This window comes from Lacticaseibacillus jixianensis (genome assembly GCF_003946485.1).
GTDB lineage: Bacteria > Bacillota > Bacilli > Lactobacillales > Lactobacillaceae > Lacticaseibacillus > Lacticaseibacillus jixianensis.
Genome location: NZ_RHOJ01000007.1, coordinates 57,121 through 113,884, shown reverse-complemented (window position 1 = coordinate 113,884; position 56,764 = coordinate 57,121). Strand labels below are relative to the sequence as shown.

The 56,764-nt window shown below is 58.6% G+C and carries 54 protein-coding genes and 1 riboswitch (2 of these 55 running past the window's edge); of the genes, 12 read left to right on the top strand and 42 right to left on the bottom strand.

Annotated features, from left to right (window positions below; genetic code table 11):
* The 10 genes from hslO to pth form a co-directional block, all read right to left on the bottom strand.
* On the bottom strand, positions 1–30 hold the start of the coding sequence (gene hslO, locus EKM85_RS05030) for an Hsp33 family molecular chaperone HslO (RefSeq protein WP_125585178.1). The gene continues 870 nt to the left of window position 1, outside the view; 30 of the gene's 900 nt are visible here — the first part of the coding sequence; it begins with the start codon at positions 28–30; its stop codon lies off the left edge, out of view.
* Positions 31–312: 282 nt separating this feature from the next.
* Entirely contained in the window at positions 313–2,526 is a 2,214-nt protein-coding gene (gene ftsH / locus EKM85_RS05025; protein WP_125585177.1) for an ATP-dependent zinc metalloprotease FtsH, read from the bottom strand.
* Positions 2,527–2,594: 68 nt separating this feature from the next.
* A complete protein-coding gene (gene hpt / locus EKM85_RS05020; RefSeq protein WP_125585176.1) occupies positions 2,595–3,134 on the bottom strand; it encodes a hypoxanthine phosphoribosyltransferase in 540 nt (179 codons plus the stop codon).
* Positions 3,127–4,455 (bottom strand): tRNA lysidine(34) synthetase TilS, encoded by a 1,329-nt coding sequence (gene tilS / locus EKM85_RS11440; protein ID WP_164510666.1) that lies wholly within the window; start codon positions 4,453–4,455, stop codon positions 3,127–3,129. The genes hpt and tilS overlap by 8 nt, the downstream gene beginning before the upstream one ends.
* 199 nt (positions 4,456–4,654) lie before the next feature.
* A complete protein-coding gene (locus EKM85_RS05010; protein ID WP_125585175.1) occupies positions 4,655–5,146 on the bottom strand; it encodes a S1 domain-containing RNA-binding protein in 492 nt (163 codons plus the stop codon).
* Positions 5,147–5,275: 129 nt separating this feature from the next.
* Positions 5,276–5,641 carry an FtsB family cell division protein gene (locus EKM85_RS05005; protein WP_125585174.1) on the bottom strand — a complete coding sequence of 122 codons (366 nt, stop codon included), beginning with the start codon at positions 5,639–5,641 and terminating at the stop codon, positions 5,276–5,278.
* A gap of 67 nt (positions 5,642–5,708) precedes the next feature.
* The gene (locus EKM85_RS05000; protein ID WP_125585173.1) at positions 5,709–5,972 is read right to left on the bottom strand and encodes an RNA-binding S4 domain-containing protein; all 264 of its coding nucleotides are present in this window, start codon (positions 5,970–5,972) and stop codon (positions 5,709–5,711) included.
* Between the two features lie 2 nt (positions 5,973–5,974).
* Positions 5,975–7,549 (bottom strand): putative polysaccharide biosynthesis protein, encoded by a 1,575-nt coding sequence (locus EKM85_RS04995; protein WP_125585172.1) that lies wholly within the window; start codon positions 7,547–7,549, stop codon positions 5,975–5,977.
* Positions 7,539–11,048 (bottom strand): transcription-repair coupling factor, encoded by a 3,510-nt coding sequence (mfd, locus tag EKM85_RS04990; protein ID WP_125585171.1) that lies wholly within the window; start codon positions 11,046–11,048, stop codon positions 7,539–7,541. The genes EKM85_RS04995 and mfd overlap by 11 nt, the downstream gene beginning before the upstream one ends.
* Before the next feature lie 67 nt (positions 11,049–11,115).
* Complete coding sequence (gene pth, locus EKM85_RS04985) at positions 11,116–11,673, bottom strand: aminoacyl-tRNA hydrolase (protein WP_125585170.1); 558 nt, start codon at positions 11,671–11,673, stop codon at positions 11,116–11,118.
* Positions 11,674–12,033: 360 nt separating this feature from the next.
* On the opposite strand from pth, the gene EKM85_RS04980 reads away from it, so the two are divergent.
* A complete protein-coding gene (locus tag EKM85_RS04980) occupies positions 12,034–13,011 on the top strand; it encodes an L-lactate dehydrogenase (RefSeq protein WP_125585169.1) in 978 nt (325 codons plus the stop codon).
* Positions 13,012–13,138: 127 nt separating this feature from the next.
* Positions 13,139–13,804 carry a cyclic di-AMP binding protein CbpA gene (gene cbpA, locus EKM85_RS04975; RefSeq protein ID WP_125585168.1) on the top strand — a complete coding sequence of 222 codons (666 nt, stop codon included), beginning with the start codon at positions 13,139–13,141 and terminating at the stop codon, positions 13,802–13,804.
* A gap of 84 nt (positions 13,805–13,888) precedes the next feature.
* Here the strand turns inward: cbpA and EKM85_RS04970 are convergent, their stop codons facing one another.
* Positions 13,889–14,410: a QueT transporter family protein gene (locus EKM85_RS04970; protein ID WP_125585167.1), complete on the bottom strand. Its 522-nt coding sequence runs from the start codon at positions 14,408–14,410 to the stop codon at positions 13,889–13,891.
* 6 nt (positions 14,411–14,416) lie between these two features.
* A riboswitch (PreQ1 riboswitch) is annotated at positions 14,417–14,462 on the bottom strand.
* 139 nt (positions 14,463–14,601) lie between these two features.
* Between EKM85_RS04970 and EKM85_RS04965 the strand changes: the two genes are divergently transcribed.
* Positions 14,602–16,530 (top strand): helix-turn-helix domain-containing protein, encoded by a 1,929-nt coding sequence (locus EKM85_RS04965; RefSeq protein ID WP_164510665.1) that lies wholly within the window; start codon positions 14,602–14,604, stop codon positions 16,528–16,530.
* A gap of 43 nt (positions 16,531–16,573) precedes the next feature.
* Here EKM85_RS04965 and alr read toward each other — a convergent pair whose 3' ends face one another.
* The 6 genes from alr to EKM85_RS04935 all read right to left on the bottom strand — a co-directional run bounded on the left by alr (position 16,574) and on the right by EKM85_RS04935 (position 23,173).
* Entirely contained in the window at positions 16,574–17,713 is a 1,140-nt protein-coding gene (alr, locus tag EKM85_RS04960; protein ID WP_125585185.1) for an alanine racemase, read from the bottom strand.
* 2 nt (positions 17,714–17,715) lie between these two features.
* Positions 17,716–18,075, bottom strand: a complete 360-nt coding sequence (gene acpS, locus EKM85_RS04955) for a holo-ACP synthase (protein ID WP_125585165.1) — start codon at positions 18,073–18,075, stop codon at positions 17,716–17,718.
* Positions 18,076–18,220: 145 nt separating this feature from the next.
* A complete protein-coding gene (locus EKM85_RS04950; protein ID WP_125585164.1) occupies positions 18,221–19,729 on the bottom strand; it encodes a DEAD/DEAH box helicase in 1,509 nt (502 codons plus the stop codon).
* Between the two features lie 261 nt (positions 19,730–19,990).
* Positions 19,991–20,830, bottom strand: coding sequence for a helix-turn-helix domain-containing protein (locus tag EKM85_RS04945; protein ID WP_125585163.1), 840 nt, complete (start codon positions 20,828–20,830; stop codon positions 19,991–19,993).
* A gap of 148 nt (positions 20,831–20,978) precedes the next feature.
* On the bottom strand, positions 20,979–22,364 hold the full coding sequence (locus EKM85_RS04940; protein WP_125585162.1) for a UDP-N-acetylmuramoyl-tripeptide--D-alanyl-D-alanine ligase: 1,386 nt from the start codon (positions 22,362–22,364) through the stop codon (positions 20,979–20,981).
* A gap of 56 nt (positions 22,365–22,420) precedes the next feature.
* A complete protein-coding gene (locus EKM85_RS04935; protein WP_125585161.1) occupies positions 22,421–23,173 on the bottom strand; it encodes a hypothetical protein in 753 nt (250 codons plus the stop codon).
* An 81-nt stretch (positions 23,174–23,254) separates the two neighbouring features.
* On the opposite strand from EKM85_RS04935, the gene EKM85_RS04930 reads away from it, so the two are divergent.
* Entirely contained in the window at positions 23,255–23,899 is a 645-nt protein-coding gene (locus EKM85_RS04930) for an SMI1/KNR4 family protein (protein ID WP_125585160.1), read from the top strand.
* On the opposite strand, the gene EKM85_RS04925 is transcribed toward EKM85_RS04930, so the two are convergent.
* The 8 genes from EKM85_RS04925 to EKM85_RS04890 all read right to left on the bottom strand — a co-directional run bounded on the left by EKM85_RS04925 (position 23,896) and on the right by EKM85_RS04890 (position 32,538).
* Positions 23,896–24,549 carry a hypothetical protein gene (locus EKM85_RS04925; protein ID WP_125585159.1) on the bottom strand — a complete coding sequence of 218 codons (654 nt, stop codon included), beginning with the start codon at positions 24,547–24,549 and terminating at the stop codon, positions 23,896–23,898. The two genes, EKM85_RS04930 and EKM85_RS04925, sit on opposite strands and share 4 nt — an antisense overlap.
* Before the next feature lie 562 nt (positions 24,550–25,111).
* Positions 25,112–25,366 carry a type B 50S ribosomal protein L31 gene (locus EKM85_RS04920; RefSeq protein ID WP_125585158.1) on the bottom strand — a complete coding sequence of 85 codons (255 nt, stop codon included), beginning with the start codon at positions 25,364–25,366 and terminating at the stop codon, positions 25,112–25,114.
* Positions 25,367–25,461: 95 nt separating this feature from the next.
* Complete coding sequence (locus tag EKM85_RS04915; protein WP_125585157.1) at positions 25,462–26,760, bottom strand: UDP-N-acetylglucosamine 1-carboxyvinyltransferase; 1,299 nt, start codon at positions 26,758–26,760, stop codon at positions 25,462–25,464.
* Positions 26,761–27,022: 262 nt separating this feature from the next.
* Positions 27,023–28,621, bottom strand: coding sequence for a CTP synthase (locus EKM85_RS04910; RefSeq protein ID WP_125585156.1), 1,599 nt, complete (start codon positions 28,619–28,621; stop codon positions 27,023–27,025).
* A 230-nt stretch (positions 28,622–28,851) separates the two neighbouring features.
* Positions 28,852–30,489 (bottom strand): ABC transporter permease, encoded by a 1,638-nt coding sequence (locus tag EKM85_RS04905; protein WP_125585155.1) that lies wholly within the window; start codon positions 30,487–30,489, stop codon positions 28,852–28,854.
* Positions 30,482–31,267 carry an ABC transporter ATP-binding protein gene (locus tag EKM85_RS04900; RefSeq protein ID WP_125585154.1) on the bottom strand — a complete coding sequence of 262 codons (786 nt, stop codon included), beginning with the start codon at positions 31,265–31,267 and terminating at the stop codon, positions 30,482–30,484. The genes EKM85_RS04905 and EKM85_RS04900 overlap by 8 nt, the downstream gene beginning before the upstream one ends.
* Before the next feature lie 150 nt (positions 31,268–31,417).
* The gene (rpoE, locus tag EKM85_RS04895) at positions 31,418–32,041 is read right to left on the bottom strand and encodes a DNA-directed RNA polymerase subunit delta (protein ID WP_125585153.1); all 624 of its coding nucleotides are present in this window, start codon (positions 32,039–32,041) and stop codon (positions 31,418–31,420) included.
* 50 nt (positions 32,042–32,091) lie between these two features.
* Entirely contained in the window at positions 32,092–32,538 is a 447-nt protein-coding gene (locus EKM85_RS04890; protein WP_125585152.1) for a DUF1934 domain-containing protein, read from the bottom strand.
* 158 nt (positions 32,539–32,696) lie between these two features.
* On the opposite strand from EKM85_RS04890, the gene EKM85_RS04885 reads away from it, so the two are divergent.
* Positions 32,697–34,040: an HD domain-containing protein gene (locus tag EKM85_RS04885; RefSeq protein WP_125585151.1), complete on the top strand. Its 1,344-nt coding sequence runs from the start codon at positions 32,697–32,699 to the stop codon at positions 34,038–34,040.
* Here the strand turns inward: EKM85_RS04885 and EKM85_RS04880 are convergent.
* Positions 34,037–34,480, bottom strand: a complete 444-nt coding sequence (locus tag EKM85_RS04880; RefSeq protein WP_125585150.1) for an NUDIX hydrolase — start codon at positions 34,478–34,480, stop codon at positions 34,037–34,039. The genes EKM85_RS04885 and EKM85_RS04880 overlap by 4 nt on opposite strands.
* A gap of 77 nt (positions 34,481–34,557) precedes the next feature.
* Here EKM85_RS04880 and EKM85_RS04875 point away from each other — a divergent pair, with 77 nt between their 5' ends.
* From EKM85_RS04875 to mscL, 3 genes are all read left to right on the top strand, one after another.
* Positions 34,558–35,610, top strand: coding sequence for a YdcF family protein (locus tag EKM85_RS04875; protein WP_125585149.1), 1,053 nt, complete (start codon positions 34,558–34,560; stop codon positions 35,608–35,610).
* Between the two features lie 203 nt (positions 35,611–35,813).
* Complete coding sequence (locus EKM85_RS04870) at positions 35,814–38,543, top strand: YhgE/Pip domain-containing protein (RefSeq protein ID WP_125585148.1); 2,730 nt, start codon at positions 35,814–35,816, stop codon at positions 38,541–38,543.
* 72 nt (positions 38,544–38,615) lie between these two features.
* A complete protein-coding gene (gene mscL / locus EKM85_RS04865; protein ID WP_125585147.1) occupies positions 38,616–38,987 on the top strand; it encodes a large-conductance mechanosensitive channel protein MscL in 372 nt (123 codons plus the stop codon).
* Between the two features lie 74 nt (positions 38,988–39,061).
* Here mscL and EKM85_RS04860 read toward each other — a convergent pair whose 3' ends face one another.
* The 4 genes from EKM85_RS04860 to purR all read right to left on the bottom strand — a co-directional run bounded on the left by EKM85_RS04860 (position 39,062) and on the right by purR (position 43,714).
* Positions 39,062–40,030 (bottom strand): ribose-phosphate diphosphokinase, encoded by a 969-nt coding sequence (locus tag EKM85_RS04860; protein ID WP_125585146.1) that lies wholly within the window; start codon positions 40,028–40,030, stop codon positions 39,062–39,064.
* A gap of 177 nt (positions 40,031–40,207) precedes the next feature.
* The gene (gene glmU / locus EKM85_RS04855) at positions 40,208–41,617 is read right to left on the bottom strand and encodes a bifunctional UDP-N-acetylglucosamine diphosphorylase/glucosamine-1-phosphate N-acetyltransferase GlmU (protein ID WP_125585145.1); all 1,410 of its coding nucleotides are present in this window, start codon (positions 41,615–41,617) and stop codon (positions 40,208–40,210) included.
* Positions 41,618–41,723: 106 nt separating this feature from the next.
* Positions 41,724–42,866 (bottom strand): VanZ family protein, encoded by a 1,143-nt coding sequence (locus EKM85_RS04850; RefSeq protein WP_125585144.1) that lies wholly within the window; start codon positions 42,864–42,866, stop codon positions 41,724–41,726.
* Entirely contained in the window at positions 42,863–43,714 is an 852-nt protein-coding gene (purR, locus tag EKM85_RS04845) for a pur operon repressor (RefSeq protein ID WP_125585143.1), read from the bottom strand. Before purR ends, EKM85_RS04850 begins: the two co-directional genes overlap by 4 nt.
* A 217-nt stretch (positions 43,715–43,931) precedes the next feature.
* Between purR and EKM85_RS04840 the strand changes: the two genes are divergently transcribed.
* From EKM85_RS04840 to EKM85_RS04830, 3 genes are read left to right on the top strand one after another with little or no spacing between them, the layout of a single operon-like run.
* The gene (locus EKM85_RS04840; protein WP_125585142.1) at positions 43,932–44,579 is read left to right on the top strand and encodes an ABC transporter ATP-binding protein; all 648 of its coding nucleotides are present in this window, start codon (positions 43,932–43,934) and stop codon (positions 44,577–44,579) included.
* Positions 44,572–45,330 (top strand): ABC transporter permease, encoded by a 759-nt coding sequence (locus EKM85_RS04835; protein WP_125585141.1) that lies wholly within the window; start codon positions 44,572–44,574, stop codon positions 45,328–45,330. The genes EKM85_RS04840 and EKM85_RS04835 overlap by 8 nt, the downstream gene beginning before the upstream one ends.
* Before the next feature lie 54 nt (positions 45,331–45,384).
* Complete coding sequence (locus EKM85_RS04830; protein WP_125585140.1) at positions 45,385–45,918, top strand: GNAT family N-acetyltransferase; 534 nt, start codon at positions 45,385–45,387, stop codon at positions 45,916–45,918.
* Positions 45,919–46,060: 142 nt separating this feature from the next.
* Here the strand turns inward: EKM85_RS04830 and EKM85_RS04825 are convergent, their stop codons facing one another.
* The 8 genes from EKM85_RS04825 to EKM85_RS04790 form a co-directional block, all read right to left on the bottom strand.
* A complete protein-coding gene (locus tag EKM85_RS04825) occupies positions 46,061–46,735 on the bottom strand; it encodes a Crp/Fnr family transcriptional regulator (RefSeq protein ID WP_125585139.1) in 675 nt (224 codons plus the stop codon).
* 115 nt (positions 46,736–46,850) lie between these two features.
* Complete coding sequence (locus EKM85_RS04820) at positions 46,851–47,729, bottom strand: cation diffusion facilitator family transporter (RefSeq protein ID WP_125585138.1); 879 nt, start codon at positions 47,727–47,729, stop codon at positions 46,851–46,853.
* A 300-nt stretch (positions 47,730–48,029) separates the two neighbouring features.
* Positions 48,030–48,878: a 4-(cytidine 5'-diphospho)-2-C-methyl-D-erythritol kinase gene (ispE, locus tag EKM85_RS04815; protein WP_125585137.1), complete on the bottom strand. Its 849-nt coding sequence runs from the start codon at positions 48,876–48,878 to the stop codon at positions 48,030–48,032.
* A gap of 60 nt (positions 48,879–48,938) precedes the next feature.
* Positions 48,939–49,445 (bottom strand): GNAT family N-acetyltransferase, encoded by a 507-nt coding sequence (locus tag EKM85_RS04810; protein ID WP_164510663.1) that lies wholly within the window; start codon positions 49,443–49,445, stop codon positions 48,939–48,941.
* A gap of 91 nt (positions 49,446–49,536) precedes the next feature.
* Positions 49,537–49,788 carry a Veg family protein gene (locus EKM85_RS04805; protein ID WP_125585135.1) on the bottom strand — a complete coding sequence of 84 codons (252 nt, stop codon included), beginning with the start codon at positions 49,786–49,788 and terminating at the stop codon, positions 49,537–49,539.
* Positions 49,789–49,911: 123 nt separating this feature from the next.
* On the bottom strand, positions 49,912–50,796 hold the full coding sequence (gene rsmA, locus EKM85_RS04800) for a 16S rRNA (adenine(1518)-N(6)/adenine(1519)-N(6))-dimethyltransferase RsmA (protein ID WP_125585134.1): 885 nt from the start codon (positions 50,794–50,796) through the stop codon (positions 49,912–49,914).
* Positions 50,789–51,355 (bottom strand): ribonuclease M5, encoded by a 567-nt coding sequence (rnmV, locus tag EKM85_RS04795; RefSeq protein WP_125585133.1) that lies wholly within the window; start codon positions 51,353–51,355, stop codon positions 50,789–50,791. Before rnmV ends, rsmA begins: the two co-directional genes overlap by 8 nt.
* Positions 51,352–52,131, bottom strand: a complete 780-nt coding sequence (locus tag EKM85_RS04790) for a TatD family hydrolase (RefSeq protein WP_125585132.1) — start codon at positions 52,129–52,131, stop codon at positions 51,352–51,354. Before EKM85_RS04790 ends, rnmV begins: the two co-directional genes overlap by 4 nt.
* A 133-nt stretch (positions 52,132–52,264) precedes the next feature.
* On the opposite strand from EKM85_RS04790, the gene EKM85_RS04785 reads away from it, so the two are divergent.
* Positions 52,265–52,978, top strand: coding sequence for a beta/alpha barrel domain-containing protein (locus tag EKM85_RS04785; protein WP_125585131.1), 714 nt, complete (start codon positions 52,265–52,267; stop codon positions 52,976–52,978).
* Positions 52,979–53,064: 86 nt separating this feature from the next.
* On the opposite strand, the gene metG is transcribed toward EKM85_RS04785, so the two are convergent.
* The 4 genes from metG to EKM85_RS04765 all read right to left on the bottom strand — a co-directional run.
* A complete protein-coding gene (metG, locus tag EKM85_RS04780) occupies positions 53,065–55,044 on the bottom strand; it encodes a methionine--tRNA ligase (RefSeq protein WP_125585130.1) in 1,980 nt (659 codons plus the stop codon).
* A gap of 84 nt (positions 55,045–55,128) precedes the next feature.
* On the bottom strand, positions 55,129–55,956 hold the full coding sequence (locus EKM85_RS04775) for a DUF72 domain-containing protein (protein ID WP_125585129.1): 828 nt from the start codon (positions 55,954–55,956) through the stop codon (positions 55,129–55,131).
* A complete protein-coding gene (locus EKM85_RS04770) occupies positions 55,949–56,422 on the bottom strand; it encodes an NUDIX domain-containing protein (protein ID WP_125585128.1) in 474 nt (157 codons plus the stop codon). The genes EKM85_RS04775 and EKM85_RS04770 overlap by 8 nt, the downstream gene beginning before the upstream one ends.
* A 22-nt stretch (positions 56,423–56,444) precedes the next feature.
* Positions 56,445–56,764, bottom strand: partial view of an NAD-dependent protein deacylase gene (locus EKM85_RS04765; RefSeq protein WP_125585127.1) — the end only. Its footprint extends 367 nt past the window's final position; only the last 320 of its 687 coding nucleotides appear in the window; its start codon lies off the right edge, out of view — the gene reads right to left on this strand; it ends in the stop codon at positions 56,445–56,447.

Sequence of the window (56,764 nt, the reverse complement as noted above, 5' to 3'; positions counted from 1 at the left end):
AGAAACTGCCGTGATTAATTGATCTGCCATATTAGGTCTCCTTTACCCTTGCGTAAACGCGAGTATCATACCAGAAGTTACCCTGTTTTGCCAAACCGGACCGGTCTTGACGCCAATCCCCAGACCCGCTGATGATCCGGCGGCGCCTTCACCCCTCAATACAAAAGGCAGAAACCTAATCTAGTTGCGCCCCAGCAACGCCTAGACACACAAACGCCCCTGCACCGCGATTCGAAATGCACGAATCGTGATGCAGGGGCGCCTGCGTTTTGGGCTAAAACCGCTTTGCGTCTCAGCCTCACTGCCAAAAGCTTAGTGCTCTGGGGTATGGTCCTCATCCGCATGCTCATCGTGCGGCTCAGCCGGCTGATCAGCCGCTGATGGTGCCGCAGCGGAGCCCTCAGCACTCGTCGGGGCATCACTGCCCTCGGCGACGCTGGCCGCAGAGTCGGTGCTTGCGCTTGAACTGTCACTTGCCGCAGAGGCCTCAGGCGCAGCGGAAGCAGCCGAGGCAACCGGCTGGTCGTCTTGATCTTCCTGCTTTGCCTTGTCCTTCTCCTCAAGGGCCTTCTTAGCTTCCTCGAAGGTGGCGGCTTTCTCGCTTGGGAACTCACTTGCCGACTCAGGCATCTTGCCGTCTTTGTACAGGCTCATGATCTGCTTTTCATCCAGCGTCTCGTACTTGAGCAGCGCTTCCGCGATCAGCTTGTGCTGTTCACGGTGGCTCTCGATGATCTCATGCGCGCGCTGATGATCCTCGGTGATGATCCGGCGCACTTCGTCGTCGATGGCCGTTGCCGTCTGCTGCGAGTAAGCGGCCATTTGACCGTATTCGGCGCCAACGAACGGCTGGCCGCCTTCACGCTCCAGCGTGACAGTGCCGAGCCGGTCGGACATCCCGTAAGTCGTCACCATACTGCGAGCAAGCTGGGTCGCCTGTTCGAAGTCGTTGGACGCCCCGGTGGACTCAGTGCCAAAGATAATTTCTTCAGCGGTGCGGCCACCCATCAGCCCGATGATCTGCTCGTTGAGTTCCTTCTTGGTCAGCAGGAACTCATCTTCCTTCGGCAACGTGATGGCATAACCGCCTGCCCGGCCGCGAGGGATAATCGTGACTTTGCGGACGACCCGCGAGTCGGACAGGACGAGCCCGATGATCGCGTGCCCCGCTTCGTGGTAGGCCACCATTTGACGTTCCTTCGGCGCGATCGTGCGATCCTTCTTGGCAGGACCCGCAATGACGCGATCCTGCGCCTCGTCGATGTCACTGGCGTCGATCTTGGTCTTCCCGCGGCGAGCGGCAACCAGTGCCGCTTCGTTCAGGACGTTCTCCAAGTCGGCCCCAACAAAGCCCGGCGTCTGCCGTGCCAGTTCAGCCAGATCGACATCAGGGGCAAACGGCTTATTTTTAGCGTGGACTTTGAGAATTGCCTCCCGGCCCTTAACGTCCGGCCGGCCCACGAGGATCTTCCGGTCGAAGCGCCCTGGCCGCAGCAAAGCTGGGTCAAGCACGTCGGAGCGGTTGGTGGCCGCGATGACGATGACGCCTTCGTTGCCCGTAAACCCGTCCATTTCAACCAGCAACTGGTTCAGCGTCTGCTCGCGCTCATCATGACCGCCGCCCATGCCGGCACCTCGCTGGCGCCCAACGGCATCAATTTCATCAATAAAGATGATGGAAGGGGCGTTCTTCTTGGCCTGATCAAAGAGATCACGAACCCGTGAAGCCCCGACCCCGACGAACATTTCAACAAAGTCAGACCCGGAAATCGAGAAGAACGGGACCCCGGCTTCGCCAGCAACCGCCTTGGCCAGCAAGGTTTTACCAGTACCCGGAGGGCCTTCGAGCAGGACCCCGGCTGGGATCCGAGCGCCCAGCTGCGAGAACTTGTGTGGGTCTTTCAGGAATTCAACGACCTCGACCAGTTCCTGCTTTTCTTCCTCTTCACCAGCAACATCGGAGAAGCGGACCTTGTTGGCCTTCTTATCCGCCTGTTTTGCTTTGGATTTGCCGAAGTTCATCACTCGGCCATTGCCGCCGCCTTGACCCGACTGATTCATCATCATGTAGAAGAACACCATGAAGATGACTAACGGCAGCACCGTGATCAGCAAGGTGACCCAAACGCTGGAAGAGCTTTCCTCCTGGGTCGTGATCGCGACTTTATTACTGTCAGCCGCTTTGGTGATCGTCTGCATGTAGGTGTTGTTCGTCGGGACGTACGACGAGAAGCTCTTGGTGGTCGACTGCGTGGTGCCCATCAGGCCCAGTCCCGACTGACCACCCGTCACCTTTTTCGGCTTGTTATATTCCCCGGTGACTTTGTAAACCCCGCCACTTGGCTGGATCGAGAAGGACTTGATGTCATCCTTCTTCAGCGCGGAGATGAACTGGCTTGAGCTCAGCTCCTGGGTGGCAGTACCGCTATTGCCGCGCAGGTACCATGCGAACACGGTGACCAGGGCGACAAAAAGAAAGACGTACATTAGCGTGCTGCCAAATAGCCCATTTTGTTTTTTATTCATGCATAACCTCCAGCAACGTAGTGGAAAATTGATTCATACTAATATGATACACCATTCAGCGGCCAGACTCAGCTCGCGTAGATTTCCGGCTTCAAGACCCCGATGTAAGGCAAATTGCGGTACCGCTCGGCGTAGTCCAAGCCGTAGCCAACCACGAACTCGTTTGGCACCTGGGTCCCGACATAATCCGCCTTGACGTTCTTGATGCGGCGCTCCGGCTTGTCCATCAACGTGCAGACCTTGATGGACTTTGCCTCCCGCGTCTGAAAAATCTTGATCAGGTAAGACAGCGTTCTGCCGGTATCGACAATGTCTTCAACGATCAGCACATCCCGGCCAGCCACACTGGTATCGAGGTCCTTGATCACCTTGACTTCGCCTGAGCTTTCGGTGGCGTCGCCGTAACTGGACACATCCATGAAATCGAGCTCAACATAGCTATCCAGCTGCCGCACTAAGTCGGTCATAAACATGATCGCGCCTTTTAAGATGCAAACAACCAGCGGGTTCTTCCCGGCGTAATCTCGCTTCAGCTCCCCGGCCAGTCGCTTGGTGATGGCCGCAATGTCGTCTTGAGAGTAAAGCACCTTCAATATGTCGTCATTCATGCGTTGTCTCATCCTTTGCCTCTGATTTCAATGCTAATACTGCTTGCAGTATATCAGTTTGAGAACCCGCAAACAATTGACGGGGGGCAATTCCCTGGACCCAGTAAACCTGATCACCAAGCGCAGCGACCAGCCGAGTTTCACGTTCGGGCTGAGGGATTTTTTGGTTGATAAAAAAGCGGCGCAGTAGCTGGTGGTGCCCATCAGCCAGCTGCAATTCATCATGCGGCCGCCGCGTTCGCACCGTGAGCGGCTGGTCAGGCACTGCCGCCAGAAAAGTGGCACCGCTTGGCAGCCGGTCAAAGCGGCCGATGGTCAACTGGCCGACCCGGTACCAGCGGCCGGCAGCCGACAGCAGCACGGCCGGCAAGGCGGCCGGGCTACTGTCGGCCACGGTCAACTGGCCGTATGCCGCGATCAGGATGCGGCCTGAAGCCGCAGCAAAACGCTTGGTCCCTTGCCGAGCGTTCAGGGCGCTCAGCACCTGGCTGCGCACTCGCGGGGAGACCCGCACCTGCCAGCGGTCCAGGGCCGTATCCAACAGCAAGGCCTGAACGGCGGGTGCTTCTTGCGTCAATGCGGTCCAGTCGAGTGCCTCACTCGCGTCCTGTGGCAGCATGGCCCTGAGCTGGCGATCAGCCAGGGTCAAGACCGCGGCCAGATCACTGCTAAAGCGTGCCGTATGCGCCAACACCCCCGGGTTAACCGCCTTTAATGCAGGCACTGCATCATGGCGCAAACGGTTACGGGCAAAGCGTAAATCACGGTTACTCTCGTCCTCACAGTATGTTAGTGCGTGGGCCTTCGCGTACGCAATCAGACTTTGCTTTGACAGCGCAAGCAGCGGCCGGATCACGGTCAGCTCCCCCCACTGCCGCTGCGGGCGCATCCCCACCATTGCTGGCAAGCGACCACTACGCGCGAGGCGAAAAAGCACCGTTTCCAGCTGATCGTCGGCGTGGTGCGCCGTCATGATGACCCGCGCCGCGCTGGCGCTTGCCACTTCCTTCAAAAAGGTGTAGCGGGCACTGCGCGCAGCCGCCTCCAGGCCGCTTTGCGGCTGGTCGGCGCGCGGCCAGCGGCCGGCGCGCACAGGCAGTCCGAGCGCAGTCGCCGCCGCGATCACCATTTGCTGCTCGGCCGCACTGCTGGGCCGCAGCTGATGGTCAAACGTCGCCACGGTCAGACTGAGCCTGGCTGGGGGCAACGTGCTGAGAAGATGCATCAAGACCATGGAGTCGACCCCGCCAGAGACGGCAAGAACGACGGGGGCACCTTGAGCCAGATGAAATGGCGCAATCAATTCTTCAGCTGATCGCATCGCCTGCTCCTTTCCGCATGAGATTCACCCTAGCACACTGGGTGCAAGGCATCGTCATACTAAAGACCGATTTCTGACAATGTGTCACATTTTACCGCAGTCAGGATCGTTCAAGCGACCGGGTTATCCCAACGCCGCTGTCAGTATACTGGCCGGGACCTCAGGCACAAAAAAGGCCGAGGCAAGCCTCGGCTTGGAGTTAGCTGCGCCGGCCGCCGCGGCCGCCGCGCTTACCCTCTGTATTGTGCCGCAGGTCGCTGAGCCGCGACTCACTTTCCTTGAGAAAACCAGACATCATCGCGTCAAAGCCTTCCTTCGGGGCCTCTTTGCTGCCGCGATCAAACCCACGCCCAGCGTTGCGCGGCCGACTAGTAAAGCTGCGGCCGCCGTGATCCTCTTGGTGAGGGGCGTGACTCGAATGTGGTGCGTGTGCGCCCTGGGACGCACCGCCGGCCGGCTGATCCACCGCCTTGCGAATCGAGAGACCAATTTTGCCGTCCTTGATGGCCATCACTTTAACGGTGACCTCATCACCAACGCTCAACACGTCGTGGATGTCTTTGACATAGGCATCGGAGATCTCGCTGATGTGCACCAATCCGGTAGTCCCTGACCCCAAGTCGACAAACGCCCCGAAATTCGTGATGCCCGTGACCTTACCCGTTACCTTTTCGCCAACTTCAATCGCCATATAAAAAGATGTCCTCCTGAATGATTTGTGACTCTAAGTATACCACGTGACAACCGCCGCGCAAAAATAAAGACCGAACCACAAGCTCGATCAGGTTCAGTCTCAACCCGCAGCGTCGAAGCTTTGCTGCTATTTTGCATCCGTCTGAACAGACGGCAAGGAGAAAACCACCTCGCCGGGCTTCGACATCAGATAACGCTCGCGCACCAACTTGCCAAGGTACTGCTCGTTGTTGAGCTGATCGATCTTGACGCGCAGGTTTTGCTTTTCGGCCTTGGCCTTGGCCAGGTCTGCCTGCGCAGAAGCCACCGCCGTCGACTGGGTCTTGATGGCATTATTCGTCGTCAACAGTTGGTAACTCCCGACCCCGGTCACGATCACCAAGGCAGCCCCAAACATCATCAGCCTGCGCTTGTGAACACGCAAAGCCGCCCCCGCTTTGTGCGGGCGCGTGGTTGATTGTCGCGGATGCAACTGACTAACGTTTGAAGCCATCAGAACCCCACCTTATCTTACTAATAACACAAGTATAACAAAGCACAAATTCGCAGCGCGTTACAGTTTAGTGACTTTCTTTGAAACTTTCGGCGACGACGGTGTACATCTCCCCCGCTTGGTCCTTTTTCGTGAGTTCGTTCAACGCCGCCACTTTGACCGTCAGGGTCTTATTGCCGAACACGATCACAAGCGTGTCGCCGATGGCCACATCACTACTGGATTTAGCCACCCGGCCGTTGATGGAGATCCGCCCTTTATCGGCGATCTCCTTGGCCACCGTCCGGCGCTTGATAATACGGGAAACCTTCAAGAATTTATCTAAACGCATTATTATTCCTTCCCGAAATGGTGCTGCCACCACTTCATGAACCGTCGTCCGTACGGAATCGCGAGCACTTCACGAACAGTATACAGACGACACAGCGCCCCCACCACCACGAAGAGAAGCACGCCGAGGGGCACGCACACCACGAACACGCGTAAGGTGTCCACCCGGCTGACTGTCGGCATGTGGGCGGCCACCTGGTGCACGGCCTCGCTCATAACCCCCACCACGACCATTAAGCGCAGGTTGAAGCGGCGCGGGTCAAGCCCTTGCAAGTTGCGCGGCAGCTGCAGGTAGAGCAAGCCCGTGATCACGAGCAGACTGAGCACCGTCCCGCTGGCGGCACCAAAGGCCCCGTAGTGAACCGTCAGCCACTCATTGACCACCAGTTTGACCACCACCCCGGCGCCGAGCGCATAACTCGTGTACCGGAACCGGTTGAGGCTTTGGAGCACTGCGTTGTAGGCATTGATCAGCGCCACCAAGATGATACATAAGGTGTACATCCGCAGTGTCCCGGTCAGCACGGTGTCGCCAAACAGCAGCCGGTTAACGCTTGGCATCAGGGCAATCAGGCCCGCCGCCGCGGCCAGCGAAAGGCCAAAATTAAAGCGGATCAGCTGCCTGGCCGTCTGCTGAAAGGCAGCCCAGTGGCCGCGGGCCACCGACCGGCTGAGGCTCGGCAGCAGCGTCGTCGAAAGCGCCGTGGCCACGACCAATCCCAGTTGCACTAGCGGCTGGCCGCGGTCGTACACGCCCTTCAACGCCCGGGCGGCGGCAGGGGCCAGCCCCTGCGCAATCAGCCCGCGCGTGACGGTAAAGGAGTCTACGAGCTGAAGCAAGATCAAAAGCGCCGCAAACAGCGCAATGGAGCCGCCTTCCTTGGCAAATCGCTCCAGCAGCTTCGCATAGGCACTCAGGGAAGTGCGCGGTGTGCCTTGGCCCTTCACCTTTTTGCGGTAAGCCGGCAGGATCACCAGCGTTGCCCCCAGGCCGCCGACAAACGCCCCGGTCATCGCCCAACTCGCCATTTTGTACGGGTCCCACTGTCGGTGCACCGCGATCGCGGCAGCAAGAAGGATCACCCCGACGCGCAGCAATTGCTCCACGACCTGGCTGATCGCCGTCTTGCTCATGTCGAACGTCCCCTGAAAATAGCCGCGGGCAGCCGACAGCAGCGGCATGGTCAGAAACATCAACCCGACGGAGCGAATGATCGGCGCCAGACCTGCATCCGCCATCGCCTGGGCGATCAGATCGGCGCCAAGCTCCAAGGCGGCAAACATGACCAGGCCGATCCCGGTCATCAGCACCAGCGCCCGGTGGGTCACCTCAGCCTGCGCGAACGGGTCTCTGGCCTGCGCCACCTGCTTAGAGATGTATACCGGAAACCCAGAAAGGGCAAACGTCATGCCGATCCCGTACAGCGGGTAGATCTGCTGGTACGCGTAAAACCCGGTATCGCCGACCATGTTTTGAAACGGCACGCGGTAAACTGCACTGAGGATCTTGGCGATCAGACCGCCGAGACTCAAAATCCAGGCGCCGCGCATCAGCGACGACATTTTTTTATTTCGCATTGGCCGCCTCCTGCTGCTGCGCCAGTGCCTGAACAAAGCCGGTCAGCTCCTTGAGCCAGGCACTCACCTTCATGTCCTTAGGCAACAGTAGGGTGACTTGCAGCTGCTGTTCGCCGCTAACTCGTGCTTTCAGCTGGGTTTGGGCAAGAGCGGCAAACAGCTTTTCCCCCGCTGCACTGTCGGCCTTGCCACTGACCACCACGGTCACTTGCTGCCCCGAGCGGCTGATCTTCTCGATCCGGGCTTGATCCGCAAAGCGCTTAAGGCGGGCGACCGCCAGCAGGTTGGCCACCGGCGCCGGGTAATCCCCGAACCGGTCCACAAGGTCGGCTTGAAGCTCACGCTCTTGATCATCGCTGGCGGACTCCCGCACGCGCTTGTACAGTTCGATTTTCTGGGCCGGGTCGGCCACGTAACTATCCGGCAAGTAGGCTTCAATGTCCAAGACCAGTTCGGCGTCGGCCTTGCTGCGGTGGCCCTTTCCTTGCTTCTCCGCCACCGCATCTTGGAGCATTTGAGTGTACAGGTCGTAGCCGACCGCATCGATGAAGCCGTGCTGCTGGCTGCCGAGCAAATTACCGGCCCCGCGGATGGACAGGTCCCGCATGGCGATCTTGAACCCCGAGCCCAGCGCCGTGAAGTCCTTAATGGCGCTCAGCCGCTTCTCGGCCTCCTCCGACAAGACTCGGTTCTGCCGGTACATGAAGTAGGCGTAGGCCACGCGGCTGGAGCGGCCGATCCGGCCGCGCAGCTGGTAAAGTTGCGCCAGGCCGTAGTGGTCGGCATCCTCAATGATCAGTGTGTTGACGTTCGGCATGTCGACCCCGGTCTCGATGATGGTCGTCGTCACCAGCACATCAAAGTCCCCGTGGACGAAATCATAAATCACGTTTTCCAGCTGCGTCTCGGTCATCTGGCCGTGTGCGTACGTCACCGTTGCACCAGGCACCAGGGCCTCGACCGCCGCGACCGTGCGCTCAATGTCGGCCACTTTATTGTGCAGGTAAAAGACCTGGCCGCCGCGCTCAAGTTCCCGCTCGATGGCGGCCTTGATGGCCCCAGCGTTTTGCTCCATCACAAACGTCTGAATCGGGTACCGGTTCGTGGGCGGCGTCTCGATCACGGACAGGTCGCGCACCCCCAGCATGGACATGTTCAGCGTCCGCGGGATCGGCGTGGCCGTCAGGGTCAAGACGTCAACGTTAGCCTTAAGGGCCTTCAGCTTCTCCTTGTGCTTGACCCCGAACCGCTGCTCCTCGTCGATGATCAGCAGCCCCAAGTCATGGTAGTGCACATCCTTGGACAAGAGCCGATGCGTCCCCACCACAATATCCAGCTTGCCGGCAGCCAAGTCGGCCAGCGTCGCCTTCGCCTGGGCCGGCGTGCGGAACCGCGACAGCATCCCCACGTTCACGGGAAAATCGGCAAACCGGTCGATCATGGTGTCGTAGTGCTGTTGGGCAAGGATCGTGGTCGGCACCAAAAATGCGACCTGCTTGCCGGCCTCGACTGCCTTAAACGCTGCCCGGAGCGCCACTTCAGTTTTGCCGAAGCCCACGTCGCCGACCAGCAAGCGATCCATCGGCCGCGCCTTCTCCATGTCCTGCTTGATCTCCTTGGCAGACCGCAGCTGGTCTTGCGTCTCAGGATAAGGAAACTCGGCTTCAAAATCGTGCTGCAGATCGTCATCTGGCGGAAAAGCATACCCAGGTTCCGCCTCGCGTTCGGCGTAGAGCTTGATCAGATCATCGGCGATATCCTCGATCCTGGCGGCGACCTTCTTCTTCGTCTTTTGCCACTCGCTGCCACCCAGTTTGTTGATGCGGGGATGCTTGCCGTCTGCCCCGACGTACTTTTGCACCAAATGCAGCTGGCTCACGGGAATAAAGAGTTTGTCGCCCTTTTGATACAAGATGGTGATGTAGTCTTGGTGCACCCCGTCGACTTCCAGGGTCTGCATGCCGACGTACTCCCCGATCCCATGATTGACATGGACCACGTAATCGCCAGGGTGCAGCTCTGTGTACGAGCGCAAGCGTTCAGCATTGGCGAGTGTCTGGTGGCGGGCGCGGCGTTTGACCTTGGCGTTGAACAGCTCGTGCTCAGTGACCACCACCAGGTGCGCAGTCGGCAGCTCAAACCCATTGGCCAGGCTCCCGGCGACCACCTGCTGGACGCCAGGCAACAGGGCAGTGGGTTCGGAGATCACCGCGTCGATCTCAAACTCCCGCAGCGTTTGGCTTAGCTTGGCGCGGCGGGCCTTTTCGTTCACCAGATAAACGACCGTCTGCTTCTGCTTGCGCCAGCGGTCGGCTTCGGTTTTAAGCAGCGGCATTTGGGAGAAGAACTGCTGCACGTTGCGCGCCGCCAAGTTGGTCAACGACTTCAGGCGAATGTTCCCCATTCCCTTTTGAAACAAGCTGAGATAGAGGTGGGTCCGCCGTTCAGCGTGGTCCAGTTCTTGCAGCGTGGGGGCATTCTGGCCCGTCGCCAGCTTGCCGCCTTCCTGCAAGCTGGCGTACCAATCAGTGGTTTCCTGCAGCAAAGCAACGTCAGCATCCGCCAGCTTCGTGTAGTCGTCGTAAACGACGATCGCGTCCGGGGTCAGGTAACTGCCGAGGCGAGCCGGCTCCCGATACAGCGCGGGCATGTAAAGGGCCAGCGAATCCGGCCGCTCGCCGCGACTCATCTGGTCGGCAACGCTAAGCAAGCCATCAGTCAGTGCCTGCTTGGCTTCCTTAGTCTTCGCCTTAGCTTTGGCCTTCGTACCTTGCGCCGTCAGCAAAGCGCCGGCGGCCTTCACGGTCTCATCGCTCGCCACCAGATCAGTGGCCGGTGGGATCACCACCGCAGTCAGGTTCTCAATGCTGCGCTGGGTCGCCATGTCAAACCGCCGCAGCGAATCCACGGCGGTATCGAACAATTCGATGCGGACTGGATCGTCCTGGTTCAGCGGGTAGACGTCAATGATCCCCCCGCGAATGGCGAACTCGCCGGGTGCCGCGACCAAGTCAACGCGCCGGTAGCCCATGGCACTCAGCTGCCGCGCCACATTGCCCAGATCCAGCTCACTGGCCATGTCGATGGTGAGCTTAGCGGCCTTCCAGACGGCCTTAGGCACCTGCAATCGCTTGATCCCCGCTAAGCTCGTGACCACGATCCCGGGCTGCCCTTGCGTCAACCAATTTAGGGTGTTGATCCGGTCGTTGACCGCATCCTTGGAGCTGACTGCGACCTCAGCGGCCAACACATCCTCAACGGGAAATGGCCACACCAAATCAGCCCCCAGCAGACCCGTCAGGTCCGCCGCGAGCTCATCAGCGTGGTACCGATTGTTTTCAACCACCAAGAGCTGGCGGTGAGTCTGCTTCAACGTCGCCGCCAAAAACAACGTTTTGGCAGAGCCGTCAAGGCCTGTCACCAAGTGCCGCCCGGCGTCGAGGCCCGGCCACAGTGTCCTAAACTCAGGCGCCTGCGCCATCATCTGGATGAGATCCATATTGTCTCCTATCTAACTAAGTCACTGCCAGTCTGCCACCCCCGGCAGGCCACGCGCGAGCGCTCACTTAATTATACTTATTCATCAAGGCATTAAAGTCCATGCCATGGATCCAGTCATCGGCCGCTAACGTCAACTTATCCAGCCCGGCTAGGATCGCGATTTGATCATCCGGCGCAAACGGAGTCAGGACCCAATCCACGACGCGCTGCTTTTGCGGGTGCTGGATCCCAATTTTGGCCCGGTAAAAGCGCTGCGTGCCGAGCACGTTAATGATGGACTTGATCCCGTTGTGCCCGCCAGCAGAGCCCTGGGGGCGGAGCCTGAGCCGGCCCATCGCCATGTCCATGTCGTCTTGAATGATCAGGATCTCTTCTTGCTCGAACTGGTAGAACGCCTTGAGCTGACCCACTGCGCGGCCGGAATCGTTCATGAACGTCTGTGGCTTCACCAGCAAGACCTTCTCCCCATCCACCCAAGCGGTCCCAGTCAGGGCGTTAAACTCCTGCTTGCTGATGGTGGTGTCATACCGCTTGGCCAACCGGTCAATGGCCATGAAGCCGATGTTGTGCTTAGTTTTTGCATACTGACTGCCTGGATTGCCCAGGCCTACGATCATCTTCACAATTTGCCTCCTCGACCTGGCTAAACGCAAAAAAGCGGGAGCTCTGCATGCCAGGCCCGCTATCTGAACCCATTATACCAGAGCAGCCCATGACTTGCGCGCTACCCGCAGGCGGCATGAAAGAACGGTCCCGATGAAAACGCTTCATTTCATCTTGGCAATTTTCCTTTTTCCCACCACCATGCCCCTTGAACGGGATTGGTGAATCATTTCACGAGTCCGCGTCGTGGCGCTCTTTTGCCCGCAGTCATAGGTTAGATTAAGGGACCATTAATTTTCTGGAAATCCGTGCATCAATGAGCGAGTGTGGTATACTTCAAGATGAATTGCACACTGCACATATGAAAGGATGGTATCACCGTGGCAAATGCAAAAAAAGATCACCAAAAAGTAATTCTTGTTGGTGACGGTGCTGTTGGTTCCAGTTACGCTTACGCAATGGTATTGCAGGGCATCGCCCAAGAAATTGGGATCGTTGACATCTTTAAGGACAAGACAAAGGGTGACGCGATTGACTTGAGCAACGCGCTTCCGTTCACTACCCCAAAGACGATCTACTCTGCTGAATACAGTGACGCTAAGGATGCTGACCTGGTTGTTATCACCGCCGGCGCTCCTCAAAAGGAAGGCGAGACCCGTCTCGACTTGGTCAACAAGAACCTGAAGATCTTGAAGTCGATCGTTGACCCAATCGTTGACTCCGGCTTTAACGGCATTTTCCTGGTTGCTGCTAACCCAGTTGATATCCTGACCTACGCAACCTGGAAGCTTTCCGGCTTCCCGAAGAACCGGGTCGTTGGTTCTGGTACTTCTCTGGACACTGCCCGCTTCCGTCAGTCCATCGCTGAGATGGTCGGCGTTGACGCCCGCTCGGTCCACGCTTACATCATGGGTGAACACGGTGATACCGAGTTCCCTGTATGGAGCCACGCCAACATCGGTGGGATCAAGATCTCTGAATGGGTCAAGGAACACCCAGAAATCGATGAAAGCAAGCTGGTTGAGATGTTCGAAAACGTGCGTGACGCCGCTTACGAAATCATCAAGCTGAAGGGCGCGACCTTCTATGGGATCGCCACTGCCCTGGCCCGCATCTCTAAGGCCATCCTGAACGACGAAAACGCCGTTTTGCCGCTGTCCGTTTACATGGACGGCCAGTACGGTCAGCACGACATCTTCATCGGCTCTCCGGCCGTGATCAACGCCAACGGGATTTCCAGCATTCTTGAAATTCCTCTGACCGACCACGAACAGGAATCCATGGACAAGAGTGCAAGCCAGTTGAAGAAGGTCATTGACGACGCGTTCGCCAAGAACGACATCGAGACTCGTCAGTAATCCCACTCCAGTTCAGTAAGCGTCGCCCGCGGGCGGCGCTTTTTGTTTTCAGCGCGAAGCTGATGCTGTGGTATGATAAAGCAATGAGAATTGCTCGCGAACACTTGGGAAATTTGGAGGAGTCACCATGCTGATTAAGTCACTGGTTCAAAAAAAGGACGACCTGACCACCGTCAAGGAAACCGTCACCCTGGCGGAGGCGCTGACGACCTTGGAATCATCCGGGTTTCGCTGCGTCCCCATCGTGGACGAAAGCGGCCAGATCTTCCGCGGCAACATTTACAAGATGCATATTTACCGCCACAAGTCTCAAGGCGGTGATATGTCGCTGCCCGTGACCTACCTGCTCAAAAACGCCACCAAGACCATTCCGATCGACGCCCCGTTCTTCAAGGTCTTCTTTAACATCAAGGACCTGCCTTACATCGCCGTACTGGATGAGAATGCAAACTTTTACGGCATCCTTACGCACTCACGGCTCCTGGCAATGCTGTCGGAGTCTTGGAACATCGACGTGGGCTCGTATGTGCTCACGGTCATGTCCGCCGGCGAGCGGGGCGACTTGGCGGCGATGAGCAAGATCCTAGCCAAGTACGTGTCCATCTCTGGTTGCCTCACTCTGGACGCCAAAAAGGAAGAAATCGTGCGCCGCACCCTTTTCACGCTTCCTGCCGGCATCGATGAGGCCACGCTGAACACCTGCGTCGCCAAACTGGAGCGCAAAGGCTTCCGCGTCGCCGAGATCGATGACCTGCAAAGTGGCCAACCCCTGCGCGTCGACGAAGAGCTGTAACGCCCCCTAACTAAACCGCATGAAAAACCGCCACTGCCTTCAGCCCTTCCTGAAAGCAGTGGCGGTTTGTTTAGTTGCCTAAAGTTAGCTGATGCGCTGGGAGAAGCGCACAGCCCGATCGATCGCGTACATGATCGGCCAAGAGATCAGCATGATAACCAGCTCCGACAGGATCAGTTCCCCAAGCGTCAGCATCGATGCCCCGCCGAACCAGGTCATGTGGGCGGTCAAGACGATCTCGATCCAGATCAAGAACATGGTCAGGCTCATGCTGCAGACGGTCAGGAGCTGCCGCTGCCAGACCTTCGCAAGGCGCGGCCCGACCAAGGCGACCAGCCCCAACCCCAGTAGGCTTTGACCACCGCCGAACAGGACATCCAACCAGCCCATTGGGGAAAATAGTGCGTTGTAGAGGACGACGCCGACCAAGACGCCATAGAGATACTTGCGGTTGAACGCGACGAGGTGATTCAGCGCCTCAGAGATGCGAAACTGGATCGCCCCACTGGCGAGGTTGAACACCCCGGGAAAGTATGACAGCACCACATAGATGGCCGCAACTAGCGCGTTGATCACAAGCGTCCGGGTGCGCGAATGTGTTTGCATAAGAATTGCCTCCTAGTTTTTTTACGTGGGATGGATTACGAACCACGACTCCCCAGTTTCCCATGAATGCCCGCAGCTGTCCACTGCATCGTCACATTTCTGAAAATGATTGTTCATCGCCTTCATTATGCCGTACACTGAAAGGGAGTGGTGTCATTCGCCACAAACATCTCAAAGAAAGCAGGCATACGATGACAGAAGCAACAGCTTACCGACTGAAACAGATCATGACTCAAGAACATCTGAGTTTGACCCAGGCGGCAAAGCAGATCGGGATCTCAGCTTCCAGCATGCGCAAAGTGCTGAAAGACACCCCGATGAGCCGGCCGATCACGTTTAAGATCAACCGCTTCATCGACGAGCACCCGGTCCAACAGTCTAAGAATAGTTTTACCATCTTCGACTCCGCCGAAGAAGAAGCCCAGTCAGCAGCGCCTAAGGCCACCCAGCCAGCAGCGACGCCGAAGCCAGAACCAAAAGCACCCCAGAAAACGGACCAGCAAGCCACTCGGAAGCCGGACCAGAAGGCACCACAGCAGGCAGCGCAGCAGCCAGTAGCCAAGCCGGCTAAGCCCAACAGCAAGCCGGCTGCTCAACAGCCTGCCGCAGACGAGTCTAAGCCGACCAAACAGCCGCGGCGGCGCGGCCGGCGCCAGCCGGACAAGAGCCAACCTGGCACGCAGCAAAACAAGCAGAGTCAGCAAAATCAGCAGAAGCGCAATTCACAACCAGCGCAGTCGCATGAGCAGCCTAAAGCCCAGCCTCAGCAACCGGCCAAGCCGGCTGAACAAGCTGAGGCTAAACAGCAGAGTCGCCGCAACCGCAGGGCCGAAGCACCTCAAAAAGACGCCCAAGCCAGCAACCGGCGGCGCCCTAACCGGTCGGCCGAACAGCACCAGGACAAGGCGCGCAAGCCAGCTCAGGCGGCCGCCTCAGAACCGCAGGCCAAGCAGGCCGCACCAAGTTCCGCAGCCGTTCAACCGGCCTTAGCAAGCAGCAATGCTGCTGAAGCGATCAGTGTGCCAGCCGCCAAGGCGCCTAGCACCGCGCCAGCATCTACCGCGCCGCAAGCAACCGATCACACTGACAGTCACCCGGCCCGTCAAGATCAGACCATTTTGATCTACATGGACGAATCATTTGGCGGCGGGTCCGACTACCAGCGTAATATGTCGATTGGGGCGACGGTCGTCGATCCTGATGACGAGCAGGCGCTCATTCCCTTCATGCAGACACTGTACCCATTCGGCTGGCAGCCGGGTGATGAAGTCAAAGCCCGCGGCAAGGCGCGCGAACAGCTGGAAGCAATGCTGCGCCACGCCAACACCGACCGGGTCTTGACCTACGCCGTCTACTCCCCGCTCTCGGATACAGGTAATTTCTCGCTGAGCTTCGGCATCTTGTACCCTTACGTGGCCGCCCTGATCCGGATCTTGAACGCACTGCCAAGCGCACCAACCAAGGTGCGAGTGGCAATGGATCAGCGCAGTGAGATCACCGATGAGCAGCTCGCAATGGCCGCCCGCATGCTTCACGCTTACGTGAAGGCCCAAACCGGTCGCGACGTGATCTTCATGTTCCGGACGACGGATTCCAAGCAGACGATCGGTGTCCAGTACTCCGACTTTGTCTCCCACGCCGCCATGATCTTTGGCCCCGACCAGATCGCCAGCACCGGTATTCACAAGCTCCCGGCAATTGGCACGCAACTGGGCGATCAGCTTCAGCTCTTCGCCATGGTTGGTCTTCAGAAGTACTTGCTGAACGACGGCCCGAGCCAAGACGACGCGCCAGAGCCGTTTAAGAATCCGCTGCTGAACGCCGCCGACCGCATGACCCACCTGGCCGAAAAGGCCGCAGACATGCAGGACGCGCCTGAGGAGACGTTTGCTCAAGGTAAGCTGGTCGTCAATCAGCTGCTGCAAATCGCGCCCAGTTCCGTTTCCGGCGCGATCAACAAAATGCCGTTCCAGAACTGGTACGATATTCTGGCCCGCACAGCGGCAATTCTGCACTACACGGATGAATCCTTACCACCATTTAGGATCGACCCGGACGCCATGCAGATCGCGACCGACGCCTTAAATACCATTCAGGCCCTGCTCGCAGGGGCCCGCTAACACAGAAAAATCGCCTCGCATGATGCGAAGCGATTTTTTTGTGTCACGCAGTCGGCTGATTCGCGATGGAAACGCGCGGCAGCCGCTCGCTCAAGCCGCAGGCGATCTCGTAGTGAATCGTGTGGGCGTAATCTGCGACGTCCTGAAGCGTGATCTCGCGCTCGCCGCTGCGGCCGACCAGCACGACCGGCGTGCCGGTGGGCAGCTGATGCGGCAGCCGGATCATGAACTGATCCATGCAGATGCGGCCGACGATCTCACATTCCTCGCCTTCGACAAGCACGTGGAAGCCTTGCAGCCGGCGCTGCCAGCCATCGGCGTAGCCCATCGGCACCGTCCCGATCCACTCGGTTTGCGGCGCATGGTAGGTCGCCCCGTAAGACACCGCCTCGCCGGCCGCGATCTGCTTCACGAAGCTGAGACTGGACACCACGCTCAGTGCCGGCGCCAGCGGGTAAGGCAGCGTCTCAATTGCCCGGCCAGAGGGGTTAAGCCCGTACATCGCCACGCCAAAGCGAACCAAATTGCAGTCGCACGCCGCATGCCACAAACTAGTGGCAGAATTAGCGACGTGAACGTAGCGCGGCCGCTCAGGCAAGGCCGCCAAGAACTGATGGAACCGGGCCACCTGCAAGTTAAAGTAGGTGGGATCTGGGTCATCCGCGGTGGCAAAATGAGTAAACAACCCGGTGATCTCGATTTGCGAAGAGGCCGCCTGCACCACCCGCACCGCCGCCTTGATATCTTCCAGGTGGCGGAACCCGATGCGGCCCATGCCGGTATCTAAGGCGAAGTGCACGTGCAGCTTGGGCAGGTCAGCCGCGTTCAGCCCTGCGATCGCCGCCGTCAGCCACTCGCTGCTGCCGACCGGCACGGCGATGTGGTTAGCGGCGGCGATCGCAGCATACTCGGGCTCGATGATGCCCAGCACAAGGATCGGCAGTGTGAAACCCGCCCGGCGCAGCGCCAGCGCCTCGTCCAGCACTGCCACACAAAAGCCGTTGGCCCCTGCCGCCTGGGCCACCCGCGCGACCCGCAACAAGCCGTGCCCATAAGCGTCCGCCTTGACGACCGCGAACAGGTCCGTCCCCTTGGGCAAGCCAGTTAGGGCGTGCGTCAGGTTGTGCGTGATCGCCGCTTCGTTGATCAACACCCGACTGGAACGCAGCGTTGCTGTCACCATACTCATTTGTCCACCTCCTCAAGGATCACCTGGGTCATGACCAGGTGGTCCGTGTGGGAAATTGAAACCAGCGCCGGGCCAGCGAAGGGATGCTTGGTCACAACCGGCTTGCCCGCCTCATCATCCAGCGTCTCGATCGCGTGCAGGGCAACTTGGCCGATGCCTGTTCCGTAGGCTTTGGCGTACGACTCCTTGACCGAGAACCGCCCCGCCAGGTACTCGATTGCCCGCTTGCCCGAAAATTGGGCATAAGCGGCCAACTCAGCTTCTGTCAGGACCTTTTCCGCAAACCCCGGGGTCTTTTCCTGCGCCTGCTTGATGCGCGCCAACTCCGTCAAATCGACGCCAATGCCATAAATCATGCCGTCACAACCTTTCTGGTTTGATTATAAGCTAGCCCTTGGCCCTTGTCGCCCGCCTCTGCCTGAAACTTGGTCACGCTGAGATGAGGGAATCGCGCCTGGTAAGCCAAAAAAGACTCAGGCCATTAGCCTGAGTCCGTGATCCTTATTTGCTCCGGAAAGTGCGCTTGGCGCCCTGACGCTCCGAGCGCTTTTCTGAAAAGCGGTGCGACTTGTCAAAATCACGCTTGCCACGGGAGTTGCTCCGGCCACCGCTGTGGCTGTTGTTACCCCGGTAGCCGGAGTGACCATTGCTCTTGCCGCGGTAACCACCATGACCGCCGCCGTGATGCGGCAATGGCCGTTCTGGGGTGATCTTCACCGGCACCGCGCTGGCGTCGTCCGGGCTTACCGCCTTGATGTAGGCGGAAACCAGATCGAGGGGGGTGTACTGTTCAAGCAGGCCCTCGGCCATCGGCTGGAATTTCTCCAATTCGTCCTGGTCTGCCAGCTGCGCCTTGATGGTTTCAAGTCCAGTGGAGACCTGGCCGATGAAAGCTTCCTTTTCTGTCGGTGGCTTAAGCGGCGTCATCCGCTTCTTGGTCAAGTCCTCGATCGTGCGCAGGTACTCGACCTCGTTCGGGGTCACCAGCGTCACTGAGACCCCCTTGCGCCCTGCCCGGCCGGTCCGGCCGATACGGTGCACGTATGAATCAGGGTCTTGGGGAATATCATAGTTGTACACGTGGGTGACCCCGGAAATGTCCAGGCCCCGGGCCGCCACGTCGGTTGCAACAAGGAAGTCCAATTCGCCGGCCTTGAACTGCCGCAAAACGCTCATGCGCTTTTGCTGGCTCAAGTCGCCGTGGATGCCTTCCGCCTTGTAGCCGCGCGCCTTCAGTCCGCGGGTCAGCTCGTCAACGCGCCGCTTTGTGCGGCCGAAGATCAGCGTCATTTCCGGTGACTGAACATCGAATAACCGCGTCATGACGTCAAACTTCTCGTAGTCCTTGGCCCGCACGTAGTACTGGTCAACGGTGTCGGCGGTGAGTTCCTTTGACTTGATCTTGACGGTGATCGGCTCGTTCATGAACTTGTTGGTCAAGCGCATGATCTGGGCCGGCATCGTCGCGGAGAACAGCAGGGTCTGACGAGTGGCAGGCGCCTGCTCAACGATTTTTTCAATGTCATCGATGAAGCCCATGTCAAGCATTTCGTCGGCTTCGTCCAGCACCAAATGCTTCAGGTTGGCCAGCTTCAACGTGTGCCGGCTAATGTGATCCAGCAGGCGGCCAGGCGTCCCCACGACGATCTGCGGGCGATCAGCGAGCCCGCGGATCTGCCGGCGAATGTCGGCACCGCCGTAGACGGCCTGCACCTTGATGTGCTTGTCTGTCCCCAGGCGGTAGAGCTCTTCTTGAGTCTGGACGGCCAGCTCACGCGTGGGCGAGATGACTAACGTCTGCACTGAGCGGTCTTCCTTGTCGATCATTTGAAGCAGCGGCAGGCCAAACGCGGCCGTTTTACCGGTCCCCGTCTGAGCCTGGCCGATCACGTCCTTGCCCTGAAGGACCAGCGGGATGGTTTGTTCTTGAATCGGCGTTGCCTCTTCAAACCCTGACCGCTTAATGGCCTTGAGCAGATCGTGATCTAAACCTAGTTCGGTAAATTTCAAACAGTTCCTCCTTGAAGCGAATGCTTCACTCGTTTACAAATCAGAGCGAAGTGTGAGGGCCCTGTATTTGTAAAAATTATCGTATTAGACATGCCTTTTCTGAAAAAGCATCTGGACTAGCTTACCATGAATGGGCCTGATGCACAAGCAGAAGCGGCCACGGCCATAATTGAACGCCTCATGGTGGCAAAGTGCGCGCGGCGCCACCCGGTTCTCACATTTCAAAAAGCCCCGGCGTCTTGCCCCGGGGCTGCACCTCATTTAATTACCCAGCAAGCTCACCAGGGTCGTTGCCGAAAGAAATGGCATAAACTTCCGCGCGTTCTGCCCATCCCCCAGCCGGCTCAGCTGTTGCACATGGGCGGCCAGCACGGGCTCAGAAACAAACGGCGCAAGCGCCGGTAAATCAGCGGCGGTCAAGTCAGCCTGGGCCCGCGTCCTAAACAGCTCATCCACGGCGGTGCGTGACAAGAACGGCAGCAGCTTTTTGATGGCGGTCAAAGTCCCGCTACTTTTCGGCAACCGCTGGGCAAGCGCATCGTTCGCCGCTGAATGGCGAAACGGTGCCAGCTGAACCAATACTTGCAGATGATCCTCGTCTTCGGGCACGCCGGCGGTGATCACGGCCTCAAGGTCCGGGGCCCCCAGGAACGGCGCGATCGCCACCAGCAGCGGGGCAAAATCCGGGGTATTAAGCTGCGCCATCACTTTTTCCTTCAGCGTGGCACTTCCCAAAAACGGCGCAATTTCCTTCAAGGTGGCCATTGTCGGCGAAAGGGCGGCCACCTTTTCTTCGACCTGCGCAGGCTTCATCACCGGCGCCGCCTCTGCCAAGGTCCTGGCGTCCACCGCGGCGTCATCATTCACAATGGTCACGGTGCGTGCCCCCTCTGCGCCAATCAGGTCATCAAGATTCAGCCCCAGCACCGCCGCCAGCTGCGCATACTTATCGATATCCGGCAGGGATTGACTGCGTTCCCAGTTGGAGACGGCCTGATAGGAAACGTTGAGTTGGTCCGCCAACGCACTTTGGGTCATGTTCTTCGCCTTGCGGCCGGCCGCAATCTGCTGGCCGATGTGACGTGCATCAAAAATTTGCATTCTTTTTTCCTCCTTGCGGGTCGCGCGTTTATTTAACGCTGTCTTCAGCCTAATCGACCGACCCAGGTTTGCCTATCAACCAGCGCTTGAGTTGCCGCTTGAGTGCTAGATTAGACACAAAAAGCGGCGCTGCGCCGCTTTTAATGAATTATTCTGCGCCTTCGATCAGCGCCTGCAGGACCTTCTCCAAGTGCAGGCCGTGGCTGGCCTTCAGCACCACCAAATCGTCATGGACAATGCTGTCCTCCAGCGCCACGATCAGCCCGCGCTGATCAGCCTTGGGGAAGTAATGAAGGTGGTCCGGTGCGTACTTTGCAGCCAGCGCCTCTTTAAGGGCCACGATTTCGTCCCCGTAGAGATAGACGTCTTGGATCTTCGCCGGGTCCAGCGCAGCAGCCACGCTTGCATGCAACTGTGCACTGGCTTCACCGAGCTCCAGCATGTCCCCAAGTACGGCAATGCGGCGGCCCGAACACGGGAACTGCGCGAAATCGGTCAGCACGGCCTTCATCGCCGTCGGGTTGGCGTTGTAAACGTCTGACAGGATCGGCTCGCCGGCATCACCGGTCACCCACTGAGTCCGGTTCTTCGTCACCGGGAAGTCCCGGAGTGCCGCCTGAATGGCCTCCGGCTTAACGTGAAAGCGGCGTCCGACCAGGATCGCCGCCAGGGCATTGGCCACATTCCATTCCCCCATCAGCGGAATAGAAAAGCGCAGATCCGGCCAGCGGGACAGGGAAAAGTCGGTCCGGGTCTCGCCGGCTTCGATCTCTCGCGCGTAAAGCAGGTTGTCCGGATTAAGACCAAAGGTTTTCTGCTCCTGCGCGACGGCCTTGGCGCGTTCGCGAAGCAGCGGCTCGTCGCCGTTGTATATAAAGAGCCCGTCTTCCTTTAGGCCGTCGGTGATTTCCATCTTGGCGTCCGCGATCTTATCGCGCGTCTTGAAGAACTCGATGTGGGCCTCACCGATCATTGTGATCACGGCCACGTCAGGTTCTACTAGCTTGGAGAGCACATTCAGTTGGCCGGGCCGATCCATCCCCATCTCGACGACCAGCACCTCGGTGTTGGTGTCCATGGAAAGGATGGTCATGGGCACGCCGATCTCATTATTATAGTTATCCTGCGTCTTTATGACGTGGTACTGCGTAGCCAAAACCGCCGCAGTCATGTCCTTAGTCGTGGTCTTGCCGTTGCTGCCAGTGATGGCGACCACCTTCGGATTCACTTTCATCAGCAGGTAGTAGCGCGCAAGCTCGTTCAGCGCCTTCATTGGGTCTTGAACGACCAGCTTCGGCAAGACGGTCGCCACCGGCTCGTGCCCGGATTTGAACAGTGTGGCCACCGCACCGGCACGCTCAGCGGCCCCGATGAACGCATGGCCGTCGCGCTCGCCTTCGATTGGAATGAACAGATCCCCCGGGTGCAGCTTTCGACTGTCGAAAGCGACCCCCGTAACGGTCGGTGCGAGCGCGTCTGGCACGTGATAATCCGCGCCAATGACCCGGGCGATCTCACTCAACTTCATTTTCATTTATCCGTCCCCCACCTGTTTTTGAACACAGCGCTAATATTGTAGCGCAGTGGCCCTTATTCCGCCACCTCTTTCAGTCGCAGGTGCCACTGATTCGTGGCCCGCTGCAAGCGCACCGTGCCGACCCCGGCCAGTCCATCCTGATCTAACGGTTGGGCAAAGACGAACCGCCGCTTGACCCGATAAAGCGGCACGGCCACCTCGTCCCGGGAAAAACTGGTCCGCGAGAAGTCCATTAAAACGCCGTCCTCGAACAAGGGATACAGCCTAGCCAGCACCTTGGTCGTCACCGGGGGAAAGTGTTGGGCGCGCAGCCGCAGCCAGAAGGGTTGATCGTTGGCCGCTAGCCGCAAGTGCCGCACCATCCCCACCGCCAATGTCGCACTGAACCGCTCCAGGGTCCGAAAATACATCGTGACCTGACCGTCTTTCAAGGGCAAAAAGACGAGCTCGTTTTGCAGCTTGTAGTAAAATGGCGGGGTGATGTGGGTTTTAGCAAACCCCAAATAAAGCAGCTCCGCGACCTCAGTGGGCAAAAGATCACGCAGGTAGCTGGCGTGTTTATAGTCAAGCCAGCTGCGGGTGCGTGCGCCCTTACTCCGCAGAAACGTCGTCACTGCCGCCTCCCCTGAGATCTCATTCAGGCCGGTGTGCGGATCGATGAATTCATCTTCATCGACTGGCGGCAGCAGCAAGAGATGGCGAAAGCTCGCCGGTGATGCGTTTAGGACGTCGCTAGCTGATAGTCCTGCCGTTTTGAACATGTTCGCCAGCGGCTCGTAATGAACGTACACAATATTATTTCGCAAGTTTCTCCACTCTCCTGCCCAATTATACTGCTTTACTGCCCGTTCCGCCCGTCGATCTCGCCTTCTGGAAGGAGGATCTCCATGTCCGCAATCTCAATGCTTGCTTGGCCCGAAGAAGTCACGCCGATCACGGGACTGCCGACCATTCCAGCCGCCGCTCCCGTTCCCGCTGCCTACTTCGCGCTGGTCGAAAAAGGCCAGTGGCCCCGCCAGTTTTTCTGTCCAACCAAAGAGCCGACCAGCGAATCGCTGACCGGCGTCTCGATCCATGCCCTTGCCGCGGTGGGGCCAAAAATGGTCTCGCCACTACCAGCGCACTTATTACCCTTCGCCAAAACTGGCGCGCAGTATTGGTGTTTTGATCTGAACACACCCGGGCCGGCGATCCGTTACGTCGACTGGGAAGTCGATCAGTGGCTCACGGTTGCCCCAGACTGGCCCGGGTTTTTGGCCCAGCTCACCTGGCAGCCGCCACTTCTGCCGCCAGCGCCGAGCCCTCAGGAGTTCGCCCACGCGGCACTGGTCTGCGATGCGGCGGCCTTACCCGGCCTCTTGGACTTCGCCCGCACTGCGCTTTCAGCAGAAACCTACGGGCAATGGCTCGTCCACTGGGTCAAGCAGCCGGGGCTCGAAGCCCTGACGCGGACCGAAATCGCCTTTGCCAGGCAGTACCGGTGGGCCGAGTTCTCCGCCCCCCTTAAGGCCCAACTCAGCACGCTGAGTTAGCGGCTGAACTTGAATGCATCCAAGAAAGCAACGTCTTTTTTGCTCTGGAAGTAGGCCAGCAGGGCCAAGCATAAGGCGCCAAAAACGTCGGCAAACAGGTCCCCCATGGTGTCCATCAGGGCCGCCCGCCCGGCTAGTGCCACGCCGCCGGCCATGTAGCGCTGCATGTTAAGGCCCAACAGGCCATCGAAGGTGAACTCATAGAACTCCCAGAACACCCCGATCGTGGTCCCAAACGTGAAGGCAAACAAGGCGATCAGCAGCGGGCTGGTCGTTTTCAGGCGGGCCTTAGGCGTCAGTGCACAGAAAATCGCGATCCCAAGGCCTGCCAACATCGAGGCAGAGAACAGATGCAGGAACTTGTCCCAGTACGGGATGTTGTAGAACTGCATCCCGGTTCCCAGCAGCACCGAGCAGAGAATGAACACCTCGTAGATCAGCTTCAGCACCAACGGAAAGCGAAAATGAAAGAGCCGCTCGCTCCCCAGCGGCAACAGACTCAGCAAGAGCCCCGCCGTCACCTGCCCGAGCAGTCCCGCCTGGCCGGGGTAAATGGGCGTCCCCATCATCAGCTTGGGCAGACACACCGCCACGTACAGCAAGGCGCCGACAACGTTTGCGACGTACAACCATTTCAATAGTTTTGTCATATTGACTCCTTTTGCTTTCAGTCTACTGAAAGCCAGGGCCCTTTGGCAAGCCGCGGCAGGCGTGACCCCGCCAACTCACAGTCAGTGAACCGCATTTACCCTAGTTGCGTCCCCGCAGCGCCCGGACACGCAAACGCCCCTTCACCGCGATTCGAATTGCGCACAAATCGCGATGCAGGGACGCCTGCGTTTTGGGCCAAAAGGGCTTGGGGGCGCAACTTTGCCGGGAAGTTTAGCCTTGAGGCACAAAAAAACCACCATCGCTGGTGGAAAAGTTTGGGGGAACTTTTTTGGGAGTGTAAGTTAATGTGTAAGCTTAAGGCGTGTTCATTGCTGCCTTAATATGCTTTTATTATATATCGAATTTTCCCGTGAGCGGTTCAACTTTCATAAATAAAAGTTGTATTCTTGGAAAAAAGCCGGCCCAAGCCTACCCCACCAGCATTTGCGCGCTACCGAATTAGTTGTGGCCATTGCGCTGCTGATCCGCACCACCCGGATTCAACCCTGCACCGGGGCAGCAAAAAGGCCCATCCGCAAAGGATCGGCCTTCTGGTAGCTGTTACTTCTCGGTAGTGAAGCCGTACTTCTTGTTGAAGCGATCAACACGCCCGTCAGCCTTGCTGAACTTCTGCTTGCCAGTGTAGAACGGGTGGGAATCGGAAGAAATTTCAACGCGGACCAGTGGGTACGTGTTGCCGTCTTCCCATTCAACGGTTTCGGATGAGTTCTTGGTCGAGCCGGACAAGAACTTGTAGCCGGTCGAGGAGTCCAGGAACACAACTGGGTGATAATCTGGGTGGATGCCTTGCTTCATAATATCTTCTCCTTTGCCCTAAGCCATTGCCTGACCTAGAGATAACTTGTGGTACACAACTCTAGCATTTTATCATGCGGCCAGCTAACTTGCAATCAGTTTTCGGCGCGCATCGGCGTTTCTTCTGGTTCCGCCGCGTCAACAAGCTCGACGTCGGCGCCAAGGCCGCGGAGCTTCATGATGACCCGGTCGTAGCCGCGCAGGATGTTCTCCGCTTTGGTGATCGTGGTGTCGCCTTCTGCCATCAGTCCCGCCGTCATGAGGCAGGCCCCGGCCCGAATTTCTTCAGCGGCGACTTCACACCCTTCCAGGTGATCGGCGTGATGCACGATGATCACGTCGTTTTCGACGGTAATATCTGCCCCCATCCGGATCAGCTCAGGAATGTGCCGCACGCGCTTGGGGTAGAGAGTATCGATGATGATCCCCTCACCGTGCGCTTTCAGCATTAACGGCGTGACCGGCTGCTGCAAGTCGGTTGCAAAGCCCGGATACGGCAGGGTCTTGATCTGCACCATTTTGAGGTCGCCCGAGGGATAAACGAAGATACTGTCCTCGCCGACGTCCATCACGACGCCCATCTCCTCCAGCTTGGCCAAAAATGCGTCCAAGTGCTCCGAGATAATATTTTTAACGTTGATCCCGTCACCCACGGCCGCCGCCATTGCCAGGTAAGTCCCGGCTTCGATCCGATCAGGAATGATCGTGTGGGCATTGTGCGCGGCCAGCTGCGTCACGCCTTCGATCCGGATCGTATCCGTCCCCGCACCGCGGATCACGGCCCCCATATTGTTGAGGTACGTGGCCAGGTCGATGATCTCAGGTTCTTTGGCCGCGTTTTCGATCACCGTGTGGCCGTGCGCCGTCACGGCAGCCAAGATCACGTTGATGGTGGCCCCCACTGAGGAAATATCGAAAAAGATCCGGGCCCCGTGAAGGCCTTCCTTAGGGGCAGTAATGGCGATCGCGCCGTGGTCGTTCGTCACCGAGGCGCCAAGGGCTTCAAACCCCTTGATGTGCTGATCGATGGGGCGCGGGCCAATATCGTCCCCGCCCGGCAGGCCGACGACCGCCCGCCCAAACCGGCCAAGCAGGGCCCCCATGAAGTAGTACGAGGCCCGCAGGCTTTTGATTTTCCCGCTGGGCAGCGGGACGTTTTGGATCTGGGTCGGATCAATATGGAGCACACAATCGTCAAAGGTCGACTTGACGTTCATCTCGTCAAGGATGGCCATCAAGTTATAAACGTCCTGGATCACCGGCACAGAGTCAAGGGTGACCGGGGTGCGGGACAAAATCGCGGCTGGGATCAACGCCACGGTACTATTCTTTGCCCCGCCGATCACAACGGTGCCGGAGAGCTTCTTGCCTCCGTGGATCAGCATATTTTTCATTTAATTTTTCCTCACTAATACGAGCACTTCGCCCTCGGGCGGTCAGGTAGGCTGAAGCTGGCCTAAAATTATGGCTTCATGAAATACGCGAATACTGGTAGGATGATACGAATAAAATTCGCATTCACCGTTATATTCTAATGAACTCAGCGGCAAAACACAACCCGAAATCACCAGTCTGCCGCGGCTTTCACGAAAACGGCACTAGCACTCGAGGAAAAAAAGTGCCAACCCGCAGAGGGGTTGACACAGTCGCCGCGGCCTAGTAGTTGCCGGCTGCCTTGATGAACGCTTTGAAGAGCCCTTCCGGCTTGTTTGGCCGGGATTGGAACTCTGGGTGGTACTGCGGCGCAACGAAGAACTTGTTCTTCGGGTACTCGATGATCTCCATCAGGCGGTTGTCCGGACTGGTGCCGGAAAAGACGAGCCCCTTCGCTTCAAGCGCTTCCCGATACTTGGTGTTGAACTCATAGCGGTGCCGGTGCCGCTTTTCGATTTCTGGCACGTTATCGTATGCCGCGGCGGCCACCGAACCCGGCTTAAGCACACACGGGTAGAGCCCTAACCGCAGGGTCCCGCCGAGGTTCTCAAGGTTTTTCTTGTCCTTCATGATGTCGATCACTGGATCTTTAACGTCCTTGTCGACCTCAGTCGTGAAGGCGTCCTTGATGCCAGCCATGTCGCGGGCAAACTCAATCGAGGCCATTTGCATCCCCAAGCAAATGCCAAAGAACGGCACGTTGTTCTCGCGCGCAAACTTAATGCTGGTGATCATGCCTTCTAGGCCGCGATCGCCAAACCCGCCTGGCACGAGAATGCCATCGAAGCCTTGAAGCTTTTCCTTGACGTTCTCCTCGGTGATGTCGTCCGCCTGGAACTTGACCAGATCGATCTTCGCGTTCCAGAAGTAACCGGCCGACTTCAGGGCCTCCGTGACAGAAATGTAGGCATCCTTGAGCTCAATGTACTTGCCCACCAGCGCGATGCGGACCGTGTCCTGCAGGTTTTCGACCCGCTTGACGAGGCCCTGCCATTCGGCCATGTCGGCCTGCGGCGTGTCAAAGCCAAAGTGGTCCACGACCCGCTGATCCATCCCCTGGGCCTGCATCGCCAGCGGCACCTGGTAAAGGATCTTGGCGTCCCGCGATTCGATGATCGAATCGACCGGTACGTCCGTGAACAGCGCGATCTTTTGCTTCATCGAATCCGTGACCGGCTTTTCGGTGCGCAGGACCAGCATGTCAGGTTGGATCCCGACGTTCCGGAGCTCCTTGACACTGTGCTGCGTTGGCTTGGTCTTCATTTCCCCGGCCGCGCGCAGGTACGGCACCAGGGTCGCGTGAATGTAGTAGGTGTTCTCGGCGCCGACGTCCTTCTTCATCTGCCGAATGGCTTCCAGGAAAGGCTGGGACTCGATGTCGCCGACCGTCCCGCCAATTTCCGTAATGATCACGTCGGAGTCCGTGTGGGTCGCCGCCCGCATGATCTTCTCTTTGATCATGTTGGTGATGTGGGGGATCACCTGCACCGTGGCCCCCAGGTACTCCCCGTGGCGCTCACGGTTAAGCACCTCGGAGTAGATTTTGCCAGTGGTGACGTTACTGTACTTGTTCAGGTTGATATCGATGAAGCGTTCGTAGTGGCCAAGGTCAAGGTCCGTTTCGGTACCGTCATCGGTGACGAACACTTCCCCGTGCTGGTAAGGGTTCATTGTCCCTGGATCGACGTTGATGTAGGGATCAAACTTCTGAATCGTCACCTTCAGGCCACGATTCTTCAGCAGCCGGCCCAAGCTGGCAGCCACGATCCCTTTACCGAGCGACGAAACAACCCCACCGGTAACAAAAATATACTTGGTCATGAGAAGACTCCTTTATGATTTGTTGAGGCAAGCGGACCGTGCTCCGGCCCCGCCCAAGCGGCAATGAGAAATAACAAAAACAAGCTCCCTATTCGTGATGAACAGGGAGCTTGCAAGCGTCTGGCCCTGCATTTCTACAGGGCGCCCAAGCAATATAGTACCGGGAAGTGGGGTGGGTGTCAAGGGATTGGGCCCCTGGGTTTTCCTCGCGGCCGATACACCGCCAAGAATTAAGCGAGCTGGACCCGGTTGTGCCGGATCAACAGCCAGCTGAGGGCAGCGGAGGCGGCCGTCGCGCCTAAATCAAACCACACGCTGTTCAAAAGGACGCCAGTGGTGATGAATACCATTGCCAAAAGCATCCCACCAAAGATGGCCACCGTGCCCACTAGGCCGTTCTGCGCCCCGCGACTGGCCACAAACTCCTCGGTGAACGGCAGCCCGTGAAGGAGAAGCTGGCCGGTGCCCAGGGTCAATAGCAGGGTGAACGCCCCGGCCGCCAGCCCTTCAGACAGTCCGCGCAGCCCCACGAAGGGAACGGCAGCGAGGCTGAACAGCAGAATGAACGGCACCACCAGGCGCATGAACAGCGCCAGCACCACACTTTGCCGAATCAAACTGCGGTGCGCAAACGGCACGTAGGCGAAGACCTGCATGGCTTCAGGCTGCGCCGAGAACTTAAGGTTGATGATCGCTACCGGGATCGCGATCACTAGAGCCACGCCTAGGTACCCAAGCATGCCGGTCAGCTTCAGGTGGGTGTCGCGCAGAATACTGCTGGCAAACACGAGCGGAATAATGACGGCATATGCCAGCTGGGGGTAAACGCGCAACTTATAGTCACGCTGAGACTGCAGCTGCCGCCAGCCCAGCGTGAAGTAGGCCGCCGTCTCGTGCGTGCGCGAGGCCAGTTGCCGCGCCGCTCTGAACCAGAGGCTCGCTCTGATCACCCGGTCCGAGCTTTGATTCAGCTTCTCCAGCAGCTGCTCGAAGCGGCCAGCGTTGTGCAGGTACAGCCCCATCGCCAGCGCTGGCACCCCTAAGCTCAAGCCGGTGAACAGTAGGCTGAGTGTTTCCACCTGGCCGGCCGCCAGCAGCGGCAGGCCGGCAAACCACATTGGCACCGCCAAAAATTCCCACCACTCGACGGTTAAGGATAGCTCCAAGTGAACGGCACTGATCACGTCCACCCCCAGGAGATTGGGCAGCTGCCCCGCCGTGTAGAGCCCAATGGCCAAGCCGATCTGCACCACGTTCAGAATATTTTTGAGCTTCTCCCCGTCGAAATAATGGAGGACCAGCATGTACATGAACAGGGCCAACGTCAGACTGAGCACTGCCAGAAAAATGGCCGCGACCACACTGGCAATTGCCACCAGCGGCCCGAAACGCAGGCCCAAGACGACTGCCCCTGGCACGGCCAAGGCGAGCATGGTCACCGCCAGAAACAGGCCGACAATGGTGAGCTTGGCCGCGTTCAGCGTGCGATCAGAGACGCCCCGCACTGAGTAGACCGGCCGGTCATGCGGATCGAGCAGCAGGCTCGCGTATGACGTCAGCATCGTGAGAAAGAACATAAAGAACAGCAAGGAATAAAACAGGGTCAGCACCAAGATCAGCGGCAGCGGCAGCAGCATGACGAGGCCGACGATCACTCCCACCAGCAAGTTGCCGAAAAAAGACCAAAGCAGCGGCCGTGGATGACTGCTCGGCTTGCGCTGTCCCATCATGCCGGCCGGCGCCCGGTTAGCCAAAGTCATCTTGGTGGCCATGATCAACGTGAACTGCGGGTAGTCGATCCCCATGCGGGTGATCAGGGGGCGAAAGTGCGCCAGCCAGCGTAGACTTTTTGGCAAGGTGTTAGTCATCGCGGTTCGCCTCCGTCACAATATCGACGAATTGCTTGGCCTTTTCCCCGTGCTCGGCAAAGCCGGTCAAGTCATTGAACAGCTGCTGCAGGCTGGTGTCGGCGTTGGCCGCGATGGTCTGGAAATTGCCGTCCGCGATCACCCGCCCTTCATTGAGCAAAATGATCCGATCCGACAGCTTTTGCACCACGTCCATGATGTGGCTGGAATAAAAGATCGTCTTACCGCGGTTGCGCAACTCCTGCAGGATCTCCTCGACGACCAGCACCGAATTGGCATCCAGCCCGTTCAAGGGTTCATCCCAAAAGAGGATGTCGGGATCGTGCAGGAGGCTGGCGATGATCAAAACCAGCTGACGCATGCCCTTGGAGTAAGCGGCCACCCGCCGGTCAAAAGCGGGCCCGAGGCCAACAATTTCCGCCAGGGCTTGAGCCTTTACCCCCGCCGCCTGCTCGGACATCCCGTACAGCTGACCGATGAGCGTCAGGTATTCCCTGGCGGTCAGCGCATCGAAAATATCGGCGGCCTCGGGCACATACCCAATGTGCTGCTTATACGTCGGGTCCTCCCGGTCAATGGCCCGCCCTTGGAGCAGGATCTCGCCTGCATCCTGAGTCAGCAGACCCAAGATGATCTTCACCGTCGTGCTTTTACCCGCGCCGTTTTGACCGATGTAGCCCACAATGGTGCCGGGTTCGATTGAAAAGGACACGTCTTTAAGGACTGGCCGCCCGTTGAACCCTTTTTGAACGTGGTCGAGGGTGATTGCTGCTGTCATGAGTGCATCTCCTTTGGTTGCCTCTGCGCCTGTGCTTGCGCCAGACGCAGGGGAGAAAACCGCTGTATGCGGTTTCAACTGAATTGTAAACCCTGTAACGCAAAAAAAATACCCAAACCGACTGCGGCTTGGGTATTCATGAGGCCTGATCTATTTATCACTACTGTCGTCATCATCATCGGCATCGCTGGAGAAGTCAGGCGTGTCCGCGTCTTCCTCGTCAGCGTCGTCGGTGTCATCGTCGGAGAATTCGGCCAACTGGCCCTCGATGCCATCAGGTAGGCTGTCGTCCTCGTCATCCGTCTCATCAGTGTCATCAGCGTCATCGTCAAAGTCATCGGTGGCGTCTTCCGTGTCGTCGGCGGCATCAAAGTCGTCGTCTTCCGGATCATCATCGTTGTAGTCGATCACGTCATCATCATCCACGGCGTCGGCCAAGAAGGCATTAACCTTCTTGCGCTTCTTCCGGCGCGGTGTATCCTCTTCGTCTTCGGGATGGTTCACTTCTTCGTCGACGGATTCGTATGGATACCACGCCCGCAGGCCCCAGACGTTGTCGCCTAAGGAAATAAAGCTCCCGTCCTCGTTGAGGTCCGTGTAAAACTGCGGCAGGCGCCCACGGATTTCCGAGTCACTCTTTCCCAAGTAGGTTTGAATCTCGTTTACGATGTCCGCAAAGCCCATCGTGTCGCCTTTTTCCTCGAGAATGGCGCGTGCCACCTCGATCATGGACAATTCCGATTTGTTCGCATCGGCAAATACATCAAGTTTCAACCGGTACACGCCCTTTCTGGTTAATACAGTCTATTTTGAATCATACGCGCTCACGCGGTAAAAAGCAATCGCAGGCGATAATTTCCCAGGTGCTCACCATTGGCCAACAGTTCGTACTCAATGTAGATCTCGCCGGTCAAAGGGGCGGTTGTCAAACGTACGTCCAAGCGCGGCGTGATGGTCTCGACCGGAATGTCGCCGTAAGGGGTCCGATAGCGCGTCAAGATCCGCCGGTTGTTGGCAAAGTGCAGCCGTAGGTGGGTGTCATCGTCGCTGGACCCCCGTGATAACTGAACCGACCCGTCCCCGCGCAGCTTCAGCGTGACGGGATAATCGGTGTGTTCTTGCTCGTTGATCTCCCGGTACCGGACGTACAGCGTGTCCCCCATCTGGACGACCGTACCCGGTTCGTCGAACACGTGACGCTCCGTCTCGCCTTCTTGAGTGACAAAAGTCTCGAGGTGGACTTGAACGTCAACGCCGTGTGCTAAATCCATGGCCATCATCCTTTCTTGGCTATTATAACTTACCCGTGCGCTTTCCGGCACATTTGCGCCCAAAGATGCAGCGAGTGATCAAGTTGCATATAATAGGAATATATCAAGCTTGCGGCCATAACTGCCTCATGCCGCTGCAGCACTGAAGGAGATAAACGATGAGCATCAAACTGTTACCCCGGGAAAAAGTCTTCCGCGATCCAGTCCACAATTATATCCACGTTCAACATCAGGTCATCCTCGATCTGATCAACACGCCTGAATTTCAGCGGCTGCGGCGGATCAAGCAGCTCGGCGTGGCAGATTACGTCTTTCAAGGCGCCGAGCACACCCGTTTCACCCACAGCCTTGGCGTTTACGAAATCACCCGTCAGATCTGCGACAACTTTGCGGTTAACTACCCAACCAAAACGCCGGGTGATGGCCTGTGGGACGACCACGAGCGGCTGGTTGCACTGTGTGCCGCCCTGCTGCACGACATCGGCCACGGCCCTTACTCGCACACTTTTGAGCACATTTTTGACACGGACCACGAAGCCATCACGCGGCGGATTCTGACCGATCCCAGCACCAAAGTCAACGCGGTGCTCCGCAGCATCGCACCTGACTTTCCCGAGCAAGTGGCCAGTGTGATCGCCCACACCTACCCCAACCCCCAGGTCGTCCAGATGATCTCCAGCCAGATCGATGCCGACCGGATGGACTACCTGCTGCGCGATGCCTACTTCACCGGGACCAAGTACGGTGAATTCGACCTTGCCCGCATCCTGCGCGTGATGCGGCCTTATCAAGGCGGCATCGGGTTTGACGCCAACGGCATGCACGCGGTTGAAGACTACATCGTCGGCCGTTTCCAGATGTACCAGCAGGTCTACTTTCACCCCGTCTCCCGCAGTATGGAGATGATCCTGACCCACTTACTTGAACGGGCGAAGACGCTTTACGAGGCCGGCCGGTTCGATACTCGGTTCAATCCGCGCCTGCTGGTGCCGTTCTTTGAACATCAGTTCAACTTGCAGGACTACTTGCGCCTCGACGACGGCGTACTGAACACCTACTTCACTTACTGGCTCGATTACCCGGACCTGGTGCTTCAGGACCTGGCCAGTCGGTTCCTGAGCCGGCGGCCGCTTAAGTCGGTCGCCTTCACGGACAAGACGGCGGGCTTACTGCCGAAGCTGCGCGCCCTTGTGGCCGACGCCGGCTTTGATCCGGCGTACTACACCGCCGAAAATGACAGCTTTGACCTCCCCTACGACCAGTACGACCCCAGCGTCGCCGACCCCAAGACCCAGATCGAGATCATCCAGCGGGACGGGACGCTTGAGGAGCTGTCGACCCAATCGCCTTTGGTCGCCGCCATTTCCGGCCGTGCGATCGGCGACAAACGGTTCTACTTTCCTAAAGTCATGCTGAGCAAAAATGCCAGCGATTTATTCGCTGACACCTACGCCCATTTCCAGCAGTACCTTCTGAACGACTCATTGATCGATCCGCGCTAATGGGTACGCAGCCACTGGGCCACCCCGTAGCGGTGGGTCGGCCGCTTCAAGGAAGCGGCTGCCAGTGCGATCGGCATCAGCATCAGCGTGTTGAAATCCTCCAGTGGGCTTTGGACCTGCTTGATGTCCGAACAAGCGTAGAACGTCGCCGGGTGGTAATAAGCGGTTTGGCGGTGATGGGAGTAAAAGTACTCCGCCGCCGTTCCCAGCTTCTCACCAATCGTGACGGTCACCCCGAATTCCTCAAGCAGCTCACGCCTCAGCGTTTGCTCGTCGGTCTCGCCTGCTTCGACCTCGCCGCCTGGTAAAAACAGCGCGTGGTTGGGCGCCTCCAAGATCAGGAGCCGCTTCCCATCACGATCTGGGATCACCCCGTAAACCCCGACCCGCTTTTGATAATCTAGCTTGGGATCTTTTTGACCAAACACTGGCTCTGCCATGACTCGTGCCATCCTCTTCTCATTTTTTCCTCATTATACTCGACCTGCTATTTAATCGCCACTAAGGATGTGTTCAAATGCCTTCGCCAAGTTTCTGGCTCTACCTGCCTGTCATCATCACCGGTGCCCTTTTTTTCTACAGCTTCCTGCGGGAACCGCGCCACCTTTATAACGGCATGCTGTTCAACCTCTTTGCGCTCACTGCCTTGGCCACTGCCGCTGTGGCGATCCTCAGCTCGCAAAACCGCCTTTTGATCGCGGTATCGGCAACGCTGTTCATCATCTTTGTCCTCGTGGTGGCGTTGCTCTTCTCGCTGCACTTAGTCTGGCTGCTGTGGAACGCGTGGCTGGTCTGGCGGCGCGAGGGGCATAGCCTCGGCAACATGCTGACGCTGGCGCTCGCAGTGGGGCTGATCCTGCTGGAAGTGGCGGCGGTCGTCGGCCGCAGCTGGGTCCCAAGCTGGCTCTACGCCGGCCTCAGCGTCTTCTTCACGCTGGGGATCGGCTACGAACTGATCGCCCTTTACAACTTTCTCACCATCCTCGTGCTGTACAACCTTTACCGGCCGCGGCATGATCGGGACTATTTGATCGTGCTCGGCGCCGGCCTGCTCCACGGCGACCAGGTGAGCCCGCTGCTGGCCGCACGCATTCAGGTGGCCATCACGTTCTACCACAAACAGGTCCGCCTGGGGCGGCCGGCCCCCCACATTATTTTTTCCGGCGGGCAAGGCGGGGACGAAAAGCTGCCCGAGGGGCGGGCCATGCAGCAGTGGGCGATCGCCCATGGTATTCCGGAAGACGCAACGTTGGTGGAGGACCAATCCAAGACCACCTACCAGAACATGAAGTTCTCCAAGGCCCTCATCACCAAGCGTGAAGGCCCCCGGCCTGTTAAGGCGGCCTTTTTCACGAACAATTATCACCTCTTTCGCGCTGGCGTCTTCGCCCGGGCCGCCGGGCTGGACGCCAACGGGGTGGGGGCCGCGACCTCGTTTTACTTCTTGCCTAACGCAGTGATCCGCGAGTACCTCGCCTTTGTGGTCATCCACAAGCGGCGCCACATCGTCGCCGGCGGCCTGATCACACTGCTGGCGATCGTGGTCGCGATCGGTCAGGCGGTCAGTTAAATGCAGAGAATTACCATGAATTGGCCTTGAGGCGCTGCCGCGGGGCCTTTTTTTGGTGCTCGGGTGCTGGCCACATGCGCCCCACCATCCAGGGGAATGCGGCTCTCGCCAGTCGTGAATTACTGGCTTTAAAGGGGTGGCCAACCCCCACAAAATCCGGTATGCTAGCGCGGAGGATATAAGTGTTTGATATGGAGGACATTATGAAAAACATTGCTCACCTGGTCGCCTTAGACTGGAAGCGCATCTTAAAAAGCCCCTTTGCCTTTCTGCTGATCGCGGCACTGGTCGTGATCCCCAGCCTGTACTGCTGGTTCAACGTGTGGGCGCTGTGGGATCCCTACTCGAACACGCAAGATCTGAAAGTGGCCGTTTACTCCGCCGATCAGCCCGCAACTTTTCAGAATAAAAAAATCGCGATCGGTGAGGCGCTCACTGATCAGCTTCACCACAACAAGAAACTCGGCTGGCAGTTCGTTGATTCCCAATCGCAGGTCATTTCCGGGGTCAAGTCAGGGAAGTACTACGCCGGGATCGTCGTGCCCAAGCGGTTCTCCAAAGACTTACTGTCGTTTGTCGACGGTAAAATTCAAAAGCCCCAGCTTAAGTATTACGTGAACGAAAAAATCAACGCCGTGGCCCCCAAACTCACTGGCACGGCGGCCTCGACTTTGCAGGGGACCATCAGCGATGAATTTGTCGATACCGTCGCCAAAACGCTGGTCGGCGTGTTTAACCAGGCAGGCATCAAGCTTGATGAGAACCTGCCGCTGATCCGCCGCTTCGCCAGCCTCGTCACCAGCACGGACGCCCAGCTGCCGACCATTGAACGGTACCTTAACGAGGTGACCGCACTGAAAGCCAAGGTGCCGGACCTTGAGGCCAAGCTGAACACCGCCAATCAGATGGCGACCTACCTGCCGGAAGTGAATGCGATGACGCAAAAGCTGGTCTCCGCGCAGCAGTTTTTGCCGATGGTCGCCTCGGCCGGCCAGCTGGCGACCCAGGTCCAAGGTAAGCTGCCGGAAGTGCAGCGCGCCGGCAGCCAGTTAAACACGGTGGCAACTCACTTTGACGACTTGAGCCGGGCCGTCGATAACGGCGTCACGATCACCAGCCAGAGCCTGACGATCATCGACCAAGTGGCTGGCACGCTGCCGGCACTAACGCAGTTTGGCCAGGCCGCGCAAGGAGCAGTCGGAACGACCAAGAACGCCGTCCTCCCCAAAATCCGCCAGGCCCTCACCATCGTCCAAAATGCCACCACCGCAGGGTTAACCCTCATCCAAACGGCGAACACCAGCCTCAGCCTGGACCTGAGCAGCCTGAATCAGCAATTAGCCGCGCTGGATCATGCCAAGGATACCGCAACCGTCAAAGCAGCCATGGCCAACCGCTTGACCGCGCTGGCCACGCGGCAAAGCCAGGCTGCTGCCACCGCCACCAGCCTGGCCCAGACGCTGACCAAGCTTCAGGCCAGCCTGCAGGCACTGAATCACGATCAGCGCACCCCGTTTGCTGATGCGATCAGCCGCCTGAACGCGCTCGCTGCGGTCGCAACCGTCGTCGCCCGCCAGGCCGATCAGCTCGCCGCTCAGGTCCCCACCCTTTCCACCGCGCAGCTGCAAGCAAGGCTCGCCCAGTTGGTCACCACCGCTGACGGCTTTGCGCAGGCCGCAAGCAACCTGCAGCAGCTTAACTTAGGCGGCAGCGTCCAGACGGTCCTGAGCCAGTTTGAAACGGTGCTGAGCAGCACCCAAACCACCCTGGGCACGATCAATGCGCACATCATCCCCGCGTTGCCGAGTCTGCTGAGTAACACCAAGACCTTGCTCACCCAGGCCAACGTCTTCCTCAAACAAGTCAAGACCCAGCTGCCGGCCCTGCGCCAGGAACTCACCGATGCCAATACGCTCCTGAACGGCCACATGGCCCTGATCAAAAGCGGCATCACCACCGTGGCCGCGCTGTACCGCAATGAATTCCCGGCGCTGCGCACAAAGCTGAAAACTGCCAGTGACTTCATCCAGTCCGACCTGCCGGGGATTGAAACCCAGCTGACGACCAGCCTCGCCTTGGCCAACGCCAAGATGCCGGCACTCAAGGATGGACTGAACAAGGCGGCGGCCTTTAAGCAAAGCGACTGGCCAACGCTCAAGGACGCCATCCAGCGCGGCAGCGCCGCCATCAAGAAGGGCGAGCAAACCATTGACCTCACGGCGCTCATCAAGCTGTTGCGCCGGGATGCTGGCAAGGAAGCCGACTTTTTGGCCAATCCCGTCACCATTGCGTCCACCAGTATCTACCCGATCCCGACTTACGGGTCGCAGAGCGCCCCATTCTACCTCGCACTTTGCATCTGGGTCGGTGCGCTGCTGCTCGGGGCGATCTTGATCACTGAATACAAGCTGCCTGCCGATTTCGCCGCCTCCGTCAAGCAGCAGTACGTCGCGCGGTGGTTGACCTTCGTGGGGCTGGCCATGCTGCAGGGGCTGATCGCCGGGGCGGGCAACATCATCCTGATCAGCACCTTTGTCGTCAACAAGCCCCTGTACCTGCTGGGCGCAATGTTTCTCAGCGTCGTCTTCGTCTCGATCATGTACGCGTTGATCAGCCTGTTTGGCAACATCGGCAAAGGCATCGGCATTATCATTCTCGTCCTCTCCATCTCCGGGGCCGGCGGGAACTTCCCGGTCGTTCTTTCCGGCCACTTCTTTCAGGCCATCAATCCCTGGCTGCCGTTTACCTATGCGGTGAACCTGCTCCGGGAAACCGTCGGCGGCATCTACTGGCCTAACTTCTGGCAGGACGTTTGGAAACTAGCCGCGTTTGGGCTCACCTTCTTCCTGCTGGGCTTGCTGCTGAAGGGCCCGATCCGGCCGTGGATCAACAAGATGCACCACATCACGCGCAAGTCTCAGATCATCGAATAGCGCCGCCGTGGTGTTCTCTCGCCGCTCGTTTTGCTACAATTAAGGCAAGATGCAGTGAAGGGGGAAATACCAGTGCTCAAAGAATTTAAGGCCTTTATCATGCGCGGTAACGTGCTCGATATGGCCGTTGGGGTCATCATTGGGGCGGCGTTCACCGCGGTCATCACGAGCCTCACCAAGAACTTGATCAATCCGCTCATCGGGTTGTTCCTGCGCAGCTCCAGCCTGACCAAGCTTAGCGCGACAGTGTTCGGTGCGCGCTTCGCCTATGGTCAGTTCATTAACGACGTGCTGAACTTCTTGATCGTCGCCTTCATCGTCTTCTTGCTGGTTCGCGCCGCCAACAAGCTGATGCCCAAGAAAGCGGCCGCGCCGACTGGTCCGACCCAAGAAGAACTGCTCACCGAGATCCGCGACTTGCTGGCCAAGCAGGCGCCAAAATAAGTGAAAAACTGCCCCACCTCAGCAGCGGCTGAAGTGGGGCAGTTTTTGGGATCCGGCAAAGTTGCCAGTCTTGGTTACTTGGTAAACCGATTCTCGAACAACGGAGAAACGGGCTTGTTTTCCTGGATCCGCGTGATGGCCCGCCCAATGAGCGGCCCAACTGACACGATGGTCAGCTTGTCGATCTTCTTGGCTTCTGGCAGGTTGATCGAGTCGGTGACGACCACCCGCTCGATGGCACTGTTTTGCAGCCGCTCGACGGCGGGGCCGGAGAAGACGGCGTGCGTTGCCGCGACCTGAACCTCGATCGCGCCAGCATCCTTCAACGCTTGGGCGGCCAGCGTGATCGTGCCGGCCGTGTCGATCATATCGTCAATGATGATGCACCGCTTGCCCTTAACGTGACCAACGATGTTCATGACCTCGGCAACATTAGGCCGCGGCCGCCGCTTGTCAATGATGGCAATTGGGGCCTTCAAAAACTCGGCCAGCTTGCGCGCCCGCGTCACGCCGCCGTGATCAGGTGAGACCACGACCGTGTCGGCGTTGGTGTAACCGCTGCGGATGAAGTAATCGGCCAGCAGCGGCGCCCCCATCAGGTGATCCACCGGAATGTCGAAGAAGCCTTGGATCTGTGCTGCGTGCAGGTCTAGTGCCAGCACTCGGGTCGCACCGGCCCGTTCAAGCATGTTGGCCACCAGCTTCGCCGTGATTGGCTCGCGTGAACGGGCCTTGCGATCCTGCCGCGCATAACCGTAGTAGGGGATCACAACGCTGATGGTATGCGCAGACGCGCGGCGCAAGGCGTCGATCATGATGAGCAGCTCCATCAGGTTATCGTTGACCGGCGCAGACGTGGACTGGATCAGGTAGATATCATCGCCACGGATACTTTCCTCGATGTTGATCTGAATTTCCCCGTCAGAGAACCGGGTCACTGATGACTTCCCTAACTCGACCCCCACTTCAGCGGCGATTTTCTCCGCGAGGGGCTTGTTTGAGTTCAGGGCAAAAATCTTCAACTTTGGATCAGAGTAGGACATGTTTTCCTCCATCAGATTGAATTGACTACCAGACGTTCGATCAAATTGCACAGTTTACAAGCCGATTATACCAGAACATCCAACCAAGCGGCGGGTCTGACGAACAGTGTCATCAGATTTTAACCGAACAAAACCAGCCGGCTTTCAAAATTTGCCTGCTGGTTTTCAAACAGATTTTCATGACTGATGCGCATCGTCCGCGTTCCATTCGGCGTCTTTCGCCAGCGCGGAGCGGTCCCAGAAATCGGGCTTGTTGGTCTGCCGCGCGCGGGCAATGCCCATTGCGTGGTACGGAACATCGTCGGTGATGGTCGAGCCGGCCGCGATGAAGCTGTGGTCAGCGATCTTGACCGGGGCAATGATGTTCGAATTAGAGCCGATGAAGGCGTGGCTGCCGACCTCGGTGTGCCACTTCTTCACGCCGTCGTAATTGACGAAGACCACGCCGCAGCCCACGTTGATGTCCGCGCCCAGTGTCGCGTCCCCCACGTAAGTCAGGTGGCCAACCTTGGTGCGGGGCCCAATCGTCGCCTTCTTGACCTCGACGAAGTTGCCCAAGTGGACCTCCTCGCCAATGTCAGACTGCGGCCGCAGGTGCGAGTTCGGACCGATGTTCGACCCCTTGCGCATGATCGAGTCCTCAATGGTCGAGCTCGTCACCGTGACCCCGTCCTCCAGGGTCGCGTCGATCAGCTCGGAGTGAGTCCCAATCTTGCAGTCCGCGCCAATCGTCGTGCGGCCCTTGAGCGAAACACCCGGCTCAATGACGGTGTCGGCGCCAATGGTCACGTCGGCATCGATGTACGTCGTCGCCGGATCGATCAGGGTGACGCCATTTTGCATGTGCTGACGATTGATGCGGGCCTGCATGACTTTAGTTGCCGCAGCCAGCGCCACGCGGTCGTTGACCCCCATGGACTCAGAGAAGTCCGGCATGCGATACGCGGCAATGACGTCGCCCTTGGCCTTCATGATCTGAATGACGTCAGGCAGGTAGTACTCCCCTTGCGCGTTGTTATTTTTGACCTGGTGCAGCGCCGCGAAGAGCTCTTGGTTGTCAAAGACATAGACGCCAGTGTTGATCTCGGCCACGCGCGCCTCTTCAGGAGTCGCGTCCTTTTGCTCCACGATCTTCTGCACGGTGCCGATATCGCTGCGGATGATCCTGCCGTAACCGAACGGATCAGGCGCCTGGGCGGTGAGGATCGTCGCCGTTGCGCCCTTGTCCTTGTGGTATTCGAAAAGCTTTTTAAACGTTTCTGCCGTGAACAGCGGCGTATCGCCTGAAACGATCAGGGTCATCCCCGCCTCACCGCCAATCAGCGGCTCTGCTTGAAGCACGGCGTGACCGGTGCCAAGCTGCTGCTCCTGGACAACGTACTGGGTCCTTTGACCGAGCGTCTCCTCGACCGCCTCGGCGCCGTGGCCAACGATGGTGACGACCCGGTCCGGGTGCGTTTTTTCCACTTCGGTCAGCACGTGGTCGACCATCGGCTTGCCGCAAACCTCGTGGAGCACCTTGTAAAGCTTGGACTTCATCCGGGTGCCCTTGCCAGCAGCCAAAATAAGCGTGAATTTCTTCGTCATGCTATGACTCCTATTCCATTTCAAATTATCCTAAGCATAGCCCAGCGGCGGGTTCGGCGCAAATCAGAAAATCGGAATAGACCGCTTCACAGCAGCGTTTGGGCGCTTACTGCTTGGCGTGAATAGTGCTGACCTGCTTGGTCTTGGCCCAGACATCGTAGAAGTAATGGTTGTCTAAGGTGACCACTTCCCAGAGCAAGTTGGCCACCAGAAATAGCACCCCCACCCCCAGGATGGCAAACAGCGCCCAGTTCAACTCGGTGCGGTGGAACTGAGAGAAAAGCGCCACGAACACCTGATTAAAGCCAATCAGGACATACTTGGCAAAGCCGTAAAGTAAAAATTCCCGGTAAGCTAAGCGCCAGAATTCCACCGGCTGGCCATCTTCCCGCACGATCCGGATGCCCACCAAACGTTTGCCTAACGTGGCGCCGCGGTTCAGCGCAGGGGCAATAATAAAGACCAGCAGCGGCGCAACGAAGGCACTGATCAGCGTATCAACTTCCGCCCCAGTGACCCCAAACAGCCGGGCAAGCAGCGTCAACACCAGACTGATCAAGCCGACGCCAACGAGGTTATCGATCAAAAAGGCTGCAAACCGGCGCAGCCAGGTGACCCGTGTCCCCCTGGCGTAGCTTTTGGCGTCCATCGCCTCGCGGGTCGGAAAGGCCCGCATCAGCGCTGGTGCAATCAGACCGCCTAGGAGCCCACCAGTCGTATTGATGATCAGGTCGTCGACGTCAAACAGCCGGTAGGGCCGCGGGTAGATGCCGTAAAGCCCCGATAACTGCGTCAGCTCAAAAACCAGGCTGAGGGCCAAAGACAGCACCAGGATCTGTTTGAGACTGCGCTTAAAGTAATAGCGCAGGTAGACCCCAAACGGCAGCGTCAGGACCAGATTAAACGCCGGCTGAATGAAGCCGGGCTGCTTCAACGCGGCAAGCCAAGTCCCCGGCTCACCAGGAACAAACACTGTGGTCTTCAGAAACGTTCGCAGCGCCATGAAAGGCGTGAGATTGTAATGCGGGGTCGTCAATTTCGCCACGCTGGCCACACTCGGCAACGGCAGCATGATCATGAAGTATGCCGCAAGGAGGTAGAACACAAAGCTGTACAGCACTACTGCCCGCCAGAACAGGAAACTGCCATACTTGCGATACTGTCCCACCATGAACGGCAACGACACGAAAAATGCGATGAAGGGAAAGGCCATCACCGCACTTTTGATTGGAATCAGGTAGGCACTCATTTGCTCAGTGCGTGTAGGCGGTCTTGATTTTGAACGAGGTAATTCCCTGCAATGGCGTGCAGCGTGTTGGCCTTGGTGTCCACCTCATCGACGCGGATCAAGCTGGTGTAGTCAGTCACCATGCGGTCACCGGAAAAGTTGCCTTCCGCAAACACGGAGATGCCGATCAGCTCGGCGTCGAACTCCTTGATCAAGCTCCGCATCCCGTTGACTGTGCCGCCGCCCTTCATGAAGTCATCGACGATCAAAACGCGGGAGCCGGCTGGGAGACTGCGCTTGGACAACTCCATTTTCTCAATGCGGGCAGAGCTGGCAGACACGTAATTGACGGACACCGTCGAGCCTTCCGTGATCTTGCTGTCGCGGCGCACGATCACGAACGGGACGTCCAGGTACTGACTCACGCTTTGGGCGATCGGGATACCCTTAGTGGCGACGGTCATCACAGCATCAACTTTTGCATCCAAGTACTGCGTGGCGATCAGCCGGCCGATCTGCCGCAGAACGTCTGGCGTTCCAAGCAAGTCGGACAGGTAGACGTACCCGCCCGGCAGCAGCCGGTCGGTTTCGGAAAGGCGATGCGCCATTTCCGTGAGAAACGCCTCGGCCTCGGCCTCGCCGATGGTTGGGATGAAGCGGACGCCGCCCGCTGCGCCAGGAACAGTTTCCAAGATCCCAGTTTGGCGAGTCGCAAACACCCGCCGCACGATCGCCAAGTCCTCAGAAATGGAGGACTTGGCGGAATCATACCGCTTCGAGAAATAAGTCAGCGGCACCAATGTGTGAGGCCGCTCCAATAGGTACCGGGTCATGTCGATCAACCGGTCGCTACGCCGAACTTTTGTCATAGGTTATCTCCTTAAACTCCGAATATTTGGATTATTGCACCGAATTTGGTACCAATCTCCAATATTATATGGGATTTCAGGTCATATTCCTAGACTTTTTGTAAAAATATGCCGAACGTTCGCCAAATTTCCGAAATAACCAATCTCGAATAGAATTTAGTGACACTGCCACCTTAATTAGATTAGAATGGTTATCAGATAGAAAGGACGTGAGTGAATGCTTTTTCAACTTGACCACGTCGGCTTCAAAACGCCGGAACGTGCGATCCTCACTGATATCAGTTTCACCGTCGAGGAAGGCGAATACGTGACCTTCTCCGGGCCCTCAGGCTCAGGCAAAAGCACGCTGCTCCGCCTGATTGCGACACTGCTGACGCCGACCAGCGGGACGATCACCTATCGCGACCAGCCGCAGGGGAGCTACGCCAAGGTCGCCTATCGCCGTCAGGTCTCGTACTGCTTTCAACAACCGAGCTTGTTCGGCGACACCGTTCGCGATAACCTCGCCTTTCCCTTCAGCCTGCGCGATCGCCCCTTCGATCCAACGCAGGCCATGCAGGCGCTGGCGGAAGTCGACCTTCCAGAGAGCATGCTGGACAAGCCGATCACCGAACTGTCCGGCGGCGAAAAGCAGCGCGTGGCGCTGATCCGGAACCTCCTTTTTACGCCTGACGTCCTTTTGCTGGATGAAGTCACCACCGGGCTGGATAGCGCGACAAAGGAAATTGTCCACCGGCTGATCGAATCAAAGAATCAGCACGATGGGCTCACCGTACTGGCAGTCACCCATGATGAAGGGGAAATTGCCGTCGCCCACCGGCTGATCACCATCACCGGCGGCAGAATGGAGGCAGAACATGAATAATCTAATCGTCAGTCCCACCGCCCTCGCCTTTGCCGTCGTGCTGGTCATCATCGCCTTACTGGTCAACTTCAAAGAGCACATCGGCATGGAGAAGGACCTGATCACCGGCGTCCTGCGGGCCGTGATTCAGCTGACCGTCGTTGGGTACGTCCTGACTTACATCATCAAGGTCGACCGCGCCCCCCTGACCCTGCTGATGGTCGCCGTTATCATCCTCAACGCCGCCTGGAACGCCCGGGGGCGGGCCAACGGGATTCCCCACGCCTACGCGATCTCGCTGCTCGCCATCAGCGCCGCCACCGTCACCACCATCGCCCTGCTGGTCTTGGCCCACGCAGTCAAGTTCACGCCCAGCCAGATCGTCCCGATCTCTGGCATGATCGCCTCCAACGCGATGGTCGCCATCGGCCTGTGTTACCGCAACTTAAACGCGACCTTTCACGACCAGCGCCAGGCTGTCTTGGAGCGGCTTGCACTGGGGGCCGACGCCAAGCAGGCCACCGCAGAGATCGTGCGCGCCGCAATTAAAACCGGGATGGCGCCGACCATCGATTCGGCCAAAACAGTGGGCCTGGTCAGCCTGCCTGGGATGATGTCCGGGCTGATTTTTGCCGGCATCGATCCGACCAAGGCCATCATGTACCAGATCATGGTCACCTTTATGCTGCTGGCCGCCACCAGTCTTGCCAGCGTGATCGCCTGCTACCGCGCCTACCCGCAGTTCTTCAACGCCGACCTGCAGCTGCGCTGACCTACGACTTAACGAAAAGACGCGCCGCAGCGCTAGGCGCCAATGGAGGACATCATGACAATCACGATCACGCGCATCACCCAGGTCAACGAAGCGGCGCTGAGGCTCCCAAACCAGCCGTTCACCCGCTTCGGCCACCTGATCGTCTCGTACGACAATACCGGCTGGCACCACCGCGAGCAGCTGGACCCCGCCTCTTCGCAGCAAACCTTTCCCGAAGAAGACTATCAGCTGGCCGCCATCGACGCCGCTGGCTTTGCCTTAGGTGCCTTCGCCGGCCAGCAGTGCATCGGCCTGGCGACCTTCGAGGATGATTTCCATTACAATCACTATCTGTACCTCGCCGACCTGAAAGTCAATTCCCAGTACCGGCGGCACGGGGTCGCCAAGCAATTACTGGAAGTCGCCGGGCCGATCGCCGAACAGCGGGGGCTGCGCGGGCTTTGCACGATCGCTCAAGGCTCGAACCTCGGGGCTAACCGGTTCTACCTCGCCAGCGGGTTTCACATTGGCGGGCTGAATACCAACGATTACCGCTTCACCTCGCAGCAAGGCGACACCGACATTTACTATTACCGCGAATTCTAGGTGAGTAAGCGATAACTCCCTAGTCGCGTTTCATAAAGCAACGCCACGTAAATAAGCGCCTCTACAGTGCGATCCTAAAACCGAATCGCACTGTAGAGGCGCTTGCGCTTTGGGCGAAAACCGCTTTATGTAGCGACCTTTGCTACGCTTCAAGCGTCAGCCCGTCTGCATCGATCACCTCGATGTGCTGACGGCCGCTTTGCTTGATCAAGCCGGCTGCCGCGAAGTGTGCCAGCTTACGACTGATTGTTTCCGGGGTCGTGCCAAGGTACTGGGCCAAGTCCTTTTTCTTCAAAGGCAGCTCAAAGCTCGTTTGGCCGAGCGCCGCCGACGTCTCGACGAGGTAATTAGCCAGCCGCTCACCCACGCTGGCCACCGCCTGCGCGGTGGTCTGCGCCTCCAGGGCCACGACCCGCTGGCCAAGCGCGTTGAGCACGTTTAGGGCCAGCGCAGGGGTGCTTTTGAGAAGCGCCTGAAAATCCTGCTGACTGATCGTGCAGACGCTCAGCGGGGTCAAAGCCGTGCTGGTCGTGGTGTGCTCACCCTTGGTAAACAGCACCCCTTCCCCGTCGAAATCCCCGGGCCCCAGCACCCGCAACAGCTGCTCGCGGCCGGCTGCCGTGCTTTGCGTGATCTTTGCCTGACCGTGGGCCAGGATGTAAAGACGATCGGCGGCGGTGCCCTCAGTGAACAGGAACTCGCCCGCCTTTAGCTGATGGTCTCGGACCAACTGCGCGATCGCGGCAATATCGGCCTCGCCCAGCGTTTGAAAAATGGGGACCAGCCGCACACAATCCTCTGCTTCGTGTTGATGCATGATGATTCCTCCCTGCGAGCCATCGCAACTAGCTTGCTCACCTATCAGCTTACGCGCCGCGCACAGTTATTAACTTGATTTAGATCAAGCCGGCCAATTGATTTTGGTGCCTCAACTAATACGGATTGTCGCTGGATTGCAGCGGCAGGTAGTCGCCGTATTCAACTTGGATCGTGACGTGAGCCACGCCAAAGCGGCGGCGCAGTTCGCAGCCGAGTTGCTCGAGAAACTGATCGTTGTTCACGTCGGTCTTGCGGGTAATGTGCACCGTCAAGGCCACGTCTGTCGTGCTCAGCGCCCAGATGTGCAGGTCGTGGCAGCCGGCCACCGTGGGGTAGGCATTGATCAAGGCGTGCACCTTCTGGGTGTCGATGGCCTTGGGAACCGCCGCCATCGCCAGGTTGACCGCATCCTTCAGCAAGCCCCAGGTCCCGCCAAGAACGGCCAGCGCAACCAAGATGGACACCACCGGATCCAGCCATTCCCAGCCGGTGAGCAGGTATATGCCGCCGGCGATCACAACGCCCAAGGAGACCCCGGCGTCCGCGGCCATGTGCAGAAAGGCCCCGCGGATATTGAGATCATGCTGCTGACCGGCGTGAAACATCATCGCCGTGGCACCATTGACGATAATGCCCAGGCCCGCCACCAGCATCACGATGCCGCCTTTGGTTGGCTCAGGCGTCGCCAGCCGCTGCACGGCCTCGACGATGATCGCGCCCATCGCGATCAGCAGAAAAACCGCGTTGATCAGGGCCGCAAGGATCGAGGACCCCTTGTAGCCGTATGTTCGCTGCGCCGTCGGTTTGAGCCTAGTCAGCCAGCTGGCGAACCAGGCGATCCCCAGCCCCAAGACATCACTTAAGTTGTGCAAGGCATCGGCGACCAGCGCGATGGAGCCCACCATCACGCCAAACGCGACTTCGGCGACGATGTAAAGCGAGTTGAGGAGAATCCCCCAGCGAAATGCATGATTCGGTTTCGGTTGTGTCATCCTAATTCCTCCCGTACGGCGGCCTAACGGATCCGCCCGTCCGCCCACATTGTCGCCTTCCCCCTCTTTAAAGTCAATTGAACCCGCGTCGCACCGGCGTTTATCGGGGGTGATTACGCATTACCACCGGCCGGTGCGTCCCCGCTGGCAAGGCTTGTTGAGACGTGATCCGCCGCGAATCGGCCTCGGCCGATGATCAGCTGGGCGCGCACAACGCGGCCAAGGACATTCGCAGCGGCTAGCTGTCCCCCTAGTGCGCAACCGCTCTGCACCCGATAAAAAAGGCGGCCCCTGACCGTCTTACTGGAGCGGCCGCACCAGGTAGACCTCCCGGCAAAAGCCCTTCATACTGTTATAGATCCGGTGGGCACGACTGCGCTTGCGGCACAATCCAAAAACGGTGGGACCGCTCCCCGACATTTGCGCCACTGCCGCGCCGTAACGGACAAAGCGCTGCTGCAGAGCCAGGATCTCAGGGTGGCGGGCGGCCGTGACGGATTCCAGTGAGTTGGCCATCCCCGCCGCCATGAGGTCAAAATCCCCGGCTTTGATCCCCTGAACGACTTTGGCCGTATCTGGCCGGGGCATGTCCTGATGGTAATCGATCGCACGCAGGATGCTGGAGGTCGAAACCGAAATGCTGGGTTTTGCCAGCACCACCCAGCAGTCCGGCCTGCGGCGCAGCGGCGTGACGATCTCCCCGCGGCCCTGGACCAGTGCCGTTTGCGAATACACACAATAAGGCACATCCGAATCAACCGCTAGCCCGACCTTCGCTAATCGTTCAAGCGGCCAGTTCAGCCCCCAGAGCTCATTTAACCCGCGCAGCACGGCAGCGGCATCAGACGAACCACCGCCTAACCCCGCAGCAACGGGAATGTGCTTTTCCAAATGGATCGTGGCCCCCTGGGTCACGCCAGCCGCCTGCTGCAGTTCATAAGCCGCTTGGTACGCCAAATTACGCGGATCCTCAGGGAGAAAGCCGCTATCCGTCGCAACCGTGATTGTGCGGCTCGGTTTAATTCGTACGTAGTCAGCAAGATCAACCGACGTCATTACCATTTCCCATTCGTGGGCCCCGTCACGATGCTGGAAAAGCGCGTCCAAGCTGAGATTGATCTTGGCTGGGGCCTTCTGGATCAGTTCCATGATCAACCCACCAGTCTGTCCTTGTTTAGGTTAAATTATACCGGTTTCTCGCGTGAATTCCTACGCCTCGGCAGCTAAGTCGCGGTCTAAAATCGTGACTGGCTGCCGGACCGCGGCGTTGAACCCGGCCTGACTTTCACCGACTGGCGCAAACCCGAGCCGTTCCCAAAACAGCAGGGCGGGGGTGTTGTTATCAGCAACGGCGACACGGATGCGGCGAAAACCCTGCCGCCGAAACTGGGCCGCTAGCCCAGTAATCGTCCGCCGGCCCAGCCCACGGCGCTGGTGATCGGCCCGGATCATCAACAGGCCGATGTACACCACGTCTGGGTCAGGATAACCCTCCAGGCGGTCCAGTACCCCTACAACTGCCGAATCAACGAGGAGGAGCCCAAAATGTTTCTGCACGGCACTGGTATCTCCAGGATGCGCCGCCTGGTCTTCTTTGACCGTCTGCAGTGTCGGCGCCGGCTGGTTCGTCAAGGCAAAGTAGTCCGGGTTGCTTTGATAGATGCTCAGCACTGCCTGCTGATCGGCTGAGTCCTTGACCGCATGAAATTTTAGCATGAATACTCTCCTTAGAAGGCCGCTGGCCGAGGGCAAGCCCGCTGCCGCTCCTTGATACAAAAAAAGCCGCGAACTGCGGCTGATCTGCTTATTATGAAGCTTGCTCTTCGTCATCAAACGTAATTTGGATCGATTTGGTGAGGAGGTCAGCATAGCTGTAGGAAACCCGCTCAAAAGAGTTCTCTTTCTGATCGAGTGCGACCACGAAAACTGCCGGGTACGTTTCCTTCAGCGTTCCTTTACGACGGATCACCTTTTTGCGACCAGCCTGTGCGACAACAGTTAAATTCTCCCCGATTTTGGCGTCGAGTTGCTGCTTGATGCTTGCTAACGTAATTGGCATGCACTTCACCCCTTAGTGGACATCTTAGCACAATTGCAAGAAATTTGCAATTATACCATTACACTAAGCGCCAGACAAGCGTTAATCCGGGTAATTCGCATAAACCGATGATCCGGCTCGTCCTTACAGTCCGTTGGCCTTCAACGCTTCCGCCAAGTCCGCGAACTGAGGGATGCTCAGCGTCTCCGCCCGCGCGCTGGGAGCCACCGCCACACTCGCCAAAGCCGCGGTCAGCTTGGCCTTAGTCGCATCATCCTTGCCAAACAGGTTCGTCAAGTTATTCCACAGGGTCTTGCGGCGGGCCGCAAAACTTCCCCGCACCAACCGATCAAAGGCCGCTTGGTCGCTAACTTCAACCAGTGGCACCGCTCGCCGGGTCAGATTCACGATGGCCGAGTCGACGTTCGGGGCCGGGACGAAGGCGGTCCGGCTGACCGTAAAGGCAGTTTCGACGACCATGCGCTGCTGCACACCAATGGAAAGGCTGCCGTAGTCCTTGCTTTGCGGCTGTGCCGTGAGCCGGTCGGCGACTTCCTTCTGCATCATGACCGTAATGCCAGCAAACGCCACCGGCGTCTGGATCAAATGCAGCAAAATGGGCGTCGTGATGTAGTACGGCAGGTTGGCAACGACCTTCAGCCGGTGGGCGCCGTCAAAGTGCTCGGCAATCATTGACGGCAAATCTACCTTCAGAATGTCGCCTTCCACGACCGCGACGTTCGGGTACGGCGCCATGGTTTCCGCCAGGACTGGGAGGAGCCGCGGGTCGATCTCAAGTGCCAGCACCCGGTGCGCACTTTCAGCCAAAAACTCGGTCAAGGCGCCGATCCCTGGCCCAATCTCGATCACGTCGTCTTCTTCGCTGACCGCGCCCGCCTGCACGATGCGCTCCAGCACCCGCGGATTGGTCAGGAAATTTTGCCCCAGGCGTTTTTTAAACCGAAAGCCGTGTCGTTGCAAGATCTCCTTGGTGCGACTAGGCGTTGCGATATGCTGATCTTCAGGCATGTGGCTCCTCCTCATTGAGTTGCTTCAGCGCGGCGGCGAAAGTGGCTTCACTGATTTGAAACAGGGCCAAGCGTTTCTGCAGCTGTTTCCCGTTCGTGTAGCCGATGTGCAGCAGGTCCCCAAGCCGCTCGCGGCGCGCACGGGCATTGGCCCCACCCAGCAGGCCGGAGGCAGCCAAAATGGCCCGCGGGATCTGCGGCGTCGCTTGGGGGTTTTCAGTGACCAAGTGCGCGAGCGCCGCCCTCAGTGCGGCCGGGCTGGCGTGCTCCACGCCCAAAGACCCCTTGTGATCTGGCACCGCCTCCTTGACCGGCAGGAAGGCGTGCGTCACCCCAGGCACCGCGGCACTGATGGTCTTACGGATCTTTTCGCCAGGGAAGTCCGGGTCGGTCAGGACGATGACGCCACGGGTCGCCTGCGCCTTTTTGATCAGCGCAAGCGTCTCCTTGTCAATGGCGCTGCCGCGCGTTTCGATCGTGTCGATCGGGCCAAAAGCCTCGGTCAGCCGTTTCGTGTCGTCGCGGCCCTCGACCACGATGATTTGTTTAAAAGCCGTCATGCGTTCTCCTTTAGCCCAAAGATGCGGTGCGCGTTGGCCCACGTCAGCGCGGCGATATGCTCCGGGGTGTCGCCGCGGTACTTGGCCTCCGCCTCAACCACGTACCGCGTGTTGCCGGGCTGATTCTGCTGGCCACGATACGGAGTCGGCGTCAGAAACGGCGCATCCGTCTCCGCCAGCAGCCGGTCATCCGGGATCACCTTGACGCTTTCGTGCTCCAGCGGTGCATTTTTAAAGCTGACAATGCCAGAATAGGAGATGTACATGCCCAGCGCCAAAAACCGCTTGGCCCACTCGGCGTCGCCAGTGAAACTGTGCATGATCCCCCCAAAGTCCTCCAGATGGGCCGCCTTCAGGATGGCGTAACTATCCTCAAAGGCGTCGCGCGAGTGGATCGACACGGGCAGGTGCAGCTCCCTGGCGATCGCCAGCTGCCGGCGAAACACGCGGCGCTGGATCTCACGCGGGCTATTATCCCAATGATAATCCAAGCCGATCTCGCCCAGCGCCACCGTTTTGGGGGCCGCCAGCTGCGCTTCCAGCTCCGCCTCGGCCGCTTGGTCGTAATCCTTGCTGTCGTCCGGGTGCCAGCCAACAATGGCGTACAGGTTAGCAAACTGGTCAGCCAGCCGCATTGCCCCGGCGTTCAGGCCGGCATTGGAGCCCACGATGGCCATTTTGGCGACGCCTAGCTTAGCCGCCGCCGTCACGTAAGCCGCTTCTTTGCCCGCGTAAGGCGTGTCGTTTAGATGGGTATGAGTATCAAATATTTGCATAATGTCTCCTTTGATGTCGCAATTCATTATACGCAGGCCGCCCGCTTTCCACAAACCGCGGCAAACTTTTCTGCGTCAGCAAGCGTGGGCTAGCGTACACTAAGGCTAAATCACCTTGACGGGAGGAATCATCATGTCAGTCAAACTCACTGCTGGCCAGTTTGCCCACCTCAATACCCTTTCGACGCCGGATCATATTATTGCCGCACCGGTGGCCCGCGCGGCCGTCCCTGGCCAGCTGGTCGCCTATGATGACCCCGCGGCCAACCCAGACGCGCCCCTGCGTTCTGACCTAAGCGCACTGCGCATCGCGGAGGCGGGCGGCGCCGGCGTGTTTCTTCACCTGACCTACGCTGCCAGCGATGCTGCTGGCCAAAACGACCGCAAAAAGGCGTTGGTGGAACGAGTCGGTGCCGAGGCCAAAGCCAACCACCTCCCCTTGTTTCTGGGACTGGCCCTGCCGGCAAGCGCCAAAGACGCTCGGCCTGAAAACATCCTGGCGATGACGCGCGAGTTCAGCGATCCGCGCTATGGCGCCGCCGCACTAGTGCTGCCTGCACCGGTTTTGCTCAGCGCCGTGGCGGGCTTTGCTTCCAGCACCCCGACTTACAGCGAAGGCGCCGCCCTGACCTTCTTCAAGGCCCAAAGCGACGCCACCGACCTGCCCTACGCTTTCGCCGGCTTTGGCTGCCCCGCCGCGGCGCTGGAGGCAGAGCTGAACTTCGCCGCTCGCAGCGGGGCCCAATTCAACGGCCTGGTGGCTGAGCAAGCAGTGCTTGACGTGCTGAAGCGGCCACTGGCGGCGCTGGCTCAGCCGTGGTCGCCAAAAATTGAGGTCGAAGACTAAGCGGCCTTCGCCGCACTTAAAAAAAGCGGATGACCGCTTGCGATGATCTCGCAAGTGGCATCCGCTTTTTTGCGTGGCGCTAGAAGTCAGCTGATCAGACTGCCATTGGCAATACTGGAAGCGACCTGCAGCAAGGTGACGTGGCCTTCATTATCCTCGGCGGACAGCAACATGCCCTCGCTCATTTCACCCTTCAGCTTACGCGGCTTTAGATTGACAACGGCTAGCACTTTTTTGCCCACGAGCTGCTTGAAGTGTGGGTAGAATTCGGCGATCCCGGACAGGATCTGGCGGGTGCCCTCGTCCCCGGCGTCCAGCGTGAACTTCAGGAGCTTATCGGCGCCTTTGACTTTCTCGACGGCTAAGATCTCGGCGACCCGGATCTCCGCCTTATCAAACTGCTTCCACTCGATCTCGTCCTTGCGCGTCTCAGGCGCGACCACGTTGGCCTTCTTCGGCGGCTGCATCTGCGATTTGATGTAGGCGACTTCCGCTTCGGCGTCCAGCCGCGGGAAGATCGGGGTCCCCTGCTCGGCGATCCGCCGACCGGCTGGCAGATGACCCCAGGCCAGTACTTCTTGATCTTCGATTGCCGGATCCATACCTAGCTGCTCGAACATCTGCTTGGGCGCGTGGGTCATCACCGGCTGGATCAGCAGCGCGATAATGCGCAGGCTTTCCGCCAAGTGCCCCATCACGGAAGCCAACTGCTTGTGCTTGGCCGGATCCTTGGCCAGATTCCACGGCGCAGTTTCGTCGATGTACTTGTTCGCGCGGCCAACCAGCTTCCACGCCGCGTCTAAGGCGTCGGAGAACTGAAGATTGTCCATTAAATCGCCGTACTTCGCGATTGCCTCTTTCGCGACGGTCTCCAGCTCCGCGTCAACCGGCGTCGGCTCGGTCTGCTTAAGATCTGGTAAGATCCCGTCTTCGTACTTATTGATCATGGCGACGGTCCGGTTGAGCAGGTTGCCCAAATCGTTGGCCAAGTCAAAGTTGATCCGGTCGATGAAGTCCTCGGGGGTGAAGATCCCGTCATTGCCAAACGGAATGGCCCGCATCAGGTAGTAGCGCAGCGCATCCAGCCCGTAACGCTTGACGATCATCTCCGGGTAAATGGCATTCCCCTTCGACTTGCTCATCTTGCCGTCCTTCATGACCAACCAGCCATGGCCGTAAATCTTCTTCGGCAGGGGCAGATCAAGGGCGAACAGGATGATCGGCCAGTAGATCGTGTGGAAGCGCACGATTTCCTTGCCGATCAGCTGGACGTTGGCCGGCCAGTACTTGTCAAACAGCGTCTGATCATCCGAACCGTAACCCAGCGCGGTGATATAGTTCAGCAACGCATCGACCCACACGTAAACCACGTGCTTGGGGTCGCTAGGGATCGGCACCCCCCAGTTGAAGCTGGTGCGGCTCATCGCAAGGTCTTCCAGGCCAGGTTTGATGAAGTTATTGATCATTTCGGTCTTGCGGCTGGCAGGCTGGATGAAGTCAGGGTGCTCATCGTAAAACTTCAAGAGGCGGTCGGCGTACTTGCTCATCTTGAAGAAGTAACTTGGCTCGTGGACCAACTTGACCTCATGTCCAGACGGGGCTTTGCCGCCGATCACCTTGCCGGCCTGATCGCGGTACACTTCGGCCAGCTGTGATTCGGTAAAGTACTCCTCGTCTTCCACCGAGTACCAGCCGGTGTATTCACCCAGGTAGACGTCCCCTTGCTTGATCAACCGTTCCACGATCTTTTGAACGGCGGCGACGTGCTCCTTGTCGGTCGTCCGAATGAACTTATCGTTGGTGATCTCAAGCATCTTCCACAGTTGCTTGATCTGCGCAGCCATGCCATCAACGTAGGCCTGCGGGGTGATGTGCAGGGCATCGGCCTTCTGCTCGATCTTCAGCCCGTGTTCGTCAGTGCCGGTCAGGAAAAAGACGTCGTAGCCGGTCAGTCGCTTGTAACGCGCCAAGACGTCGGCCGCGATCGTGGTATAAGCGTTCCCGATGTGCAGCTTGCCAGATGGGTAGTAGATCGGCGTCGTGACGTAAAATGTTGGTTTTGCCATTGAAAAGAGCCTCCCGAAAGTCGCCCAGCGAAATGACGCCGAGTTTCATATGGTTTCAAGTATAGCATTTAGGCCGGCTGGCGGTTAGAACAAATCCAGCTGACGCGGGCCAAGGCCCTGGTAGGTCAGGCCGAGGTCCGTGATCATCTGCTGCGCGTTGGCCGCCGCGTCGTGATGCCCATTGTTGTTAAAAATCACGATCACCTGCTGGGCCTGGCGCGCCAGCTGCTGCGCAACTTGGCCAAGCGCGGCCAGCTCGGTCTGATCGTACCGGTAATTGGTCCGCTCGCTGCGCCACTGGGCCCCGCCGCGCTGCCAGCCGGCCACGTTGCGCCCGTGCAGCCGCATGATGGCTAGCGCCGGGTCAGTGACGGCAGCAACCAGTGGCACACTGCCGGCAGGGGTTTGCGGTTCATCGACCACCACATGGCTAAAATGCAGCTGCCGCAGCAGTGCCAGCGTCTGCTGCCGGTAATCAGGCAGGTACCAGCCGGCATTGCGGAATTCCACCGCCACCGGCAGGGTCGGGTAAAGCGCGCGGATCCGCATCAAAATGCGCACGTTTTGCACGCTGGCCCCAAAATAGGGCGGCAGCTGAAACAAAATGCTCGCCAGCTGACCGCTCGCCTGCATCGGTGCCAGCGCGCGCCGCAGTGCGGTGAAATCGGCGCTAGCATCGTGCGGTTCGGTTTGCTCGTGCGCCGACATGGCCGCCGTGGCCTTGACAATGAATTGAAACCGCGGCGGCACTTGCCGCAACCACCGGGCCACCGTCTGGGCGCTGGGGACGGCGTAGTAGGTCGTATCCAGCTCGACCACCGGAAAAATGGCCGCGAGATCCGCTAGCGTGCTGGTACGGCCCGCAGTCAGGCTGGGGTGATCCGCCACGCTGGTCAGGCCAACATTAATCATCGTTTGCCACCGTCAGACTCAGGAACCGATCGCCGGCAAAATCAGACCGCAGCGTGACGTTTGTTCCTTGTTCAAAGTACGGGAGCATGGCCGCCAAATCCGGCACCAGGCCCAGGTTATCTGGGGCCTTGAGCCAGTCCGGTGCCATCGCGGCGACAATGCCCTCGCGCGTTTGCATGGGAAGCGTCAGCTCCTGGCTGGTGTGGGCCGTGAACAGGAAGAGATCCCCTCGCAGCGCCTCGTCAACGTACCAGTGCACCAGCCCGCAGGCATGAAAGCGGTCCGGCGGCAGCATCAGCCCCGACTCTTCGTGGAATTCGCGGGCCATCCCCTCGAAGGGGGTCTCCCCTGGTTCCACCTTACCGCCTAGTCCGTTCCACAGGCCCCGATAGGGCGGCTTGGCCCGATTGATCATTACGACGCCGGTTTTGGTTGATACCAAGCCAACGGTTAATTGTTTGGTCATGCTTATCACCTCGATCGCTCATCTACAGCTTGGCAAACACGGCGGTCGCGTCCCCAAGGACCATGTGCGCCCCCGCGGGCAGTGCGATCGGCTCCCGGTTGACCGCCGCCAGGACCGCGTCCGGCCTTGCATACCCGATCAGGCCGGCAAACGGGTAGACCTGAAAGCTCGTCCCCACCACCACCAGCAGATCCGCCTGCCGAATAGCACTCACGGCGCGCGCGATCACATTTGGCTCGATGGGCTCACCGTACAGCACGATCCCCGGGCGCAAAACGCCGCCGTCCGCCTCGTGAACATCCGACTTCAGGTACGTCTGGTAGTCAAAATGCCGGCCGCAGG

Coding starts and splice junctions, on each gene's coding strand:
- ftsH (WP_125585177.1), bottom strand. CDS start 2,526: ATGAATAAAAAACAAAATGGGCTATTTGGCAGCACGCTAATGTACGTC.
- hpt (WP_125585176.1), bottom strand. CDS start 3,134: ATGAATGACGACATATTGAAGGTGCTTTACTCTCAAGACGACATTGCG.
- tilS (WP_164510666.1), bottom strand. CDS start 4,455: ATGCGATCAGCTGAAGAATTGATTGCGCCATTTCATCTGGCTCAAGGT.
- EKM85_RS05010 (WP_125585175.1), bottom strand. CDS start 5,146: ATGGCGATTGAAGTTGGCGAAAAGGTAACGGGTAAGGTCACGGGCATC.
- EKM85_RS05005 (WP_125585174.1), bottom strand. CDS start 5,641: ATGGCTTCAAACGTTAGTCAGTTGCATCCGCGACAATCAACCACGCGC.
- EKM85_RS05000 (WP_125585173.1), bottom strand. CDS start 5,972: ATGCGTTTAGATAAATTCTTGAAGGTTTCCCGTATTATCAAGCGCCGG.
- EKM85_RS04995 (WP_125585172.1), bottom strand. CDS start 7,549: ATGCGAAATAAAAAAATGTCGTCGCTGATGCGCGGCGCCTGGATTTTG.
- mfd (WP_125585171.1), bottom strand. CDS start 11,048: ATGGATCTCATCCAGATGATGGCGCAGGCGCCTGAGTTTAGGACACTG.
- cbpA (WP_125585168.1), top strand. CDS start 13,139: ATGCTGATTAAGTCACTGGTTCAAAAAAAGGACGACCTGACCACCGTC.
- EKM85_RS04970 (WP_125585167.1), bottom strand. CDS start 14,410: ATGCAAACACATTCGCGCACCCGGACGCTTGTGATCAACGCGCTAGTT.
- EKM85_RS04965 (WP_164510665.1), top strand. CDS start 14,602: ATGACAGAAGCAACAGCTTACCGACTGAAACAGATCATGACTCAAGAA.
- alr (WP_125585185.1), bottom strand. CDS start 17,713: ATGGTGACAGCAACGCTGCGTTCCAGTCGGGTGTTGATCAACGAAGCG.
- acpS (WP_125585165.1), bottom strand. CDS start 18,075: ATGATTTATGGCATTGGCGTCGATTTGACGGAGTTGGCGCGCATCAAG.
- EKM85_RS04945 (WP_125585163.1), bottom strand. CDS start 20,830: ATGCAAATTTTTGATGCACGTCACATCGGCCAGCAGATTGCGGCCGGC.
- EKM85_RS04940 (WP_125585162.1), bottom strand. CDS start 22,364: ATGAAAATGAAGTTGAGTGAGATCGCCCGGGTCATTGGCGCGGATTAT.
- EKM85_RS04930 (WP_125585160.1), top strand. CDS start 23,255: ATGTCCGCAATCTCAATGCTTGCTTGGCCCGAAGAAGTCACGCCGATC.
- EKM85_RS04925 (WP_125585159.1), bottom strand. CDS start 24,549: ATGACAAAACTATTGAAATGGTTGTACGTCGCAAACGTTGTCGGCGCC.
- EKM85_RS04920 (WP_125585158.1), bottom strand. CDS start 25,366: ATGAAGCAAGGCATCCACCCAGATTATCACCCAGTTGTGTTCCTGGAC.
- EKM85_RS04915 (WP_125585157.1), bottom strand. CDS start 26,760: ATGAAAAATATGCTGATCCACGGAGGCAAGAAGCTCTCCGGCACCGTT.
- EKM85_RS04910 (WP_125585156.1), bottom strand. CDS start 28,621: ATGACCAAGTATATTTTTGTTACCGGTGGGGTTGTTTCGTCGCTCGGT.
- EKM85_RS04905 (WP_125585155.1), bottom strand. CDS start 30,489: ATGACTAACACCTTGCCAAAAAGTCTACGCTGGCTGGCGCACTTTCGC.
- EKM85_RS04900 (WP_125585154.1), bottom strand. CDS start 31,267: ATGACAGCAGCAATCACCCTCGACCACGTTCAAAAAGGGTTCAACGGG.
- EKM85_RS04890 (WP_125585152.1), bottom strand. CDS start 32,538: ATGGATTTAGCACACGGCGTTGACGTTCAAGTCCACCTCGAGACTTTT.
- EKM85_RS04885 (WP_125585151.1), top strand. CDS start 32,697: ATGAGCATCAAACTGTTACCCCGGGAAAAAGTCTTCCGCGATCCAGTC.
- EKM85_RS04880 (WP_125585150.1), bottom strand. CDS start 34,480: ATGGCAGAGCCAGTGTTTGGTCAAAAAGATCCCAAGCTAGATTATCAA.
- EKM85_RS04875 (WP_125585149.1), top strand. CDS start 34,558: ATGCCTTCGCCAAGTTTCTGGCTCTACCTGCCTGTCATCATCACCGGT.
- EKM85_RS04870 (WP_125585148.1), top strand. CDS start 35,814: ATGAAAAACATTGCTCACCTGGTCGCCTTAGACTGGAAGCGCATCTTA.
- EKM85_RS04860 (WP_125585146.1), bottom strand. CDS start 40,030: ATGTCCTACTCTGATCCAAAGTTGAAGATTTTTGCCCTGAACTCAAAC.
- glmU (WP_125585145.1), bottom strand. CDS start 41,617: ATGACGAAGAAATTCACGCTTATTTTGGCTGCTGGCAAGGGCACCCGG.
- EKM85_RS04850 (WP_125585144.1), bottom strand. CDS start 42,866: ATGAGTGCCTACCTGATTCCAATCAAAAGTGCGGTGATGGCCTTTCCC.
- purR (WP_125585143.1), bottom strand. CDS start 43,714: ATGACAAAAGTTCGGCGTAGCGACCGGTTGATCGACATGACCCGGTAC.
- EKM85_RS04840 (WP_125585142.1), top strand. CDS start 43,932: ATGCTTTTTCAACTTGACCACGTCGGCTTCAAAACGCCGGAACGTGCG.
- EKM85_RS04835 (WP_125585141.1), top strand. CDS start 44,572: ATGAATAATCTAATCGTCAGTCCCACCGCCCTCGCCTTTGCCGTCGTG.
- EKM85_RS04830 (WP_125585140.1), top strand. CDS start 45,385: ATGACAATCACGATCACGCGCATCACCCAGGTCAACGAAGCGGCGCTG.
- EKM85_RS04825 (WP_125585139.1), bottom strand. CDS start 46,735: ATGCATCAACACGAAGCAGAGGATTGTGTGCGGCTGGTCCCCATTTTT.
- EKM85_RS04820 (WP_125585138.1), bottom strand. CDS start 47,729: ATGACACAACCGAAACCGAATCATGCATTTCGCTGGGGGATTCTCCTC.
- ispE (WP_125585137.1), bottom strand. CDS start 48,878: ATGGAACTGATCCAGAAGGCCCCAGCCAAGATCAATCTCAGCTTGGAC.
- EKM85_RS04810 (WP_164510663.1), bottom strand. CDS start 49,445: ATGCTAAAATTTCATGCGGTCAAGGACTCAGCCGATCAGCAGGCAGTG.
- EKM85_RS04805 (WP_125585135.1), bottom strand. CDS start 49,788: ATGCCAATTACGTTAGCAAGCATCAAGCAGCAACTCGACGCCAAAATC.
- rsmA (WP_125585134.1), bottom strand. CDS start 50,796: ATGCCTGAAGATCAGCATATCGCAACGCCTAGTCGCACCAAGGAGATC.
- rnmV (WP_125585133.1), bottom strand. CDS start 51,355: ATGACGGCTTTTAAACAAATCATCGTGGTCGAGGGCCGCGACGACACG.
- EKM85_RS04790 (WP_125585132.1), bottom strand. CDS start 52,131: ATGCAAATATTTGATACTCATACCCATCTAAACGACACGCCTTACGCG.
- EKM85_RS04785 (WP_125585131.1), top strand. CDS start 52,265: ATGTCAGTCAAACTCACTGCTGGCCAGTTTGCCCACCTCAATACCCTT.
- metG (WP_125585130.1), bottom strand. CDS start 55,044: ATGGCAAAACCAACATTTTACGTCACGACGCCGATCTACTACCCATCT.
- EKM85_RS04775 (WP_125585129.1), bottom strand. CDS start 55,956: ATGATTAATGTTGGCCTGACCAGCGTGGCGGATCACCCCAGCCTGACT.
- EKM85_RS04770 (WP_125585128.1), bottom strand. CDS start 56,422: ATGACCAAACAATTAACCGTTGGCTTGGTATCAACCAAAACCGGCGTC.